The following is a 43,118-nucleotide window of genomic DNA, read 5'->3' on the forward strand; positions in this document are numbered from 1 at the left end:
GTGGGGCTGGCGGCGGTGATGCACCTCGATACCCCGCTCGCCGTCATCGCGGCGATGAGCTTCAGCACCTTTATGTGGGGCACCGGCGCGCCCAACATTTTCGCCCTGCTGGCGAAGGCCACCCATCCCCGGGTGAGCGCCACGGCGGGCGGCATTTTCAACGGGCTGGGAAACTTTGCAGGCGCGCTGTCGCCGGCGGTGATGGGCGCGCTTATCGCCTTCACCCACAGCATGGATTCCGGGCTGATTTTTCTGGCGGTGATGGCGGCGGTGGGCTGCGTCCTGTTACTGCCGCTGCTGAGACGTTACTGAGGAGAGTGTCATGACTGATTCAACCGTAACCCACAAAACGGGCATCAAACCTGACCATCTGACGATGGAGGAGTGGGTCGAGTCGCGCATCGCGCGCTTCGAAGGCCGTAAATACGACTGGAACGCGCTGAAGTTCCAGGCCGATTTTGACCCAAAATACCGCCGGGCGCAGATGCGCTACATCGGCACCGGCGCAACCGGTGTAGCGAACGACACCAACACCGTGCAGGCGGACCATTTTACCTTCTCGACCATGGTACTGCCGTCGAAGTGCGAAGGGCCGCTGCACCTGCACGACGACGTGGAAGAGGTGTTCTTCATGCTCAAGGGGCAGATCACGCTGATGATCCAGGACGGCGACAACTACACCGAAACCGTGCTGTGCGAGCGTGACCTGATCTCCGTCCCGCCGGGCATCTATCGCGGCCTGTTTAACCACGGGGAAGAAGAGGCGCTGATGTGCGTCATGCTGGGGACCAACAAGCCGGAAATCCCGACCTATCCGTCCGACCATCCGCTCTCGAAAGTGAAGCGGAACTAAGGGGGCGCCATGACGGGTTTTCGTGAACAGGGAAGCGGCATTCCGCTGATGCTGCTACACGGGATCAGCTCTGGCGCTGCGTCCTGGCACAAGCAGATGGCGCTGAACGGTTTTCGCGTGCTGGCGTGGGACATGCCCGGTTATGGCGAAAGCCCGATGCTGGCCGTCGCGCGGGCAAACGCGGGGGATTACGCCGACGTGCTGGCGGCGATGCTGGATCGCGCCGGTGTCTGGCAGGCGGTGCTGGTGGGCCATTCCCTGGGGGCACTGGTCGCAAGTGCCTTTGCGGCGAAGTTCCCGGATCGCGTCATTCATCTTGTACTGGCCGACGCTGCGCAGGGCTACGGCAATGCCGCGCCGGAGCAGCGGGAGCAGGTCTGGCGCAACCGCGAGCAGCAGATGGCGTTGGGCGGCGAAATCCTCGCCCAGACCCGTGCCGCGAAGCTGCTGCGCCCCGGCGCGCGCGCGGAAGATATCGCCACCGTCGCGGCGGGCATGCGCACGCTGCGCCCGGAAGGCTACCTTGCCGCCGCGTGGATGCTGGCGAATGACGACATTCACGGCTGGCTTAAACGATACTCCGGCACGTTTGAAGTCTGGTGCGGCGAGCAGGACGCGATAACGCAGCCCGAACTGGTGCAGGGGCTGGCGCTGCGCTACGGCATGCCGTTTACCGCCATTCCGCAGGCCGGGCACGCCAGCTATCTCGATAACGAAGTGTTTTTCAACCAACAGCTTTTACGCATTAACGAAGAGGTGCGCGATGAATGCACAAATTGACGGGCGCGTAGCGGTAGTCACCGGCGGTTCTTCTGGCATTGGCTTTGAAACGCTGCGCCTGCTGCTGGGTGAAGGGGCGAAAGTCGCCTTCTGCGGCCGTGACCCGGATCGGCTCGCCAGCGCCCATGCGACGCTGCAAAACGAATTCCCCCACGGGGAGATTTTTTCTTACCGCTGCGACGTGCTGAACGCCGACGAGGTTCAGGCCTTTGCGGATGCGGTGCAGGCGCGCTTTGGCGCGGCGGACCTGCTGATCAACAACGCCGGGCAGGGCTACGTGGCGCACTTCCATGACACCCCGCGCGAGGCGTGGCTGCACGAGGCAGAGCTGAAGCTGTTTGGCGTCATCAATCCGGTGCAGGGGTTTCAGCCGCTGCTGGAGCAGTCAGACATTGCCTCTATTACCTGCGTCAACTCCCTGCTGGCGCTACAGCCGGAGGAGCACATGATCGCCACCTCTGCCGCTCGTGCCGCGCTGCTGAACATGACGCTGACGCTCTCGAAAGAGCTGGTGGGTAAAGGCATTCGCGTCAATTCCATTTTGCTCGGCATGGTGGAGTCCGGGCAGTGGCTGCGCCGCTTTGAAAATCGGGCGGACAAAAGCCAGAGCTGGCCGGAGTGGACGGCGGATATCGCGCGCAAGCGCGGCATTCCAATGGCGCGCCTCGGCAGGCCGCAGGAGCCCGCGCAGGCGCTGCTGTTCCTCGCCTCGCCGCTGGCCTCGTTTACCACCGGCGCCGCGCTGGACGTTTCCGGCGGCTTCTGTCGCCATCTGTAAGGACGCATCATGAAAAAGGTAATGTTGATTGGTTTTGGTGCCATGGCGCAGGCGGTGATTGAGCGCCTGCCCGCCGGTGTGGCTATCGGCTGGATCGTGGCGCGCGCGTCTCACCATGCCGCCATTCACGACCAGTTTGGCGATGCGGTCGAGGCGCTGACGTCGCCAATGGCGTGCGCGCAAACGCCGGATCTGGTGCTGGAATGCGCCAGCCAGCAGGCGGTGGCCCAGTACGGGGAAGAGATCCTGCGTCGCGGCTGGCATCTGGCCGTCATTTCCACCGGCGCGCTGGCGGACAGCGCGCTGGAGCAGCGTCTGCTCGCCGCGGGCGGAAAACTGACTCTGCTTTCCGGTGCAGTGGCCGGTATCGACGGGCTGGCGGCAGCGAAAGAGGGTGGGCTTGAGCGCGTCACCTATCAGTCGCGCAAAAGCCCGGCCAGCTGGCGCGGCAGCTATGCCGAGCAGCTTATCGATCTGAATGCGGTGTCAGAGGCAAAGGTCTTTTTTGAAGGCAGCGCCCGCGAGGCGGCGCGGCTGTTCCCGGCGAACGCCAACGTAGCGGCGACCGTGGCGCTCGGCGGCGTCGGGATGGATGACACCCGCGTGCAGCTGATGGTTGACCCGGCAACGAAACGTAACACCCACACGCTGCACGTCGAAGGGCTGTTTGGCGAATTCCATCTGGAGCTTAGCGGGCTGCCGCTGGCGTCTAACCCTAAAACCTCCACCCTGGCGGCACTGAGCGCGGTGCGCGCCTGCCGCGAGCTGGCCCTGAGCTGAGGAGTGACGATGGACGATCTGAAGATTTTTATCGGCGGACAGTGGCGACACGGCGGAGGTAACCCGATGCAGAGCCACTTCCCGGCAGACGGGTCGATCAACGCGACGCTGAACGCCGCCAGTCTGGATGACCTGGAGGAGGCGGTAGACGCCGGAGAGCGCGCCTGGCGCGATCCCGCCTGGCGTAACAGCCTGCCGCACGTGCGGGCGAAGATCCTGCACAAGGTGGCGGATCTTATTGAATCCCGTGTGGATGAACTGGCGCAGATGCAGAGCCGGGATAACGGCAAGCCGCTGGCGGAAGCGTGCGGGCTGGTGATGAGCGCGGCGGGAACGGCGCGCTACTTTGCCGCCGCCTGCGGGCTGCTGGAGGGTGAACTTCCGACACCGCGCCAGCCGGATCTGCTGACGCTGAGCCGCTACGAGCCCCTTGGCGTGGTAGCGGCCATCACGCCGTGGAACTCGCCGATTGCCAGCGAAATGCAGAAGGTCGCACCGGCGATTGCCGCCGGGAACGCGGTGATCCTCAAGCCCGCCGAAGCCACGCCGCTGATGGCGCTGGAGCTGGCGCGGATTTTTGAACAGGCCGGGCTGCCCGCCGGGCTGCTGAGCGTGCTGCCGGGCAAAGGCTCGGTGATTGGTGATGCGCTGGCGCGTCATCCTCGCGTGCGCAAAATTTCCTTTACCGGCGGAACCACTACGGGCCGTCATCTGGCGCACGTGGCGGCGGAAAAACTGATCCCGGCCTCGCTGGAGCTGGGCGGCAAATCGCCGACCATCGTGCTGGAGGATGCCGATATCGAACAGGCGGCGCGCGGGATCTGCTACGGCATTTTCAGCTCGGCGGGGCAGGCGTGCATCGCCGGATCGCGGCTGTTTATCCACGAGAGTATTTACGCCCCGCTGATGGCGAGGCTGCTGGAATTAACTCGCGGGCTGCGCGTCGGGCATCCGTTTACCGACGGCGTGCATGTAGGACCGCTGATCGGCGAGAAACATCGCCAGAGCGTGATCGAGTACGTCGAACTTGCGAAGCGGGAAGGGGGCCGCGTGCTGTGCGGCGGCGAGATCCCCGCCGATCCCGCTCTGGCAAACGGCAGCTTCTTCCAGCCAACCATTATCGAAGGGCTACACAACAGCGCCCGCGCATGTCAGGAAGAGATCTTCGGCCCGGTGCTGGTGGCGATGCCGTTTGGCGATGAAGCGGCGCTTATTCGCGAGGCGAACGACTCGGTTTACGGCCTGGCGGCGGGGATCTGGACGCGCGATACCGGGCGCGCCCTGCGTCTCAGCGAGCAGCTGGAGGCAGGCACGGTGTGGATCAACACCTACAAAGTTTTTGCGATTTCGACCCCGTTCGGGGGCTTTAAAGAGAGCGGTCTGGGCCGCGAGAAGGGTATCCAGGGGCTGAAAGCCTGGATGCAACAAAAGAGCATTTATCTGGCGACGGGTAACAGCGTCAACCACTGGTGCGACTGAGAAAGGGTGAGCAATGAGCGAAATGATAACCGTCGGCGACGCCATCGCCAGAACGCTGGAGCAGTATCAGGTTGAGGCCATCTACGGCGTCATCTCCATTCACAACCTGCCGATAGCGGATGCGGTTGGGCAGCGGGGCAATATCCGCTTTGTACCCGCGCGCGGTGAAGCCGGTTCCGTCACCATGGCCGATGCTCACGGGCGCTTTTCCGGCCTCGGCGTGGCGCTGACCAGCACCGGCGCGGGGGCCGGGAACGCGGTAGGCGCGCTGGTGGAAGCGATGAATGCCTGCACGCCGCTTCTGCATTTAACCGGGCAGGTAGAGAAAGCCTGGCTGGACGCCGACACCGGGTTTATCCATGAAACCCGCGATCAGCTGACCTTCCTGAAGGCCAGCTCAAAACGGGCGTACCGTATCAGCAATGCGAATCAGGCGATAGCCATTCTGCATAAAGCCATCCAGGACGCGCAGACCCCGCCGTGCGGACCGGTCTCGGTGGAAATCCCGATTGATATTCAGGGCGCCAAAATTCCGCTGTCGCTGGTTACCGCCCCGGTCAAACCGGCATCGGTTCCAGCCGTGGATACCGGGATGGTTGACGCGCTGTGGGCGCAGCTCAAACAGGCGAAACAGCCGCTGCTGTGGCTGGGCGGCGGGGCGCTGGGAAGCGCTGAGGCGGTGAAAAAACTGGCGGATGCGGGCATCACCGTGATTTCCAGCACCCACGCGCGCGGCGTGCTGCCGGACGACCACCGCGCCAGCCTGCGGGCGTTCCACAACTCGCCGTCGGTGGAGGCGCTGATTGCGCAGTGTGATTTTACGCTGGTCGCCGGTTCACGTCTGCGCAGCAACGAAACCCGCTCCTGGACGCTTGAGCTGCCGTCCCCGCGGGTGCAGATTGATATCGACCCGGCGGCGGCCAGCCGTAACTACCTGATGGATAGCACGTTGATAGCAGATTGTTCAGCGCTGCTTGGCGCGCTGGCTAAAAAAGTGCAGAGCCGCGAGTGGGGCAACGCCCAGTGGGATATGCAGGTGCAGCAGGCGGTCGGGCAAGCTGAGCAGGGGCTGCGCGAGCAGTGCGGCGCCTATGCGAAGCTTAACGACGCCATAGAAAAAGCCTTGCCGAAAGACGGCCTGCTGGTGCGCGATATCACCGTGTCCGGCAGCCTGTGGGGTAGCCGCCTGTTCAGGGCTAACGGTCCGCTGCTGAACATTCACTCTCTCGCCGGGGCGATTGGTATGGGACTGCCGATGGCCATCGGCACCGCGATTGCTAACCCGCAGCGCAGGGTGGTGGGACTGGTGGGCGACGGCGGCCTGAGCCTCAATTTAGGCGAGCTGGCGACGCTGGCGCAGGAGAAAGCCAACGTGACGCTGCTCATCATGAACGACGGGGGCTACGGCGTAATGCGCGGTATTCAGGATAAATATTTTGGCGGGCGTCAGTATTATAACGCGCTGCATACACCGGATTTTACCCTGCTGGCGCAGGCGATTGGCCTACAGGCCTGGAGCGTTGAGCGGGCCGAGGATTTTGATGCGGTGATGACGGAAGCGCTGGCGATGCCGGGGCCGTCGGTGGTTGAGGTGCGGATGGGGCAGATTGGCGCCCTTAAGTTTGCCGGGCCGCCACAGAAAACGCTGTACTGATTGAGCCTTGTTGCCCGGTAGCGCGGCGCGCACCGGGCCGAAGTTTTATTTAATTCCGTCTGCCGCCATGCGGTCACGGATATGCTGCGCGCGTTCAACGGAGGCCGGGTGATCGTCAAACATGGAGCTTTGACGGCCTTCCTCCAGTTTCGCCAGTTTTTCGAAGCTGGTGGCTAAACCCGATGGATTGATGCCGCGTTTGCGCAACAGATCGTAAGAGTAGTCATCCGCTTCCGACTCCTGACGCTGGGAGAACTGGGAGTTAACCAGTTTCTCACCCACGTCGCCCAGCTGCGACTGGGACAGGCTGCCGACAATGCCGCCCGCAGAGGCCGCCGCAGCACGCACGGCATTGGTGCCCAGCGCAACCTGCATCCCTTTCTTCACGTGACCGAGAGCAACGTGACCCATTTCATGGCCGATCACCGCTTCCACTTCGTTGTCGGTCATCATGTCCATCAGGCCGCTGTAAACGCGGATACAGCCGTTAGCCATCGCGAAGGCGTTGACGTCTTTCGCCATATACACCTTGTAGTTAACCGGCTGACCGTTAATGTTGTCGCCCAGCGCGGAAGCAATCTTGTTCAGACGCTGCGTGTAGGTGCTGTTTGCCGGGGCAAGCGTAGCTTTTCCATCCATATCCTTACAGGCCTCGTCGCTCAGCGCTTTCACCTGCGCATCGCTCAATGAGTAGGCCTGAAAAGCTTCTGCGCCTGAGGTCATCAGGCCGTTAGAATCCATATTCTGACAGCCGCTTAGCAGGAGCGTTGTTCCCACAGCCAGCCCAATTGCACGCATTTTCATGATGTTGCTTCCGTACTCGTTAATCTGAATTAATTCCGAAAAATGCACCGTCAACGAAGCCGGTGTCGGGCTAAGTATAAGGAATATCTACAGGGGCGGGCGAGTAGATTGCGCAACATGCGAGCATGATCCAGAGATTTCTTAAGCTGCAAAAGAATGGTCCATGTACATGCCCTGCGGCTTGGGTTACATTGTTGGCACTTTTTTCCGGCGTAGCCCAAAACGCGCTGTCGTCAAGGGCATGGCCTTTAACAGTCCGATCTGGAGTTAAAATGTCCTCACGTAAAGAGCTTGCTAATGCTATTCGTGCGCTGAGCATGGACGCAGTACAGAAAGCCAAATCCGGCCACCCGGGCGCCCCTATGGGCATGGCTGACATCGCCGAAGTCCTGTGGCGTGATTTCCTTAACCACAACCCGCAGAACCCGGCATGGGCAGACCGCGACCGTTTCGTGCTGTCTAACGGCCATGGCTCTATGCTGATCTACAGCCTGCTGCACCTCACTGGCTACGATCTGCCAATCGAAGAGCTGAAAAATTTCCGTCAGCTGCACTCCAAAACTCCAGGTCACCCGGAAGTGGGCTACACCGCTGGCGTTGAAACCACTACCGGTCCGCTGGGTCAGGGCATTGCGAATGCCGTGGGTATGGCGATTGCTGAGAAGACCCTGGCGGCACAGTTCAACCGTCCTGGCCACGACATCGTTGACCACTTCACCTATGCGTTCCTGGGCGACGGCTGCATGATGGAAGGCATTTCTCACGAAGTGTGCTCCCTGGCAGGCACCCTGAAGCTGGGTAAACTGGTTGCGTTCTACGACGACAACGGCATCTCCATCGACGGTCACGTTGAAGGCTGGTTCACTGACGACACCGCCGCACGTTTCGAAGCCTACGGCTGGCACGTTGTGCGCGGCGTTGATGGCCACGATGCTGACTCGATTAAACGTGCCGTAGAAGAAGCGCGCGCCGTGACCGACAAACCGTCCCTGCTTATGTGCAAAACCATCATCGGCTTCGGTTCTCCGAACAAAGCGGGCACTCACGACTCCCACGGCGCACCACTGGGCGACGCGGAAATCGCACTGACCCGTGAAGCGCTTGGCTGGAAACACCCTGCCTTCGAAATCCCATCTGAAATCTACGCGCAGTGGGATGCGAAAGAAGTGGGCCAGGCGAAAGAAGCGGCCTGGAACGAGAAGTTCGCGGCTTACGCGAAAGCCTTCCCACAGGAAGCGGCTGAATTCACCCGTCGTATGAAAGGCGACATGCCGTCTGACTTCGACGCGAAAGCGAACGAGTTCATCGCGAAGTTGCAGGCGAACCCGTCTAAAATCGCCAGCCGTAAAGCGTCTCAGAATGCGATCGAAGCGTTTGGTCCTCTGCTTCCAGAATTCCTCGGCGGCTCCGCTGACCTGGCGCCATCTAACCTGACCCTGTGGTCTGGCTCTAAGCCAATCAACGAAGACACTGCCGGTAACTACATCCATTATGGTGTACGTGAATTCGGTATGACCGCGATTGCCAACGGTATCGCTCTGCACGGTGGTTTCCTGCCGTACACCTCTACCTTCCTGATGTTCGTAGAGTATGCACGTAACGCCGTGCGTATGGCCGCGCTGATGAAACAGCGTCAGGTGATGGTCTACACCCACGACTCCATCGGTCTGGGCGAAGATGGTCCAACTCACCAGCCGGTAGAGCAGGTGGCTTCCCTGCGCGTGACCCCGAACATGAGCACATGGCGTCCATGTGACCAGGTTGAATCTGCGGTGGCGTGGAAATACGGCGTTGAGCGTCAGGACGGCCCGACCGCGCTGATCCTCTCCCGTCAGAACCTGGCGCAGCAGGAACGTACCCCAGAGCAGCTGGCAAACATCGCCCGCGGTGGTTACGTGCTGAAAGATTGCGCGGGCCAGCCTGAGCTGATCTTTATCGCGACCGGTTCTGAAGTTGAACTGGCTGTTGCCGCATGGGAAAAACTGACTGCTGAAGGCGTGAAAGCGCGCGTGGTTTCCATGCCGTCTACCGATGCGTTCGACAAGCAGGATGCCGCGTACCGCGAATCTGTACTGCCTAAAGCGGTCTCCGCTCGCGTGGCAGTGGAAGCGGGTATCGCTGATTACTGGTTCAAATACGTGGGTCTGAACGGCGCTATCGTCGGTATGACCACCTTCGGTGAATCTGCTCCGGCAGAGCTGCTGTTCGAAGAGTTCGGCTTCACCGTTGAGAACGTTGTCGCTAAAGCGAAAGAACTGCTGTAAATCTCTCCGTGAGGCAAACGGGTCGCTCAGGCGGCCCGTTTTTATTTTGGTGGTATTTTCTTTGGTGTTAACAACATATATTTGGTGATTTCCATCACAAATACGAAAAGTTATAATATGTTTAATTTGCAATGGATATCACATATATAGACTTGCTTTTTAATTTCTTGTTTTTAACGATCTGTTTTTATTCGTTTTATTAAAATCCACTCTGACATGCTCGCTATTTTCTCTCCGTTTGATTTCATTTTACCGCAGGCGTATTTTGTTTTTAGCGATACGTTGTACCCTAAAAATAAAATAAGGATGATATATGCGGTTAATTGATTATTTCCCTGAATCCTCAATATCAATAAAATCCGCAGCAAAGGACTGGCAGGAAGCCATTGATTTTTCCATGTCGTCTTTGCTGCAAAATCATTGTATTAACGCTGATTATATTGAGGCAATTAAAACCTCGACGCTCACTAATGGTCCTTATTACATTCTCGCTCCGGGTGTAGCGATGCCTCATGCCCGTCCGGAGTGCGGTGCCTTAAAAACAGGTATGTCATTAACGCTTCTTAAACAGGAAGTGCAATTTGCCGACGACGATGAGCCCGTAAAATTACTCATTGGTTTATCTGCGGCGGATGCGGATTCACATATCGACGCTATCCAGGCATTAAGCGAATTATTATGTGAAGAAGATATGCTGTCAGCGTTGTTAACCGCTAAGTCAGAAAAGCAACTGGCGGATATTATCGCTCGCGCATAATTATTCTCTCCTTTACAGGATATTATTATGGAACACAAGTCTGCTCGTGCAAAGGTCCAGGCTTTTGGGGGCTTTTTGACTGCAATGGTCATCCCGAATATTGGCGCTTTTATTGCCTGGGGATTTATTACCGCATTATTTATACCAACCGGATGGATGCCAAATGAGCATTTCGCCAAAATTGTCGGACCGATGATCACCTATTTACTGCCGGTGATGATTGGCTCTACCGGTGGACACCTGGTTGGCGGCAAACGTGGGGCGGTGATGGGGGGGATCGGCACTATCGGCGTGATCATCGGCGCGGATATTCCTATGTTCCTCGGCTCAATGATCATGGGGCCACTCGGCGGCCTGGTGATTAAGCATATCGACCGAATGCTGGATAAACGCATTCCAGCGGGTTTTGAGATGGTCATCAACAACTTCTCGCTGGGTATTGCGGGCATGATCCTCTGCCTGCTGGGGTTTGAAGTCATCGGTCCTGCGGTGTCGATTGCCAATAACTTTATTAAAGAGTGTATTGAATCACTGGTACATGCAGGCTACTTGCCGCTGCTGTCGTTGATTAACGAACCGGCAAAAATCCTGTTTTTAAATAACGCTATCGATCAGGGGGTTTATTATCCGCTGGGGATGCAGCAGGCTTCCGAGACGGGTAAATCCATCTTCTTTATGGTGGCCTCCAACCCCGGGCCGGGTTTAGGCCTGCTGCTGGCTTTTGCTTTTTTCGGCAAAGGAATGGCGAAAAAGTCAGCCCCCGGCGCGATGATCATTCACTTCCTGGGCGGCATTCATGAGCTCTATTTCCCTTACGTACTGATGAAACCACTGACGCTGATTGCGATGATTGCTGGCGGCATGAGCGGGACGTGGGTATTTAACCTGTTAGGCGGTGGACTGGTGGCTGGCCCAAGTCCGGGTTCGATTTTCGCCTACCTCGCGTTAACGCCTAAAGGCGCATTCCTCGCCACGATTGCTGGCGTAACGGCAGGCACGCTGGTCACCTTTGCGGTCGCCTCTTTTATCCTGAAGATGGATAAAAATAGCGAAGCTGAAACGGAAGATACTTTCAATGATTCTGCCAACGCCGTAAAAGCCATGAAGCAGGAAGGCAAATTTTCTTACCAGGATGTTAAGCATATCGCTTTTGTCTGCGATGCCGGAATGGGCTCCAGCGCTATGGGCGCGACGACATTCCGGAAGCGCCTGGAAAAAGCCGGACAAAATATCGAAGTAAAACATTATGCCATCGAAAATGTGCCTGACGACGCGGACATTATTGTTACCCATGCCAGCCTGGAGGGGCGCGCTAAACGGGTCAGTGACAAACCGTTAGTGTTGATAAAAAACTATCTCGGCGATCCGAATCTTGACGAATTATTTAAGCATCTAACGGCGAATTAATCTATCTGGTTCCTGGAGTCATTATGAAAACGAAAGTGGCTGCCATTTATGGCAAGCAGGATGTTCGTATCCGCGAATTTGAACTGCCCGAAATAAGCGACAATGAACTGCTGGTGAGCGTAATTTCCGACAGCGTTTGTTTATCCACCTGGAAGGCAGCCAAATTAGGCAGTGAACATAAACGTGTGCCGGACGATCTGGAAAATCATCCGGTCATTACCGGACATGAATGCGCCGGGGTGATTGTTGAGGTCGGAAAAAACCTTGCCGGGAAATATAAAAAAGGTCAGCGCTTTGTTTTACAACCGGCAATGGGATTGCCAAGCGGTTATTCCGCTGGATACAGCTATGAATATTTTGGCGGCAATGCGACGTATATGATTATTCCAGAGGTCGCGATTAATCTGGGCTGCGTTTTACCTTATCACGGCTCCTATTTTGCGGCGGCTTCGCTGGCGGAACCCATGTGCTGCATTATCGGCGCGTATAACGCCAATTATCATACGACGCAATATGTCTATGAGCACCGGATGGGTGTGAAACCGGGAGGTAATATTGCGCTTCTGGCCTGCGCCGGGCCGATGGGAATTGGCGCTATTGATTATGCGATTAACGGCGGGATTCAGCCGTCGCGCGTTGTGGTGGTAGATATTGATGAGGCCCGCCTCGCGCAGGCGAAAAAACTCCTGCCGGTTGAGCTGGCGGCACAAAAGAGTATTGAGCTTATCTATGTCAATACCTCTGAACTGGAGAACCCGGCCGCTACGTTACGCGCATTAACTGACAATGTCGGCTTTGACGACGTGTTTGTCTATGCCGCGGTTCCGGCGGTCATTGAACTGGCAGACGATCTTCTCGCCGAGGACGGGTGCCTGAATTTCTTCGCCGGACCAACGGACAGCAATTTCAAGGTGCCGTTTAATTTTTACAACGTCCATTACAACAGTACCCACGTGGTGGGCACCTCCGGCGGCTCGACGGAGGACATGAAAGAGGCGATTGCGCTGAGTGCGACGGGCCAGCTTCAGCCGTCGTTTATGGTGACCCACATCGGCGGCCTTGATGCGGTGCCGCATACGGTACTCAACCTGCCGGACATTCCTGGAGGCAAGAAGCTTATCTATAACGGTGTCACCATGCCGTTAACGGCCATTGCCGATTTTGCCGAAAAGGGTAAAACCGATCCGCTTTTCCGGGAGCTGGCAAGGCTTGTGGAAGAGACTCACGGCATCTGGAATGAAAAAGCAGAGCGCCATTTGCTGGCGAAGTTTGGGGTGGATATTGGGGAGGCGGCAGCATGATGTCTCTGGCATGGCCGCTCTTTCGCGTTACGGAACAGGCGGCGCTGGCCGCCTGGCCGCAAACCGGATGCGGCGATAAAAACCGAATCGACGGGCTGGCGGTAACCGCCATGCGCGAGGCGCTAAACGCGATAGCGATTCGCGGGCGTATCGTCATCGGCGAAGGTGAGATTGACCATGCGCCAATGCTGTGGATTGGTGAGGAGGTTGGAAGCGGTGTCGGCCCGGCGGTAGATATTGCCGTCGACCCCATAGAGGGCACCCGCATGGTGGCGATGGGGCAAAGCAATGCTCTGGCAGTGATGGCGTTTGCGCCTGAGGGCAGCCTGTTTCATGCCCCTGATATGTACATGAAAAAACTGGTGGTTAACGCAGTGGCCGCCGGGGCAATCAGCCTCGATCTCCCGCTGGCAGAAAACCTTCGCAACGTTGCCCGGGCGCTGGGCAAGCCGCTGGAGCATCTGCGGATGGTGACGCTGGACAAACCGCGCCTGCAAAATGCAATTGCCGAGGCGACGCAGCTGGGCGTGAAAGTGTTTGCGTTGCCCGATGGCGATGTCGCTGCCAGCGTACTGACCTGCTTACAGGATAATCCTTATGATCTGATGTACACCACAGGCGGCGCGCCGGAAGGGGTGATCTCCGCCTGCGCGGTGAAAGCGCTGGGCGGCGATATGCAGGCGGAACTGATCGATTTCTGTGAAGCGAAAGGGGAGAGTCCTGAGAACCGTCGGGTCGCCATGCAGGAGCACCGCCGCTGTGCGGAGATGAAAGTGGAAGTCAATCGTATCTATACCCTTAGCGAACTGGTAAAGGGCAATGACATCCTGTTCAGCGCGACGGGCGTGACGGGCGGCGAACTGGTTAAAGGTATTCAACAGGTTGCGAAGGGTGTGCGCACGCAAACTTTACTGATCGGCGGCGCAGATCGAACGTGTAATATAATAGACTCTCTGCATTCACGGTGATTTATCGAGATACAAATGACGACGCTGACAGAAGACGATGTGCTTGAGCAACTGGATGCTCAGAATAACCTCCTCGCATTCATGACGACGGCACAGTCTTTTTTGCTCCAGGGCATTAAATGTTTTCTGCCGTCGTTGTTTGTCGATAACGATGAAGAGATCGTGGAATATGCAGTGAAGCCGTTACTCGCCCGGAGTGGGCCGCTTGATGACATTGATGTGGCGTTACGACTGATCTATGCGCTGGGGAAAATGGAAAAATGGCTCTACGCCGACATTACGCATTTTTCGCAGTTTTATCAGTATCTGAAAGAGCAGGATACGATCCCTGGCTTCGCCGATGACATCACCTGGGATTTTATCAGCAACGTTAATTGCATCACCCGTAACGCGACGTTATTCAGCGCGCTGGAGTCGATGAAATTTGCTGACTTTGCCGCATGGTCTGAGGTGCGCTTTACCGCAATGATCAAGACGGCGCTCACCCTGGCGGTAACGACAATTTTAAAGGAACTGACGCCGTGAAAATTGGGCTAACGGTTAACGGGCTACATGTAGAAGCACATTACCCTGATGACGAAATCGAAAATGTTCATAAGCCTTTGCTGCGGCAACTGGCGAAACTGCATTCTGCCAGCGCCAGCAAACGTACGATTGTTTTTCTCAGCGCGCCGCCCGGGACGGGCAAATCCACGTTGACCGCCTTCTGGGAATTCCTCTCTCGTCAGATGGAGGGGATGCCGCCGATCCAGACGTTGCCGATGGATGGTTTTCATCACTACAACGCGTGGCTTGAGGCCCATAACCTGCGTGCGTACAAAGGCGCGCCCGAGACCTTTGATGTCGACAGGCTTGCGCAACATCTGCGGCAGATAAAAGAAGGCGAAAGTACCTGGCCGCAGTATGACCGACAAACGCACGATCCTGTCGAAGAGGCTATTGTGGCAACGGCCCCTGTCGTGATTGTTGAGGGTAACTGGCTGCTGCTTGATGACGAACGATGGCGAACGCTGATGGAATACTGCGATTTTTCATTGTTCATTCGCGCGCCCGCTGAAGCGTTACGTACGCGCCTGGTAGGGCGTAAGCTGGCCGGGGGACTCTCTCAGGCCGACGCCGACGCGTTTTATGCGCGCACCGACGGGCCAAACGTGGAGCGTGTTTTGCGTCACAGCCGTTCTGCCAATGTGGAACTGATGATGTCGGCAAATGGCGAATACCGACTCGTCTGATCTTTCGCGGCTTTCCATGGGGGCACCGTTCAACCCGCCGCGTTTTACGTGGCGGGAAGAAAAGGGATTATTCTGGAAAAATGTGATGGAGATCAGATTAAATCGCTCTTAATCTGGACAGAGATTCCTTTTATTCCCCGATTCGCTTATTCTTGCTGAAGCGTTTCAGTCGATTAAATGTTCGACAATTGACCAATCAATCGCAGTTTGTGACAGCAAGGATTCCCCTTCGGGCGTCGCTGGATTACTCTTTCAGCCACCTCAAACTCAGGGATAGCTTTGCAGGAGATCTATGACCGTACGCGTAGCGATTAATGGCTTCGGTCGCATCGGGCGCAACGTGGTTCGTGCTTTATATGAATCCGGGCGTCGTGCGGAAATCACCGTGGTGGCAATCAATGAACTGGCGGATGCTGCGGGCATGGCGCATTTGTTGAAATATGACACCAGCCACGGTCGCTTTGCCTGGGACGTTCGCCAGGAAAGGGAACAGCTGTTCGTCGGTGACGATGCCATCCGCGTGCTGCATGAGAACAGTATTGAAGGGCTGCCCTGGCGCGAACTGGGTGTGGATGTGGTGCTGGACTGTACCGGCGTGTACGGTAACCGTGAACATGGCGAAGCGCATCTGAATGCTGGCGCGAAAAAAGTGCTGTTCTCCCATCCCGGCAGTCACGACCTCGACGCCACCGTCGTGTTTGGTGTCAACCAGCACGAGCTGCAGGCTGAACACCGCATTGTCTCCAACGCCTCCTGTACCACCAACTGCATTATTCCGGTCATTAAACTGTTAGACGATGCGTATGGCATTGAATCCGGTACCGTGACCACGATTCACTCCGCCATGCATGATCAGCAGGTTATCGACGCCTACCATCCGGATTTACGACGCACTCGCGCGGCGAGCCAGTCCATCATTCCGGTGGATACGAAACTGGCTGCCGGGATCACGCGTATTTTCCCGCAGTTTAACGACCGTTTCGAAGCGATTGCCGTGCGCGTCCCGACGATAAACGTCACCGCAATCGATCTTAGCGTGACGGTGAAAAAACCGGTAAAAGCCTGTGAAGTCAACCTGTTGCTGCAAAAAGCGGCACAGGGAGCATTTCATGGTATAGTTGACTATACGGAATTACCGTTGGTCTCAGTAGATTTTAACCACGACCCGCACAGCGCCATCGTGGATGGCACGCAGACGCGAGTCAGTGGTGCGCACCTCATCAAGACGCTGGTCTGGTGTGATAACGAATGGGGCTTTGCTAACCGAATGCTCGACACCACGTTAGCCATGGCCGCAAAAGGTTTCAGGTAGAGCGCACCTTGCGCTTGCAAAACTTTAAGAATCAACGAGAGGATTCACCATGTCTGTAATTAAGATGACCGATCTGGATCTGGCAGGTAAACGCGTTTTCATCCGTGCCGATCTGAACGTACCGGTTAAAGATGGCAAAGTGACCAGCGACGCGCGTATCCGTGCATCTCTGCCAACCATTGAACTGGCTCTGAAGCAGGGCGCTAAAGTGATGGTCACCTCCCACTTGGGCCGTCCAACTGAAGGCGAGTACAACGAAGAGTTCTCTCTGCTGCCGGTTGTTAATTACCTGAAAGACAAACTGTCCAGCCCGGTTCGCCTGGTGAAAGATTACCTGGACGGCGTGGAAGTTGCCGAAGGTGAGCTGGTTGTTCTGGAAAACGTTCGCTTCAACAAAGGCGAAAAGAAAGACGACGAAACCCTGTCCAAAAAATACGCTTCGCTGTGCGACGTATTCGTGATGGATGCATTCGGTACGGCTCACCGTGCGCAGGCTTCTACCCACGGTATCGGTAAATTCGCAGACGTCGCCTGTGCAGGTCCACTGCTGGCTGACGAACTGGAAGCGCTGGGTAAAGCACTGAAAGAACCTGCTCGTCCTATGGTCGCTATCGTTGGTGGTTCTAAAGTTTCTACCAAACTGACCGTTCTGGATTCTCTGTCCAAAATTGCTGACCAGCTGATCGTTGGCGGTGGTATCGCGAACACCTTCGTTGCTGCGCAAGGCCACAACGTGGGTAAATCCCTGTACGAAGCGGATCTGGTTGACGAAGCCAAACGCCTGCTGAGCACCTGTGATATCCCGGTTCCAACTGACGTTCGCGTGGCGACCGAGTTCTCCGAAACTGCTACCGCAACCCTTAAATCTGTTAATGACATCAAAGATGAAGAGCAGATTCTGGACCTGGGCGACGTTTCTGCACAGAAACTGGCTGAAATCCTGAAAAACGCAAAAACTATCCTGTGGAACGGTCCTGTCGGCGTGTTCGAATTCCCGAACTTCCGCAAAGGGACTGAAATTGTGGCTAACGCTATCGCAGACAGCGAAGCGTTCTCTATCGCAGGCGGTGGTGACACCCTGGCAGCTATCGACCTGTTCGGTATCGCTGACAAGATCTCCTACATCTCCACTGGTGGCGGCGCATTCCTCGAATTCGTGGAAGGCAAAGTCCTGCCAGCAGTAGCAATGCTCGAAGAGCGCGCTAAGAAGTAAGCCATTCAGGGGCAGGGAAACCTGCCCAATTTTCAGCGCGCTTATCAGAGCTCGCACCTTTTCTAACGGCCGAAGATACAGGACTAAGCAACATGTCTAAAATTTTTGATTTCGTAAAACCTGGCGTTATCACTGGTGATGACGTACAGAAAGTGTTCCAGGTAGCTAAAGAAAACAACTTCGCTCTGCCAGCAGTTAACTGCGTAGGTACCGACTCCATCAATGCCGTACTGGAAACCGCTGCAAAAGTTAAAGCACCGGTTATCGTTCAGTTCTCTAACGGCGGCGCTGCGTTCATCGCAGGTAAAGGCGTGAAAACTGACGTTCCTCAGGGCGCTGCCATCCTGGGTGCTATCTCTGGCGCACATCATGTTCACCAGATGGCTGAGCACTACGGTGTTCCGGTTATCCTGCACACTGACCACTGCGCGAAAAAACTGCTGCCATGGATCGACGGTCTGCTGGACGCAGGTGAAAAACACTTCGCAGCAACCGGTAAGCCACTGTTCTCTTCTCACATGATCGACCTGTCCGAAGAGTCTCTGGAAGAAAACATCGAGATCTGCTCTAAGTACCTGGCGCGTATGTCCAAAATGGGCATGACCCTGGAAATCGAACTGGGTTGCACCGGCGGTGAAGAAGACGGTGTGGACAACAGCCACATGGACGCTTCTGCTCTGTACACTCAGCCAGAAGACGTTGATTACGCTTACACCGAGCTGAGCAAAATCAGCCCACGCTTCACCATCGCAGCATCCTTCGGTAACGTGCACGGCGTGTACAAGCCAGGTAACGTGGTTCTGACCCCGACCATCCTGCGTGATTCTCAGGAATATGTGTCTAAGAAACACAACCTGCCGCACAACAGCCTGAACTTCGTCTTCCACGGCGGTTCCGGTTCTTCTGCTCAGGAAATCAAAGATTCCGTAAGCTACGGCGTAGTGAAAATGAACATCGATACCGACACCCAGTGGGCAACCTGGGACGGTATCCTGCAATACTACAAAACCAACGAAGCTTACCTGCAAGGTCAGCTGGGCAACCCGAAAGGCGAAGACCAGCCGAACAAGAAATACTACGATCCACGCGTATGGCTGCGCGCTGCCCAGACTTCTATGATTACTCGTCTGGAGCAGGCTTTCAAAGAACTGAACGCGGTTGACGTTCTGTAATTTGAACTGCTGACAGCACATCAGAAGGCCCGCAAATGCGGGCCTTTTTTTATGCTTTTTCAATATCCTGCAATACCTGATTTTGTGATCTGTTTGGCATTACCCGCTCTTTTTGTTTACCCTTTACTGACCTGCCTGTCCCCTTAAGGGATAGATTTTGTGTTTTGGTTTAGCAAAAGGAAGAATAAATGGAACAACTTGATGTTGTAGACAGCATCAATCACGCGGGTAACTGGCTGGTGCGCAACCAGGCGCTACTGCTGAGCTACGCTGTGAATATTGTTGCCGCTATTGCCATCATCATTGTCGGGATGATCGTGGCGCGTATCGTATCGAACGCGGTCAACCGGGTGATGGTTGCACGACACATTGACGCCACGGTCGCCGATTTCCTCTCCGCGCTGGTGCGTTACGGCATCATCGCCTTTACGCTGATTGCGGCGCTGGGGCGTGTCGGCGTGCAGACGGCATCCGTCATCGCTGTGCTCGGTGCTGCCGGTCTGGCCATTGGTCTGGCATTACAGGGTTCGCTGTCGAACCTGGCGGCGGGCGTACTGCTGGTAACCTTCCGTCCGTTCCGTTCCGGTGAATACGTGGATTTAGGCGGGATCGCGGGTACCGTGTTGCAGGTACAGATTTTCTCTACCACTCTGCGTACTGTCGACGGTCGTATTGTGGTGGTACCGAACGGGAAAATCATTGCCGGCAATATCATTAACTTCTCCCGCGAGCCGGTGCGTCGTAACGAGCTGATCATCAGCGTGGCGTACGATTCCGATATCGATCAGGTGAAGTCTCTGATTACCAACATCATTGCTTCAGATGACCGTATTCTGAAGGACCGCGAGCAGACCGTTCGTCTGAATGAACTGGGCGCATCATCCATTAATTTTGTGGTGCGCATCTGGAGCAAAAGCAGCGATCTGCAAAACGTATACTGGGATGTGCTGGAGCGCATTAAGCGTGACTTCGATGCTAACGGCATCAGCTTCCCGTACCCGCAGATGGACGTAAACGTCAAAAAAGTCAAAGAAGCAGAGTAACGTCTCCGTAGGCCCGGTAAGCGTCAGCGACACCGGGCTTTTCTTTTATTAGCCTCGCTAATCCCCAATTAATATTATCCATTTCCTCTAATGTCGTTCCCGCAGTATAGTCTGCCCCAGGACAACTCTGCGAGAATTACGTTATGTTATCTTACTATTTTCAAGGGCTTGCGTTAGGTGCGGCCATGATCCTTCCCCTTGGTCCACAAAATGCGTTCGTGATGAATCAGGGCATCCGCCGTCAGTACCATCTGATGATTGCCTTGCTGTGCGCGGTGAGCGATCTGCTGCTGATTTGCGCCGGGATTTTTGGCGGCAGCGCCCTGTTGATGCAGTCGCCGTGGCTGCTGGCGCTGGTTACCTGGGGCGGCGTAGCGTTTCTGCTGTGGTACGGGTTTGGCGCCCTGAAAACGGCCATGAGCAGCAATCTTGAGCTGGCGAGCGCCGAAGTGATGAAGCAAGGGCGCTGGAAGATTATCGTCACCATGCTCGCCGTGACATGGCTTAACCCGCACGTTTATCTTGATACGTTCGTGGTGCTCGGCAGCCTGGGTGGACAGCTGGACGTTGAGCCGAAACGCTGGTTTGCGCTCGGTACGGTCAGCGCCTCCTTCCTCTGGTTCTTTGGTCTTGCGATCCTGGCGGCATGGCTGGCACCACGACTGCGTACCGCCAAAGCGCAGCGCATTATCAATACCCTGGTGGGGCTGGTGATGTGGTTTATTGCCTTCCAGCTGGCGAAAGAGGGCATTCATCACGTACAGGGATTGTTCAACTAAGCGTTGTCTTATGGACATCTGAACAAGACCCGCTAAGCTTGCTGGCATGAGCCCTGTTAACAGGGCACTCTTCGCAACATGGAGGAATGACAGTGAAGTTTAAGGTGATGGCCCTGGCGGCATTAGTAAGTTTAGGTGCGGTGTCGGTGCAGGCGAATGAACTGCCAAACGGCCCGCACATTGTCACTTCAGGTACGGCAAGCGTGGATGCGGTACCGGATGTTGCAACCCTGGCAATTGAAGTGAACGTGGCGGCGAAAGATGCTGCTTCCGCCAAGAAACAGGCAGACGATCGTGTTGCGCAATACCTCTCTTTCCTGGAACAGAACGGTGTCGCGAAAAAAGACATCAGCTCTGCGAACCTGCGTACTCAACCGGATTACGATTACCAGAACGGCAAAAGCATCCTGAAAGGCTATCGCGCCGTGCGTACTGTAGAAGTGACCGTGCGCCAGCTTGATAAGCTCAACGGATTGCTGGATGGTGCGCTGAAGGCTGGGCTGAACGAAATTCGTTCCGTCTCGCTGGGCGTTGCGCAACCAGAGAAGTATAAAGACGAAGCGCGTAAAGCGGCGATTGATGATGCCATTCATCAGGCGCAGCAGCTGGCATCCGGCTTCAAGAGCAAGCTCGGTCCGGTTTACAGCGTGCGTTACCACGTCTCAAACTACCAGCCAAGCCCGATGGTGCGGATGATGAAAGCGGACGCCGCGCCGGTTTCTGCTCAGGAAACCTACGAGCAGCCAACCATTCAGTTCGACGATCAGGTTGATGTGGTGTTCCAGCTGGAGCCGACTGAAAAGCCAGCTCAGTAACCCGTAGGCCGGGTAAGGCGAAGCCGCCACCCGGCTTGTTTTTCAATCCTGTCTTAACACCTTATGCCCAAACGCCAGCAGCGCGTCGGTGACGTTGCGCATCATGCGGCTTTCCGGCGCAAAACGGTGCCAGTACAACATCCGGCGCTGATACAGCCCCGGAGTTAAATCAATCAGCTCACCGCTTTTCAACTCTTTCTCAATCTGCAGATGCGGGATCATGCAGCAGGTGGTTCCCTGACGTGCAAGCTGCACGAAGGCTTCGGACGAGTTAACGATATGACACGGCACGCTGCCCGGCGGCAGATCGAAGTTTTGCTGCAGGAAGGCCTGATGCATATCGTCCAGATGGTCGAACGCGACGGCAGGGGCTTTTAGCAGCGCGGCGCGGGTCACACCGTTCGGGAAATAGCGCTCGGCAAAGGCTTTTGAACCGACGAAGAGGTAATCCAGCGCGCCCAACTGATCCACCAGACAGCTTGGCAGCGCCTGAGGCTGAATACTGACGGCACCAACCACTTCGCCGCGACGCAGACGTTCCTGGGTGCGGGTTTCATCTTCAACCTGGAGATTCAGGCGGATAGGGGAGTCGGCCAGCACCGGCGCAAGGGCCGGCAGCAGCCAGGTTGCCAGACTGTCGGCGTTCACCGCCAGCGACAGCAGCAGCGGCGTGGAGCCGGTCTGTTCATCGCCCAGCCACTCATCTTCCAGCAGTTCAACCTGACGTAGCAGGGCGAGGAGCTTTTGTCCTTGCTCCGTTGGACGCGGCGGTACGGTACGCACCAGCAGCGGCTGCCCGAACATGTTTTCAAGCTGTTTGATACGCTGTGATACGGCGGACTGGGTGATGCACAGCTTTTGCGCCGCGCGCTCAAAACCGCGTTCACGAATAACTGCATCAAGTGCCTGTAGTGTTCTGTAGTCCGGACGTTTCATTGCTCTGGCTGACTCCTTAATTTTGCTTAATCTGCACTATGACACAATTTTCCCTTCGTGGCAGACGAAATCCATTCGACGTGTTCTATAATGCGCCCTGAGTTTTCACACCACAGGCAAAACGATCATGACGCAGGATGAACTGAAAAAAGCAGTAGGATGGGCGGCTCTCCAGTACGTACAGCCGGGTACCATTGTCGGTGTTGGTACGGGATCGACGGCGGCGCACTTTATCGATGCGCTGGGCACGATGAAGGGGCAAATCGAGGGCGCGGTTTCGAGCTCCGATGCTTCCACGGAAAAGCTGAAAAGCCTCGGCATCACTGTTTTCGACCTCAACGAAGTGGACCGTCTGGGCATTTACGTTGATGGCGCGGATGAAATCAACGGCCACATGCAGATGATCAAAGGCGGTGGCGCGGCGCTGACCCGCGAAAAAATCATTGCCTCCGTGGCGGATAAGTTCATCTGCATCGCGGACGCCTCCAAGCAGGTCGACATTCTGGGGAGTTTCCCGCTGCCGGTCGAAGTGATCCCGATGGCGCGCAGTGCCGTGGCACGTCAACTGGTGAAGCTGGGTGGTCGTCCGGAATACCGTCAGGGTGTGGTGACCGACAACGGCAACGTGATCCTCGACGTTCACGGCCTTGAGATCCTCGATGCCATTGCGCTGGAAAATGCGATCAACGGCATTCCGGGCGTCGTTACCGTAGGGTTATTTGCCAACCGTGGCGCGGACGTGGCGCTGATCGGCACGTCTGACGGTGTAAAAACCATCGTAAAATGATCTGACGGGGGGAGCGCTCCCCCCGCTAAAAAATTTTGAAAAGCTAAATTCGGTGACTTGTGTCACGTTTTTCCGCCTCTTTTGCCGATCCTGCCGCGTTTGTAAATTTCCATAGCATTTTCCTCTGTCATTTTGCTCTGTATGACTTTTCTTCAGAGTGCCGACGCAAACGTTCATATTGCTGCAATAGTTTTTTTTGATATGTTGGCTGCACGGGATTTATATCCAGCACAACATCAGTTCAGATAAAAACAGGGTCGGGTAAATGGCAAAGGTATCACTGGAGAAAGACAAGATTAAATTCCTGCTGGTTGAAGGCGTGCACCAGAAAGCGCTCGATAGCCTTCGCGCTGCAGGTTACACCAACATCGAATTTCACAAAGGCGCGCTGGATACTGAAGAGCTGAAAGCGTCCATCCGTGATGCCCATTTCATTGGCCTGCGATCCCGTACCCAACTGACTGAAGACGTTATTGCTGCGGCGGAAAAGCTGGTGGCGATTGGCTGTTTCTGTATCGGTACCAATCAGGTTGATCTGAATGCCGCCGCAAAACGCGGTATCCCGGTTTTTAACGCCCCGTTCTCCAACACCCGTTCCGTGGCGGAGCTGGTGATTGGCGAGCTGCTGCTACTCCTTCGCGGTATTCCGGAAGCTAACGCCAAAGCGCACCGCGGCGTGTGGAATAAGCTGGCCGCGGGCTCCTACGAAGCGCGTGGTAAAAAACTCGGGATTATTGGTTACGGCCACATCGGTACGCAGCTTGGTATTCTGGCGGAATCCCTTGGCATGCACGTGTTTTTCTACGATATCGAAAACAAACTGCCGCTGGGTAACGCGACGCAGGTGCAGCATCTTTCTGACCTGCTGAACATGAGCGACGTGGTCAGCCTGCACGTGCCGGAAAATGCGTCCACAAAAAACATGATGGGAGCGGAAGAGCTGGCGCTGATGAAGCCGGGCTCACTGCTGATCAACGCCGCGCGCGGTACAGTAGTCGATATTCCTGCGCTGTGCGATGCGCTGAAGCGTAAGCATCTGGCGGGTGCGGCGATTGACGTGTTCCCGACGGAACCGGCCACCAACAGCGATCCGTTCACCTCTCCACTGTGCGAGTTCGACAACGTGATCCTGACGCCGCACATCGGCGGTTCTACTCAGGAAGCGCAGGAGAATATCGGCCTGGAAGTGGCGGGCAAGCTGAGCAAATATTCCGACAACGGTTCAACGCTCTCTGCGGTGAACTTCCCGGAAGTGTCTCTGCCGCTACACGGCGGGCGTCGTCTGCTGCACATTCACGAAAACCGTCCGGGCGTGCTGACTGCTATCAACCAGATCTTTGCCGAACAGGGCGTCAACATTGCCGCGCAGTATCTGCAAACGAACGCGCAGATGGGTTATGTGGTGATTGATATTGAAGCGGATGAAGACATTGCCGAGAAAGCATTGCAGAGCATGAAGGCCATTCCGGGGACGATTCGCGCGCGTCTGCTGTACTGATAGTGCGGTCTGTGGTGTCGGGTGGCGCTTACGCTTACCCGACCTACAATGTTCGAGGATTTATGTAGGCCGGGTAAGGCGTAGCCGCCACCCGGCTTTGTTCTACCAGGTCCAGGTTTTACTGGGCGTCACCACCGCCGGCAACGGCACATCCCATTTCTCCACGGGTAATGCCTCCACGCCCTGACAATCATGCGCATAGCCCACCGGCTGCAATCCGTACTGCTGCCAGTTTTGTAGCGTTCTGTCGTAAAAACCACCGCCCATTCCCAGGCGCTGTCCCTGCTCGTCAAACGCCACCAGCGGCGTAATCAGCACATCCAGTTCAGATAGCGGCAGCACATCGCGCACGTCGAGTTTGGGTTCGGTGATTTTCAGACGATTCACCACCAGCTCGCTGTGCGGATGGTAGTGCAGAAACAGCAGATTGCCCCGGCTAAAGGGATGCAGCACCGGCAGATAAACTTTTTTCCCGGCGCGCCAGAGCTGGTCGATAAGTGGTTGGGTATCCAGCTCACCATCAAACGAAAGAAACAAGGCGACGGTGTTTGCCATCACCACAGGCGGATAGGCCATCATACGGGCGGCGGCCTGCTGGGCAAACTGTGTCTGTTGTTCGGCGCTTAAGGCACGACGACGCTGGCGAATGAGCTGACGGATATCCTGGCGTGAAGCAGAAACTTCAGGGAATTGAGTCATGGTAGTTGGTAGAAGAAGAGAGAGGGAATCTCCGAGATGCCGCCGCAGGCTGTAACCCTTGAACCCTTGGTTCAAGGTGAATGTGTCGTCATAGTTTTAAGGCTTCTCGGACGGACCGAGCATGCTCACCAACCATGGAGCGCCACATTCTTGTGGTATGAAATATCGGCTCAGGGGACTGGCCCGCTTGCAAACATCTCAGAGAAATTTTGTCTTCACAGTTACTCTACCATAGTCAACTGAGAAGTGTTATTCAAACTTTGGTCCCGGTCTTTCAGGACTGCGACCTTGATCAAGCAATGCCTGTTCTATGGTCTGCTGGAGCATTTTAATGCGCTGCTCCATGCTTGCCGCGTAATCGCGGGTCTTCGCTTTTTCCTGAGTCAGTTCATAGCTGATGTTCAACGCGGCGATGAAAACCAGCTGCTCAGTATTTGTGACTCTAGTGCGTTCTTTTAGATCTTGCAACCGCTGATTCAAATCGTCCGCAGCCTGATTCAAAGCATCCCTTTGTTCAGGCGGACAATTCACTCGCAGTGAACGGCCAAAAATCTGGAGATCGACGGGTTGTGCAGACATGCCACCTTCCTGCTGATTGACTGCGCTGCCTTCGCTTACTGCCCCGGGGGCTGCGAAGGGGCGACACTATAGCTACCCTGATGTGAAGATACAAGCCCTTTTCTGGTATCACCAGGGTCCAAAGTGGTAGCATATCATGAATATCCTCCCTTTGATGACGAATGCGTATGTCTATACAGAACGAAATGCCTGGTTACAAGGATTTAAACCAGTTACTGAACCAGCAGGGAGTCGGTCTGACCCCTGCCGAAATGCACGGTCTGATCAGCGGCATACTGTGCGGCGGAAACAGCGACAGCTCATGGCAGCCGCTGATCCACGACCTCACCAACGAAGGGCTGGCGTTTGGCCACGAACTGGCGGAAGCGCTGCGTAAAATGCACGCCGCAACCAGCGATTCCCTGGAAGACGATGGCTTTCTTTTTCAGCTTTATCTGCCTGAAGGCGACGATGTCAGCGTCTTCGATCGCGCTGATGCGCTCGCGGGTTGGGTAAACCACTATCTGCTTGGCCTGGGCGTAACCCAGCCTAAACTGGATAAAGTGACCGGCGAAGCGGGTGAAGCGATCGACGATCTGCGTAACATCGCCCAGCTCGGCTACGATGAAGACGAAGACCAGGAAGAGCTGGAGATGTCTCTCGAAGAGATCATCGAGTACGTGCGCGTGGCGTCTCTGCTGTGCCACGACAACTTTACGCGCTCGCAGCCGACCGCGCCGGAAGTTCGCAAGCCAACATTACACTAAGAAAAATAACGCACAGGAGGGTGTCATGGTTATCTCCAGTCAAGAGTATTCTCGCCGTCGTCAGGCGCTGCTGGCAAAAATGCAGCCGGGAAGCGCTGCCCTGATTTTCGCCGCGCCGGAAGTGACGCGCAGCGCCGACAGCGAATACCCCTATCGCCAGAGCAGTGATTTCTGGTACTTCACCGGGTTTAACGAGCCGGAAGCTGTACTGGTGCTGATTAAAAGCAATGACACCCACAACCACAGCGTGATTTTCAACCGCGTGCGCGATCTGACCGCGGAAATCTGGTTTGGTCGCCGCTTAGGGCAGGAGGCGGCGCCGGAAAAACTGGGCGTGGACCGCGCGCTGGCCTACAGCGAAATCAACCAGCAGCTCTATCAATTGCTCAACGGCCTGGACGTGCTCTATCACGCGCAGGGTGAATACGCGTATGCGGATGAGATTGTTTTCACTGCGCTGGATAAGCTGCGTAAAGGCTCACGTCAGAATTTGTCTGCACCCGCAACCCTGACAGACTGGCGACCGGTGGTGCATGAGATGCGCCTGTTTAAGTCTGAAGAAGAGCTGAACGTGATGCGCCGCGCGGGCGAAATCAGCGCCCTGGCGCATACCCGCGCCATGGAAAAGTGCCGTCCCGGTATGTTCGAGTACCAGCTTGAAGGGGAAATTCACCATGAATTTAACCGTCACGGCGCGCGCTTCCCGTCCTATAACACCATCGTAGGCGGCGGGGAAAACGGCTGCATTCTGCACTATACCGAAAACGAAAGTGAACTGCGCGACGGCGATCTGGTGCTGATTGACGCCGGCTGTGAATATCAGGGTTACGCGGGCGACATCACCCGTACCTTCCCGGTGAACGGTAAATTCACCCCAGCGCAGCGTGAAATCTATGACATCGTGCTTGAGTCTCTGGAGACCGCGCTGACGCTGTTCCGCCCTGGCACCTCCATCCAGGAGGTTACGGGCGAGGTGGTGCGCATCATGATTACCGGGCTGGTGAAGCTCGGCATTCTGAAAGGCGATGTGGACACCCTTATAACCGAAAACGCCCATCGTCCGTACTTTATGCATGGCCTGAGCCACTGGCTGGGGCTGGATGTGCATGACGTGGGGGCATACGGTCCGGAACGTTCGCGCGTGCTGGAGCCAGGCATGGTGCTGACCGTTGAGCCGGGGCTGTACATCGCGCCGGATGCCGACGTGCCGGAACAGTACCGCGGGATCGGCATTCGTATTGAAGATGACATCGTCATCACCGAAACCGGTAACGAAAACCTGACCGCGACCGTGGTGAAAAAAGCCGACGACATCGAGGCGCTGATGGCGGCGGCACGCGGATGAGCGTAATCATCGTTGGCGGAGGCATGACCGGCGCTACTCTGGCGCTGGCTATTTCGCGGTTAACCCAGGGCCAGCTTCCGGTGCATCTGGTTGAGGCGGTCGCGCCGCAGGCGACCGATCATCCCGGTTTCGACGCCCGCGCTATCGCGCTGGCGCAGGGAACCTGTCAGCAGCTTGCGCGTATTGGGATCTGGCAGGCGATAGCGGATTGCGCGACGGCGATCGGCACCGTTCACGTCAGCGATCGCGGGCACGCCGGGTTCGTAACGCTGGATGCCCACGATTACCGGATCGAGGCGCTGGGGCAGGTTGTCGAGCTGCATGACGTAGGGCTGCGGCTGTTCCGTCTTTTACAGGACGCGCCTGGCGTCACGCTGCACTGTCCGGCGCGCGTCGCCAGCTTTAACCGCCGTGACGAAGCCGTCAGCGTGACGCTGGACAACGGCACCACGCTGGAGGGGGAACTGCTGGTGGCGGCGGATGGTTCACGCTCCGCGATCGCCACGCAGTGCGGCGTCGAATTGCGCTCTGAACCCTATGGGCAGGTGGCGGTCATCGCTAACGTCTCTACGGCTGGCGCGCATAACGGCAGGGCATTTGAGCGCTTCACGGAGCACGGCCCGCTGGCCATGCTGCCGATGTCGAACGGGCGCTGCTCGCTGGTGTGGTGCCATGCGCAGGACCGGGCCGATGAGGTTCTCTCCTGGTCCGACGAACGTTTTAGTTCCGAGCTGCAAAAAGCCTTCGGCTGGCGGCTTGGGCGTATCACCCAGGCCGGAAAACGCGTGGCCTATCCGCTCGCGCTGACGACCGCATCGCAGACTGTCTCCCATCGCGTCGCTCTGGTCGGCAACGCCGCGCAGACGCTGCACCCCATCGCCGGGCAAGGCTTTAACCTTGGCCTGCGCGACGTGATGAGCCTGGCTGAGCTACTGGCGCAGACGTGGAGCGAACAACAGGATTGTGGCGCATACTCAGTGCTGAGCCATTACCAGAAACGACGTCAGGCGGACAAAGCGGCGACCATTGGCGTTACCGACGGTTTAGTCCACCTGTTTGCCAATCGCTGGGCACCGCTGGTTGCGGGTCGCAACCTTGGGCTGATGGCGATGGAACTGTTCATTCCGGCACGTGACGTGCTGGCGCAGCGGACCCTGGGTTGGGTCGCGCGTTAAGGAGTAATCACCGTGCAAAATGTTGATGTCGCCATTGTCGGCGGCGGAATGGTAGGACTGGCGCTGGCCTGTGGTTTACATGGCAGCGGCCTGCGCGTGGCGGTGCTAGAGCAAAATGCGCCGCAGCCTGTGGCGCAGGATGCACCGCCGGAGCTGCGCGTCTCGGCGATCAATGCCGCCAGCGAAAAGCTACTGACGCACCTTGGCGTCTGGTCTGAAATCGTGGCGCTGCGTGCCAGCTGTTACCATGGCATGGAAGTGTGGGATAAAGACAGCTTCGGCCATATCGCGTTTGACGATGAAAGCATGGGCTACAGCCACCTTGGGCACATCGTTGAAAACGCGGTGATTCACCATGCGCTGTGGCAAAAAGCGCAGCAGTGCAGCGACGTCACGCTGATCGCACCGGCGAAACTTCAGCAGGTGGCGTGGGGCGAAAACGACGCGTTTATCACTCTTGAAAGCGGCGACATGCTGACCGCGCGGCTGGTAGTGGGTGCCGACGGCGCCAATTCCTGGCTGCGTAACAAAGCGGATATTCCGCTGACCTTCTGGGATTACCGTCATCACGCCCTGGTTGCCACAATCCGCACCGAAGAGCCGCATGGCGGCGTGGCGCGCCAGATTTTCCACAATGATGGCATTCTGGCCTTCCTGCCGCTTGCCGATCCGCATCTCTGCTCCATCGTCTGGTCTTTAGAGCCGGAGAAAGCGCAGCAGATGCAGGAGGCGACGCCGGACGCCTTTAATCAGGCGCTATGCGTGGCGTTTGATAACCGTCTGGGCCTGTGCACGCTTGAAAGCGAACGACAGGCGTTTCCGTTAACCGGTCGCTACGCGCGTCAGTTTGCGGCGCACCGTCTGGCGTTGGTGGGGGATGCGGCGCATACGATTCATCCGCTGGCCGGGCAGGGGGTGAACCTCGGCTTTATGGACGCGGCCGAGCTGGTTGAAGAGCTGCGTCGTCTGCATCGGGAAGGTAAAGATATTGGTCAGCATCTGTATCTGCGTCGCTACGAGCGCAGCCGCAAACACAGTGCGGCGATGATGCTGGCGGGTATGCAGGGCTTCCGCGAGCTATTTGCCGGAGCGAACCCGGCGAAAAAACTGCTGCGCGATATCGGCCTCAAACTGGCCGACACCCTTCCCGGCGTCAAACCGCAGCTTCTTCGTCAGGCAATGGGCCTTAACGATCTTCCCGACTGGTTACGTTAATCTCGATCCCCGTCACACTTTATTTTCCCGGCCTTCGCGCCGGGGAAATCTCCTCGTTTGAAATAATCTAATTTCACGTTATTTTTCGCATTAGAAAATCTAATCTTACTATTTTTATGTTACGGAAATTCGGCCCGTTTTTCCGCACGAAATATCACCATCTGCTAAATCCTGTTAGCTCGATGTTAATTTTATGCGGGTTTAATCGCATTTTACCAGTGAATAACTCTGTAGGCTTTTCAGCGATTTTTGGTCATAAGCTAATGTGATGACCCGTTTTACCTTATGGTTAACCGCCGGTTTCGGTGGTAAGTTCAGGTAAAAGAGAACGTTTGCGTCGGCCCCCGATCGCGAGGTCGACACCGGGTTTCACGGTGAATTTTTCAACGAGGAAAAGATGGCTCAACAGACTCCTTTGTACGAACAGCACGTGTTATGCGGCGCCCGCATGGTGGACTTCCACGGCTGGATGATGCCGCTGCACTACGGCTCGCAGATTGATGAGCACCACGCGGTGCGCACCGATGCCGGTATGTTCGACGTGTCTCATATGACGATTGTCGACCTGCGCGGTAGCCGCACCCGGGAGTTTTTGCGTTATCTGCTGGCAAACGACGTCGCCAAACTAAAAACGCCGGGCAAAGCGCTCTATACCGGCATGCTCAATGCCTCTGGCGGCGTGATTGACGACCTCATCGTCTACTACTTCACCGAAGATTTCTTCCGCCTCGTTGTAAACTCCGCCACCCGCGAAAAAGACCTCTCCTGGATTTCCCAACACGCTGAACCTTACGCCATCGACATCACCGTTCGTGACGATCTGTCGCTGATTGCGGTGCAGGGGCCAAACGCCCAGGCGAAAGCCGCGTCTCTGTTCAGCGACGAGCAGCGCAAAGCAACCGAAGGCATGAAGCCGTTCTTCGGCGTGCAGGCGGGGGATCTGTTTATCGCCACCACCGGCTACACCGGTGAAGCGGGCTACGAAATTGCAATGCCAAACGAAAAGGCCGCTGATTTCTGGCGTGCGCTGGTGGAGGCGGGCGTGAAGCCTGCGGGCCTGGGCGCGCGCGATACGCTGCGTCTGGAAGCGGGGATGAACCTCTACGGTCAGGAGATGGACGAAGGCGTCTCACCGCTGGCGGCCAACATGGGCTGGACCATCGCGTGGGAACCGGCTGACCGTGATTTTATTGGCCGTGAAGCGCTGGAGATGCAGCGCGAGAAGGGCACTGAACAGCTGGTTGGCCTGGTGATGAAAGAAAAAGGCGTTCTGCGCGGCGAGCTGCCGGTGCGCTTCACCGATGCCGATGGCAATCATCGCGAAGGCGTGATCACCAGCGGAACGTTCTCCCCGACGCTCGGCTACAGTATTGCACTGGCACGCGTGCCAGCGGGGATTGGCGAAACGGCGGTGGTGCAGATCCGCAACCGCGAAATGCCGGTCAACGTGACCAAACCGATTTTTGTTCGCGCCGGTAAGCCGGTCGCCTAACTATTTTTATCAGGAGAACTTCAATGAGCAATGTGCCAGCAGAACTGAAATACAGCAAAGAACACGAGTGGCTGCGCAAAGAGGCGGACGGCACTTACACCGTTGGGATCACCGAGCACGCGCAGGAACTGCTGGGCGACATGGTGTTTGTTGACCTGCCGGAAGTGGGCGCAACCGTGAGCGCAGGCGACGACTGTGCGGTGGCGGAATCCGTTAAAGCGGCCTCTGACATCTACGCTCCGGTGAGCGGTGAAATTGTTGCCGTGAACGACGCGCTGAGCGACTCCCCGGAGCTGGTGAACAGCGAGCCTTATGAAGGCGGCTGGATCTTTAAGATCAAAGCCAGCGACGAAGCGCAGGTTGCCGCGCTGCTGGATGCGACCGCGTACGAAGCACTACTGGAAGACGAATAACGTTGTGCCGGATGGCGCTGCGCTTATCCGGCCTACAGATCTACGTAGGCCCGGTAAGCGTTAGCGCCACCGGGCAACAGCGTTACAGATAATTACGATTCACTGCACGTTTCAGGAACCATCGCTCATGACACAGACTTTAAGCCAGCTTGAAAACCGTGGCGCCTTCATTGAACGTCACATTGGGCCGGATGCTCAGCAACAGCAGGAGATGCTGAAGACAGTTGGCGCGGATTCATTAAACGCACTGATCGGCCAGATCGTGCCAAAAGACATCCAGCTTGCCACACCGCCGCAGGTAGGCGAGTCCACGACGGAGTTCGCCGCGCTGGCGGAGCTGAAGGCCATCGCCGGCCTTAACAAGCGCTATAAGTCTTACATCGGCATGGGCTACACCAACGTGCAGTTACCGCCGGTGATCCTGCGTAACATGCTGGAAAACCCGGGCTGGTACACCGCTTACACCCCGTATCAGCCAGAAGTCTCCCAGGGCCGTCTGGAAGCGCTGCTGAACTTCCAGCAGGTGACGCTGGATCTGACCGGTATGGATATCGCCTCTGCCTCTCTGCTGGATGAAGCCACTGCCGCCGCTGAAGCGATGGCGATGGCGAAGCGCGTGAGCAAGCTGAAAAACGCCAACCGCTTCTTCGTCGCGGCGGACGTGCATCCCCAGACGCTGGACGTGGTGCGCACCCGTGCGGAAACCTTCGGCTTTGAGGTGATTGTCGACGACGCTGACAAAGTGCTGGATCACCAGGACGTCTTCGGCGTGCTGTTACAGCAGGTGGGCACCACCGGGGAAGTGCATGATTACAGCGCGCTGATCGCCGAGCTCAAATCCCGTAAGGTTATTGTTAGCGTCGCCGCTGATTTTATGGCGCTGGTGCTGCTGACGGCGCCAGGTAAACAGGGCGCGGATATTGTCTTCGGCTCAGCGCAACGCTTCGGCGTGCCGATGGGCTACGGCGGCCCGCACGCGGCGTTCTTTGGCGCGAAAGATGAATTTAAACGTTCCATGCCAGGCCGTATTATCGGCGTATCGAAAGATGCCGCCGGTAACACCGCGCTGCGCATGGCGATGCAGACCCGCGAGCAGCATATCCGCCGCGAGAAAGCGAACTCCAACATCTGTACCTCGCAGGTGCTGCTGGCTAACATTGCCAGCTTATACGCGGTGTTCCACGGTCCGGCAGGTCTGAAACGCATTGCCAGCCGCATCCACCGTCTGGCCGATATCCTGGCCTGCGGTCTGCAACAGAAAGGTCTCAGGCTGCGTCATGAGCACTACTTCGACACCCTGTGCGTCGAGGTGGCAGACAAAGCGGCCGTGCTGGCACGCGCCGAGGCAGCACAAATCAACCTGCGCAGCGACATTCACAATGCGGTCGGCATTACGCTGGACGAAAGCACCACCCGTGACGATATCCTGACCCTGTTCAACGTATTGCTGGGTGACGCACAGGGTCTGGACGTTGATACGCTCGACAAAGAGGTTGCGCTCGACAGCCGCTCCATTCAGGAAAGCATGCTGCGCGACGACGCGATCCTGACTCACCCGGTGTTCAACCGCTATCACAGCGAAACCGAGATGATGCGTTACATGCACTCTCTGGAACGTAAAGATCTGGCGCTGAACCAGGCGATGATCCCGCTGGGCTCCTGCACCATGAAGCTGAACGCCGCGGCTGAGATGATCCCAATCACCTGGCCTGAATTCTCCGAGCTGCACCCGTTCTGCCCGGCTGAGCGGGCGGAAGGTTATCACATGATGATCAACCAGCTCTCCGACTGGCTGGTGAAGCTGACCGGGTACGACGCGCTCTGCATGCAGCCGAACTCCGGTGCGCAGGGTGAATACGCCGGTCTGCTGGCGATCCGTCACTATCACGAAAGCCGCAACGAAGGCCACCGCGATATCTGTCTGATCCCAAGCTCTGCCCACGGCACCAACCCGGCCTCTGCCCAGATGGCAGGGATGGAAGTGGTGGTCGTGGCGTGCGACAAAAACGGCAACATCGATCTGGCCGACCTGCGCGCGAAAGCCGAGCAGGCAGGCGACAAACTCTCCTGCATCATGGTGACCTACCCGTCCACCCACGGCGTGTACGAGGAAACGATCCGTGAAGTGTGTGAAGTGGTGCATCAGTTCGGCGGCCAGGTTTACCTCGACGGCGCGAACATGAACGCCCAGGTGGGCATTACCTCTCCGGGCTTTATTGGCGCGGACGTGTCGCACCTCAACCTGCATAAAACGTTCTGCATTCCGCACGGCGGCGGCGGCCCGGGCATGGGCCCAATCGGCGTCAAAGCGCACCTGGCACCGTTTGTGCCAGGCCATAGCGTGGTGCAGATTGAAGGCATGCTGACCCGTCAGGGCGCGGTCTCCGCGGCACCGTTCGGCAGCGCCTCTATCCTGCCAATCAGCTGGATGTACATCCGCATGATGGGCGCGGAAGGGCTCAAGCAGGCCAGCCAGGTGGCGATCCTCAACGCCAACTACATCGCAACACGTCTGAAAGACGCCTATCCGGTGCTCTACACCGGCCGCGATGGTCGCGTGGCGCACGAATGCATCCTCGATATTCGTCCTCTGAAAGAAGAGACGGGCATCAGCGAGCTGGATATTGCCAAGCGTCTGATCGACTACGGCTTCCACGCGCCAACCATGTCCTTCCCGGTTGCAGGAACGCTGATGGTTGAGCCGACCGAGTCTGAAAGCAAGGTGGAGCTGGATCGCTTTATCGACGCGATGCTGGCGATCCGCAGCGAAATCGACCGCGTGAAAGGCGGGGAATGGACGCTGGAAGATAACCCGCTGGTCAACGCGCCGCATACCCAGAACGAACTGGTGGCAGAGTGGAACCACGGTTATACCCGCGAGCTGGCTGTCTTCCCGGCAGGTGTAGCAAACAAATACTGGCCAACCGTGAAACGTCTTGATGATGTTTACGGCGACCGTAACCTGTTCTGCTCCTGCGTGCCGATGAGCGAATACCAGTAACGTTGTTCCTGTAGTAACGTAGGCCGGGTAAGGCGAAGCCGCCACCCGGCTTTTTTATTTGGAGAACAGAATGGCAATTGCATTGGTCACCGGCGCTAGCCGGGGTATTGGTAAAGCCACCGCGCTACAGCTGGCAAGCGAAGGCTACACCGTTGCGGTGAATTTTCATCACAACATCAAAGCCGCGACAGAGGTCATTAATCAGATCGTGGACGCGGGCGGTAAGGCCTTTGCCGTGCGCGCGGATATCAGCGATGAATCGCAGGTGATGGCGATGTTCGACAGCATCGATCGCGAAGGTGAGCCGCTCGCCGCGCTGGTGAACAACGCCGGGATTTTGTTTGAACAATCCTCCATCGAAAACCTCTCCGCTGAACGTATTAACCGCGTGCTGTCCACCAACGTCACTGGCTATTTTCTCTGCTGCCGTGAGGCGGTGAAGCGCATGTCGCATAAACACGGCGGCAAGGGCGGCGCGATTGTGAATGTCTCCTCGGCGGCCTCACGACTGGGCGCTCCGGGGGAGTATGTGGATTATGCTGCCTCCAAAGGGGCCGTGGATTCCCTGACAACCGGCCTCGCGCTGGAGGTGGCGGCGCAGGGCATTCGCGTTAACTGCGTGCGGCCAGGCCTGATTTATACCGATATTCACGCCTCCGGCGGCGAGCCGGGGCGTGTGGATCGGGTGAAGTCGATGTTACCGATGCAGCGTGGCGGTCAGCCGGAGGAGGTCGCCCAGGCCATTACCTGGCTGCTGAGCGACAAAGCCTCCTATGTCACCGGTAGCTTCCTGGAGCTGGCTGGCGGGAAGTAACGCTACGACGCCAGCCACAGCCGCAGGCGCATTCCCCAGCCGCTGGTCCAGCCGGTGGTGATCGACTTCACTTCACCGTGAGAGATCACCACAAGCGTTGGCGTCACCTGAACGTCCCACTGACGCGCCAGTTCTCCGCTGGCGTCGTTGACCGTGGGCATCATCGCCTTCTTCTTTCTCATCCATGTTTCGAGCGTCGCGTTATCGCCCGAGCGCAGCGCAACCGACATCACGTTACCCCCGTCCGCGGCAATCGCCGCCACCGACGGCGTGGTGTAGCGGCAGACGCCGCACCATGTCGCCCAGACGTAGACCAGCAGCGGTCGCTCCTTACTCATGGCGATAAGATCGACGGGCTGACCGTCGAGGGTGTGCAGTGCTGTCGCGGAGAAATTCTGCGGCAGCGCGGGCTGGCGGAAATAGTCCACCGCCAGGCTCACGGCTACGCCAATCAGCAGCCACACGGCCAGCTCGCGCAGCAGGCGCGGAAGCTTACTTGCCACGGGCGTTTGCCAGCTGTTCTTTGACCAGCCCCTCCAGATCGTCATACGGGATTGCGCCCGCCACCATCTGGTCACCGATGATGGTCGCCGGGGTGCCCTGAATATTCAGCACCTGCGCCAGGATCAGGTTCATCTTTACGCTGTCCATAGTTTTATCATCGGTTTTAATGCTGTCCGTCCCGGTCTTCACCTGCGCGGCGGCGATGCTGGCGTCATCGTGATAGCCCTTTTTCATCATCAGCCGCTGGTGTAGTGCCCAGAATTGATCCGGCGCCTGCTGCCACGTTGAGAGCGCCGCTTTCGCGGCATTTACCGAGCTTTGCCCCTTGAACGGCAGCAGTTTGATGATGAGCTGCACGTCGGGATTTTCCTGCACGATTTTCTCCAGCATTGGGTCGAACTGCTTGCAATACGGGCAGTTGTAGTCCGTGAAGGAGACGATGGTGAGCTTCGGCGATGTCGCGCCGGTTCGCGGGCTGTTGGGGTCGTTAAACAGCAGTTTTGCCAGCTGGTCGTTGGAAGCGTCATCTGACGGTGCGGCGAAACCGAACGTTGATAACGACAGCAGAAGTAAGGCAACAAAGGCTCTCATGTTATTTTCCTTTTGCATCGGACAGGGTGCTCAGCACCGCTTCGCGGCTTAACAACGCAGGCAGCACGTGGCCCTGCGGTAATCCCGGTCCGTAGATCTGGTTAAACGGCACGGCGGCGCTGCCGCGCGTGGTTAAAAACTGGCTGATGGTATCTGAGGGGCGGCTCCAGTCGCCGCGCAGGGCGACAACGTCCGGGGCGGAGAGCGCGACCTGCACGTCGTCGCGCAGCAGTACGTTGTATTTATTGGCTTTACAGGTCACGCACCAGTCGGCGGTCACGTCGACGAACACCCGTTTGTTCTCCGCCAGCGCGCGGAAAATGGCCTGCTCGCTGAGCGGCTGCCAGTGAATACGATCGCGGCGGGAGCCCTCGCCGCCGGAGCCGGAAACAAACGCGACTACCCCGGCCACCAGTACAGCTAATACCCCGGCGCGCAGTGCCGTTTGCCAGCGGTAGCGCCAGGCGGTGACCAGCAGCAGCGCAAGGATCAGCAGCACGCTCAGCGTAATGACCGGCAGGCTGCCAATGTGCACCGTCAGCAGGCTCAGCAGCCACAGCGATGAGCCGAGCATCATCATCCCCAGCACTACGCGTACAACGTTCATCCAGCGCCCCGGACGCGGCAACCGCTGGGCCAGCCCCGGCCAGGCCGCCACCAGCAGCCACGGCAGGCTCATGCCGATACCCATCGCCAGGAAGATCCCCCACAGCAGGGGAAGCGGTGCCGCCAGCGCGACCGAGACCGCCGTCCCCAGGAACGGCGCGGTGCAGGGTGTCGCCAGCAGCGTGGCAAACGCGCCTTGCCAGAAATGACCCGCAAGCCCGTTGCCGCCGCGCGTGGCGAGGAAGGTGCTGGCGCCGGAAGGAAGACGGATTTCAAACAACCCCAGCAGGCTGGCGCTGAAGAGCACCATTACCAGCGCCATCGCGGCAATAAACCACGGGTTCTGGAACTGGATCCCCCAGCCGAGTGCCTGATTCCCTAAACGTAATACCGTCATCATCAGCGCCAGCGCGAGGAACGAGATCACGATCCCGGCTACCGATGCAAGAAACTGTCGGCGTACCTGACCGCGCGCCTGCCGTTCGGTTTGCATCAGCGTGCCCAGCTTCATGGCTAGCACGGGCAGTACGCAGGGCATGACGTTAAGGATCAGACCGCCAGCAAGCGCCATCAGCAGCACCCAGCCTAACGGGAGCGTCGGCGCGGCGTTCCCCGGCTGAATGCTCAGGCTGGACTCCTGCGCCTGCCCGCTATCGGCCAGAACCAGCGACAGGGTTTTGCCGCTGAGGTTGGGCGCGGCCTCGCCCCAGCTGTCCGTCACGGGCACGGTGGCGACCAGCGAATCACCGCGCATGGTGAGGGCCGGTTTGCCGAAATCAACATCATCCATACCGTCGATAAACAGCGACGGCGCCTGCCAGCCTGCGTCACGCTGCGCCGTTACGGTCAGCTTGCCGGGGGCATAGGTGGCGTTAAGCGTTGAGGTCAACCCGCCGCTGAGCGGAAGGGTGCCCATGGCCCGACTGAAATCGTAATCAAAACCGGCACCTGCGGATGCGGTCATGTTCAGTGAAAACGGGTAGTCGGTAAGAATACAGACGTTGCTACAGGTGGAGAGCGTCAGCACGCCGCTCAGGATCGTCGGGACGTCGCCCCGCAGAGTGAGGGGAAAGCTGACATCGCCGTGATAGCCCTGCGTGGTGATGCCCGCGACGTCGAAACGCTGCGGCACAGGCCAGCGCCAGATCGCCTCGACGGGCTGATGCCATTTAATCGCGGGTGCGACGCCGCCTTCGCCCGGCGAGCGCCAGTAGGTTTTCCAGCCTTTTTGCAGGGCGACGTCCAGCAGCAGGCGGGTTTCGCCAGTGCTTTCAGGTTGCGCACGCAGCCTGACGCTGGCGTGCTGATTATCGGCAGCGCGCAGCCAGCCGCTGTCGGCAGCCTGGCTGAGGGGCAGCCATAGCAAAAGCAGGCAGACCAGCAGTCGCCTGAATACAGTAAACATAAATTTTCTCCGTAAATGATGAATTAACCTGAAGTAACAGGCGAAGGCTCATTCACGGAAGACGCATAATCGCAGATGCACCCTTAACCGGGGCGGGGAGATAACGCGGGGAGGCCACTGCCGTTCGCGGCGCGGTGGACTGGCTGCCAGCAACGCAAGCAGCAGGGTGACGGCAATCAGGGCGCCTTCAAACAAAACAGGCGGGACCGACATCAGCGACTTGGCGCTTAGCTCACACGGGGTTACCGGTGCGTCGGCACTCTCCTGCCCCTGCTGGACAGACTGGCTCGTGGCGGTGACGTTCATGACAAGCGCGTGCATCCCGGCCATCCGCTGGGCGGTACATATCAGCACCACCAGACAGGCCAGGGCTACAAGCAGGATAGCGTTGCGTTGTCGCTTAATCATGTTCGCCTCAAATATTCAGGATGCCTATATTATCGGGCGAACATATTTTGGCAACGCAAAAGCTGTAAAGAAGTGTCTGGAAGATAAGCAGTTTGCCCTCTCCGCTTGCAGAGAGGGCAAGCCATTACAGCGTTTCGCCGTTGCTGGCAATGACGGTTTTATACCACTCAAAGCTCTTCTTACGGGAGCGGGACATGTCACCGGTGCCGTCGTCGTGCTTGTTGACGTAGATAAAGCCGTAGCGCTTGCTGTACTGGCCGGTGGTGAAGGAGACGCAGTCGATGCAGCCCCACGGGGTGTAGCCCATCAGATCCACGCCGTCGTACGTCACGGCCTTCATCATCTCTTCCACGTGGGCGCGCAGGTAGTCGATGCGGTAGTCATCGTTGATGCTGCCGTCCTCTTCCACCTTGTCGTAGGCGCCGAAACCATTTTCCACGATAAACAGTGGCTTCTGGTAGCGCTCGTACAGTTCACACAGCGAATAACGCAGGCCCACAGGGTCAATCTGCCAGCCCCAGTCGGACGCCTTGACGTGTGGGTTCGGCACGCTGCCCTCGAAGCCGGAAATGGCATCACCGGTGCCGCCTTCCGCTTTGACCGCGTTGGTCATGTAGTAGCTGAAACCTAAGTAATCGCAGGTGCCTTCACGCAGGATCTGCTCGTCGCCTGCTTCCATTTTGATGGAGAAGCCACGGCGTTCCCACTCGTTCAGCACGTAAGACGGGTAGTAGCCGCGTAGCTGTACGTCGGTAAAGACGTAGCGCTCGCGCATGGATTCCTGAGCGAACATCACATCTTCTGGCTTGCAGGAGTACGGATAGAGCGCCACCATCGCCAGCATGCAGCCGACTTTCATCTCCGGGTTAATGCGGCGGGCGGCTTTCACCGCCAGCGCGCTGGCCACGAACTGGTGGTGCAGCACCTGGTACATGGTCTCTTCCGGGTTGTCGTGCTCGGTATAGACCACGCCAGAGCAGCAGTAGCCGAACAGTGGCGCACGCCAGTTGCGCTGGTTGTTGATTTCGTTGAAGGTCATCCAGTATTTGACCTTATTTTTGTAGCGCTCAAATACCACTTCCGAGAAGCGTACAAAGAAATCGACTACTTTACGGTTGGTCCATCCGCCGTATTCCTGAACAAGGTGCAGCGGCATTTCAAAGTGGGAGAGGGTGATCACCGGCTCGATGTTGTACTTCAGCAGTTCATCGAACATGTCGTCGTAAAACTTCAGCCCCTCTTCGTTTGGCTGAGTTTCGTCGCCTTTCGGGAAGATGCGCGTCCAGGCGATAGAGGTACGGAAACATTTGAAGCCCATCTCGGCAAACAGCTTGATGTCTTCTTTGTAATGGCCGTAAAAGTCGACGGCTTCGTGGTTCGGGTAATATTTGCCTTCAATCACTTCCTGCGTGATTTCACGCGGAACGCCGTGTGCGCCGCCGGTGAGCACGTCGCAAATGCTTGGCCCTTTGCCGCCTTTGTTCCAGCCGCCTTCAACCTGGTGCGCCGCCACCGCGCCGCCCCATAAAAAATCTTTCGGTAAAGTGAGTTTTTTCATCTTTGCTATTCTCAATTCAGGACTTAATGATTTCGAGTCTAGCAAAGCGGAAATAAATGTCACGATATAACATTTTGCGGAAATTGTAATTTGTCACATCAAAAAAACAGGATGTTTTATTCTGTTAATTTCTTCGCCAGTTTCCGGCCTAATGATTCCAGAATATAGATGACGGGAATTTGGGTGGTTATATCGTAAACGCCGCCTATGCGCGTTTGGGGGACATGCCAGGAGAGATTAAAGTCCGCCAGTTTCGCGAGACGAGAATGTTCGTGGCTGGTGACAGAGAGCACCTTGCAGCGATGCAGGCTGAACTGGCTGGCGAAGCGCAGGATTTCCTCGGTTTCTCCGGAGACGGAAAGTACAATGGCCAGTGCATTTTTAGCCATATCGTTAGTGACCGGGAAATAAGGATCGTCGATATGGTTGCTGAATTTCCCGATATTTGAAAAGAAACGTGCGCCATATTTTGCCAGCGATCCGGACGTGCCTGCGCCAACAAAAATAATTCGTTCAGATGATAAAATAATATCGACGGCTTTATCTAATAACGCATCGAACTCTTCGTTATTTACGCTTTTAAAGAAGCTGATAATTTCACTGGCACCAAAATTCGCCTGCTGCGGCTCGTTCTGCTCCAGATAGAGTTTAAAGCGCACCCGAAATTCCGAGTAGCCTTCGCAGTTGAGCTTTCGGCAGAAGCGCAGGATAGTAGTGGTAGAGACTCCCGCCGCATCCGCCAGCTCGCGGATGGTCATGTACATCACTTTGTCACGGTTCTTAATGACATAGTTGTAGACCATCATTTCCAGATTGTTGAGGCTGGCAATGGCGGAATGGCTGAACATACTCACAATGGCTAAACTCGCTGTCGGACACTATCCCTGAAGCATACCATGATGACGAAGGGTGAGAGACGGATTTATCTCCTTGATTACTCAGGTGTTAATGAAATCATTTACACCTGTGCGGTGGATTTATTTTGCATTATACTGATTTGTAAGGATAAATCTTGATTATGGATTTATTTTAGCTAACAGGTGTTCACTGGAATCATTCTCAGTTAGCATAGACTGGCGATGAATAATCATCTTTTGTTTTCCCGGAGTTAAGTATGGTGAGCAGACCATTAATCGCACAGGGATATTCGCTGGCTGAGGAAGTAGCCAACAGTATAAGCCATGGCATTGGCCTGGTGTTTGGGATTGTCGGCTTAGTATTGCTGTTGGTGCAGGCGGTAGATACCAACGCCAGCGCGATGGCCATTACCAGCTACAGCCTGTATGGCGGGAGTATGATCCTGCTTTTCCTTGCCTCAACGCTGTATCACGCTATTCCGCATCAACGGGCGAAGATATGGCTCAAGAAATTTGACCACTGCGCAATCTATCTTCTCATTGCAGGCACTTACACGCCATTTTTGCTGGTGGGGCTCAACTCACCGCTGTCGCGTGGCCTGATGATTGTGATCTGGAGCCTGGCGCTGCTGGGGATCCTGTTCAAGCTGACCATCGCGCACCGGTTCAAAGTGTTGTCGCTGGTCACCTATCTGACAATGGGCTGGCTGTCGCTGATTGTGGTGTATCAGTTAGCCATTAAGCTGGCGGTGGGGGGCGTGACGCTTCTGGCGGTGGGCGGAGTGATCTACTCGCTGGGCGTGATTTTCTACGTCTGCAAGCGTATCCCGTACAACCATGCCATCTGGCACGGCTTTGTGCTGGGCGGCAGCGTGTGCCACTTTCTGGCAATTTATCTGTATGTTGGTCAGGTGTAGTTTTTTTGTAAGGTGCGGTCTGATGCCCTCACCCCGACCCTCTCCCGGTGGGCTGAGGGTTCCCCACAAATTAATGCGAGCACTGAGCAATCCCCTCGCCCCTCCGGGGAGAGGGTTAGGGTGAGGGGAACATACGGCGGTGGTGGTCATTCCGTTCACTTTATGTTCCTTGCTACTCTGT

Annotated in this window: 40 protein-coding genes, 1 other RNA gene and 1 pseudogene; 31 read left to right on the top strand and 11 right to left on the bottom strand. The window is 56.9% G+C overall.

Annotated elements, in window-relative coordinates; genetic code table 11:
* The 7 genes and pseudogenes from C3451_RS20625 to C3451_RS20655 all read left to right on the top strand — a co-directional run.
* Positions 1-312, top strand: a pseudogene (locus C3451_RS20625) (MFS transporter); the annotation flags it as partial.
* A 10-nt stretch (positions 313-322) separates the two neighbouring features.
* Positions 323-853, top strand: coding sequence for a cupin domain-containing protein (locus C3451_RS20630; protein WP_124304394.1), 531 nt, complete (start codon positions 323-325; stop codon positions 851-853).
* A 9-nt stretch (positions 854-862) separates the two neighbouring features.
* Positions 863-1,633, top strand: coding sequence for an alpha/beta hydrolase (locus C3451_RS20635; RefSeq protein WP_045623026.1), 771 nt, complete (start codon positions 863-865; stop codon positions 1,631-1,633).
* On the top strand, positions 1,617-2,411 hold the full coding sequence (locus C3451_RS20640; RefSeq protein ID WP_045623025.1) for an SDR family oxidoreductase: 795 nt from the start codon (positions 1,617-1,619) through the stop codon (positions 2,409-2,411). Before C3451_RS20635 ends, C3451_RS20640 begins: the two co-directional genes overlap by 17 nt.
* Positions 2,412-2,420: 9 nt before the next feature.
* Positions 2,421-3,191, top strand: a complete 771-nt coding sequence (locus tag C3451_RS20645) for an aspartate dehydrogenase (RefSeq protein WP_023295404.1) — start codon at positions 2,421-2,423, stop codon at positions 3,189-3,191.
* Between the two features lie 9 nt (positions 3,192-3,200).
* Positions 3,201-4,670, top strand: a complete 1,470-nt coding sequence (locus tag C3451_RS20650) for an aldehyde dehydrogenase (RefSeq protein ID WP_124304395.1) — start codon at positions 3,201-3,203, stop codon at positions 4,668-4,670.
* 13 nt (positions 4,671-4,683) lie between these two features.
* Complete coding sequence (locus C3451_RS20655) at positions 4,684-6,324, top strand: thiamine pyrophosphate-binding protein (RefSeq protein ID WP_045623024.1); 1,641 nt, start codon at positions 4,684-4,686, stop codon at positions 6,322-6,324.
* Between the two features lie 45 nt (positions 6,325-6,369).
* Here the strand turns inward: C3451_RS20655 and C3451_RS20660 are convergent, their stop codons facing one another.
* Entirely contained in the window at positions 6,370-7,128 is a 759-nt protein-coding gene (locus C3451_RS20660; RefSeq protein ID WP_003860073.1) for a M48 family metallopeptidase, read from the bottom strand.
* A gap of 272 nt (positions 7,129-7,400) precedes the next feature.
* Between C3451_RS20660 and tkt the strand changes: the two genes are divergently transcribed.
* The 13 genes from tkt (at position 7,401) to C3451_RS20725 (ending at position 21,391) form a co-directional block, all read left to right on the top strand.
* A complete protein-coding gene (gene tkt / locus C3451_RS20665; protein ID WP_022649333.1) occupies positions 7,401-9,392 on the top strand; it encodes a transketolase in 1,992 nt (663 codons plus the stop codon).
* Between the two features lie 313 nt (positions 9,393-9,705).
* Entirely contained in the window at positions 9,706-10,149 is a 444-nt protein-coding gene (gene cmtB / locus C3451_RS20670; RefSeq protein WP_045623023.1) for a PTS mannitol transporter subunit IIA, read from the top strand.
* Positions 10,150-10,176: 27 nt separating this feature from the next.
* Entirely contained in the window at positions 10,177-11,556 is a 1,380-nt protein-coding gene (locus C3451_RS20675; RefSeq protein WP_063139245.1) for a PTS mannitol transporter subunit IICB, read from the top strand.
* Between the two features lie 23 nt (positions 11,557-11,579).
* Positions 11,580-12,857, top strand: coding sequence for a zinc-binding dehydrogenase (locus tag C3451_RS20680; protein WP_045623019.1), 1,278 nt, complete (start codon positions 11,580-11,582; stop codon positions 12,855-12,857).
* On the top strand, positions 12,854-13,825 hold the full coding sequence (gene glpX, locus C3451_RS20685) for a class II fructose-bisphosphatase (protein WP_045623018.1): 972 nt from the start codon (positions 12,854-12,856) through the stop codon (positions 13,823-13,825). The genes C3451_RS20680 and glpX overlap by 4 nt, the downstream gene beginning before the upstream one ends.
* Before the next feature lie 15 nt (positions 13,826-13,840).
* Positions 13,841-14,350, top strand: coding sequence for an MltR family transcriptional regulator (locus C3451_RS20690; protein WP_022649328.1), 510 nt, complete (start codon positions 13,841-13,843; stop codon positions 14,348-14,350).
* Positions 14,347-15,057 carry a nucleoside/nucleotide kinase family protein gene (locus C3451_RS20695; RefSeq protein WP_124304396.1) on the top strand — a complete coding sequence of 237 codons (711 nt, stop codon included), beginning with the start codon at positions 14,347-14,349 and terminating at the stop codon, positions 15,055-15,057. Before C3451_RS20690 ends, C3451_RS20695 begins: the two co-directional genes overlap by 4 nt.
* A 292-nt stretch (positions 15,058-15,349) precedes the next feature.
* The gene (epd, locus tag C3451_RS20700; protein ID WP_045623014.1) at positions 15,350-16,369 is read left to right on the top strand and encodes an erythrose-4-phosphate dehydrogenase; all 1,020 of its coding nucleotides are present in this window, start codon (positions 15,350-15,352) and stop codon (positions 16,367-16,369) included.
* 49 nt (positions 16,370-16,418) lie between these two features.
* A complete protein-coding gene (gene pgk / locus C3451_RS20705) occupies positions 16,419-17,582 on the top strand; it encodes a phosphoglycerate kinase (RefSeq protein ID WP_045623013.1) in 1,164 nt (387 codons plus the stop codon).
* Between the two features lie 92 nt (positions 17,583-17,674).
* The gene (fbaA, locus tag C3451_RS20710) at positions 17,675-18,754 is read left to right on the top strand and encodes a class II fructose-bisphosphate aldolase (protein WP_017692704.1); all 1,080 of its coding nucleotides are present in this window, start codon (positions 17,675-17,677) and stop codon (positions 18,752-18,754) included.
* 188 nt (positions 18,755-18,942) lie between these two features.
* Positions 18,943-19,797: a small-conductance mechanosensitive channel MscS gene (locus C3451_RS20715; RefSeq protein ID WP_022649325.1), complete on the top strand. Its 855-nt coding sequence runs from the start codon at positions 18,943-18,945 to the stop codon at positions 19,795-19,797.
* Positions 19,798-19,940: 143 nt separating this feature from the next.
* A complete protein-coding gene (argO, locus tag C3451_RS20720) occupies positions 19,941-20,576 on the top strand; it encodes an arginine exporter ArgO (RefSeq protein WP_003860085.1) in 636 nt (211 codons plus the stop codon).
* Between the two features lie 92 nt (positions 20,577-20,668).
* Positions 20,669-21,391 carry an oxidative stress defense protein gene (locus C3451_RS20725; RefSeq protein ID WP_022649323.1) on the top strand — a complete coding sequence of 241 codons (723 nt, stop codon included), beginning with the start codon at positions 20,669-20,671 and terminating at the stop codon, positions 21,389-21,391.
* Positions 21,392-21,433: 42 nt separating this feature from the next.
* On the opposite strand, the gene argP is transcribed toward C3451_RS20725, so the two are convergent.
* Positions 21,434-22,327 (bottom strand): DNA-binding transcriptional regulator ArgP, encoded by an 894-nt coding sequence (gene argP / locus C3451_RS20730; RefSeq protein WP_003860089.1) that lies wholly within the window; start codon positions 22,325-22,327, stop codon positions 21,434-21,436.
* Between the two features lie 127 nt (positions 22,328-22,454).
* On the opposite strand from argP, the gene rpiA reads away from it, so the two are divergent.
* Together rpiA and serA are read left to right on the top strand one after the other, a co-directional pair.
* Positions 22,455-23,114, top strand: coding sequence for a ribose-5-phosphate isomerase RpiA (rpiA, locus tag C3451_RS20735; protein WP_063139244.1), 660 nt, complete (start codon positions 22,455-22,457; stop codon positions 23,112-23,114).
* 265 nt (positions 23,115-23,379) lie between these two features.
* Positions 23,380-24,612 carry a phosphoglycerate dehydrogenase gene (gene serA, locus C3451_RS20740; RefSeq protein ID WP_022649321.1) on the top strand — a complete coding sequence of 411 codons (1,233 nt, stop codon included), beginning with the start codon at positions 23,380-23,382 and terminating at the stop codon, positions 24,610-24,612.
* Positions 24,613-24,714: 102 nt separating this feature from the next.
* Here serA and C3451_RS20745 read toward each other — a convergent pair whose 3' ends face one another.
* The 3 genes from C3451_RS20745 to zapA all read right to left on the bottom strand — a co-directional run bounded on the left by C3451_RS20745 (position 24,715) and on the right by zapA (position 25,890).
* Complete coding sequence (locus C3451_RS20745; RefSeq protein WP_038416693.1) at positions 24,715-25,311, bottom strand: 5-formyltetrahydrofolate cyclo-ligase; 597 nt, start codon at positions 25,309-25,311, stop codon at positions 24,715-24,717.
* A 24-nt stretch (positions 25,312-25,335) separates the two neighbouring features.
* Positions 25,336-25,519: non-coding RNA, 6S RNA (gene ssrS, locus C3451_RS20750), on the bottom strand.
* A gap of 41 nt (positions 25,520-25,560) precedes the next feature.
* On the bottom strand, positions 25,561-25,890 hold the full coding sequence (zapA, locus tag C3451_RS20755; RefSeq protein ID WP_003860096.1) for a cell division protein ZapA: 330 nt from the start codon (positions 25,888-25,890) through the stop codon (positions 25,561-25,563).
* 167 nt (positions 25,891-26,057) lie between these two features.
* Here zapA and C3451_RS20760 point away from each other — a divergent pair, with 167 nt between their 5' ends.
* The 8 genes from C3451_RS20760 to C3451_RS20795 all read left to right on the top strand — a co-directional run bounded on the left by C3451_RS20760 (position 26,058) and on the right by C3451_RS20795 (position 36,091).
* On the top strand, positions 26,058-26,636 hold the full coding sequence (locus C3451_RS20760; protein ID WP_003860099.1) for a YecA family protein: 579 nt from the start codon (positions 26,058-26,060) through the stop codon (positions 26,634-26,636).
* Between the two features lie 31 nt (positions 26,637-26,667).
* Positions 26,668-27,981 (top strand): Xaa-Pro aminopeptidase, encoded by a 1,314-nt coding sequence (gene pepP, locus C3451_RS20765; RefSeq protein ID WP_088581805.1) that lies wholly within the window; start codon positions 26,668-26,670, stop codon positions 27,979-27,981.
* Complete coding sequence (gene ubiH, locus C3451_RS20770) at positions 27,978-29,156, top strand: 2-octaprenyl-6-methoxyphenyl hydroxylase (RefSeq protein ID WP_045623009.1); 1,179 nt, start codon at positions 27,978-27,980, stop codon at positions 29,154-29,156. The genes pepP and ubiH overlap by 4 nt, the downstream gene beginning before the upstream one ends.
* Before the next feature lie 12 nt (positions 29,157-29,168).
* The gene (gene ubiI / locus C3451_RS20775) at positions 29,169-30,371 is read left to right on the top strand and encodes an FAD-dependent 2-octaprenylphenol hydroxylase (protein ID WP_045623007.1); all 1,203 of its coding nucleotides are present in this window, start codon (positions 29,169-29,171) and stop codon (positions 30,369-30,371) included.
* A 397-nt stretch (positions 30,372-30,768) separates the two neighbouring features.
* Complete coding sequence (gene gcvT, locus C3451_RS20780) at positions 30,769-31,863, top strand: glycine cleavage system aminomethyltransferase GcvT (RefSeq protein WP_003860107.1); 1,095 nt, start codon at positions 30,769-30,771, stop codon at positions 31,861-31,863.
* 23 nt (positions 31,864-31,886) lie between these two features.
* The gene (gene gcvH / locus C3451_RS20785) at positions 31,887-32,276 is read left to right on the top strand and encodes a glycine cleavage system protein GcvH (RefSeq protein WP_006811885.1); all 390 of its coding nucleotides are present in this window, start codon (positions 31,887-31,889) and stop codon (positions 32,274-32,276) included.
* A gap of 127 nt (positions 32,277-32,403) precedes the next feature.
* Positions 32,404-35,277, top strand: coding sequence for an aminomethyl-transferring glycine dehydrogenase (gene gcvP, locus C3451_RS20790; RefSeq protein ID WP_124304397.1), 2,874 nt, complete (start codon positions 32,404-32,406; stop codon positions 35,275-35,277).
* A 70-nt stretch (positions 35,278-35,347) separates the two neighbouring features.
* Positions 35,348-36,091: an SDR family oxidoreductase gene (locus C3451_RS20795; RefSeq protein WP_023306889.1), complete on the top strand. Its 744-nt coding sequence runs from the start codon at positions 35,348-35,350 to the stop codon at positions 36,089-36,091.
* Positions 36,092-36,093: 2 nt separating this feature from the next.
* Here the strand turns inward: C3451_RS20795 and C3451_RS20800 are convergent, their stop codons facing one another.
* The 6 genes from C3451_RS20800 to C3451_RS20825 form a co-directional block, all read right to left on the bottom strand.
* Positions 36,094-36,594, bottom strand: a complete 501-nt coding sequence (locus C3451_RS20800) for a protein disulfide oxidoreductase (RefSeq protein WP_032626112.1) — start codon at positions 36,592-36,594, stop codon at positions 36,094-36,096.
* On the bottom strand, positions 36,584-37,186 hold the full coding sequence (locus tag C3451_RS20805) for a DsbA family protein (RefSeq protein ID WP_045623005.1): 603 nt from the start codon (positions 37,184-37,186) through the stop codon (positions 36,584-36,586). Before C3451_RS20805 ends, C3451_RS20800 begins: the two co-directional genes overlap by 11 nt.
* A 1-nt stretch (position 37,187) precedes the next feature.
* A complete protein-coding gene (locus tag C3451_RS20810; protein ID WP_124304398.1) occupies positions 37,188-39,197 on the bottom strand; it encodes a protein-disulfide reductase DsbD domain-containing protein in 2,010 nt (669 codons plus the stop codon).
* Positions 39,198-39,245: 48 nt separating this feature from the next.
* Entirely contained in the window at positions 39,246-39,605 is a 360-nt protein-coding gene (locus tag C3451_RS20815) for a hypothetical protein (RefSeq protein WP_022649310.1), read from the bottom strand.
* A 124-nt stretch (positions 39,606-39,729) separates the two neighbouring features.
* Positions 39,730-41,163, bottom strand: coding sequence for a 6-phospho-beta-glucosidase BglA (gene bglA / locus C3451_RS20820; protein WP_023306887.1), 1,434 nt, complete (start codon positions 41,161-41,163; stop codon positions 39,730-39,732).
* 116 nt (positions 41,164-41,279) lie between these two features.
* Positions 41,280-42,011: a MurR/RpiR family transcriptional regulator gene (locus C3451_RS20825; protein WP_022649308.1), complete on the bottom strand. Its 732-nt coding sequence runs from the start codon at positions 42,009-42,011 to the stop codon at positions 41,280-41,282.
* Positions 42,012-42,277: 266 nt separating this feature from the next.
* On the opposite strand from C3451_RS20825, the gene C3451_RS20830 reads away from it, so the two are divergent.
* Positions 42,278-42,937, top strand: a complete 660-nt coding sequence (locus C3451_RS20830; RefSeq protein WP_022649307.1) for a hemolysin III family protein — start codon at positions 42,278-42,280, stop codon at positions 42,935-42,937.
* Positions 42,938-43,118 lie beyond the last annotated feature (181 nt).

It is taken from the genome of Enterobacter sp. 301B, assembly GCF_003850715.1.
Classification (GTDB): Bacteria; Pseudomonadota; Gammaproteobacteria; order Enterobacterales; family Enterobacteriaceae; genus Enterobacter; species Enterobacter intestinihominis.

Coding starts and splice junctions, on each gene's coding strand:
- argO (WP_003860085.1), top strand. CDS start 19,941: ATGTTATCTTACTATTTTCAAGGGCTTGCGTTAGGTGCGGCCATGATC.
- rpiA (WP_063139244.1), top strand. CDS start 22,455: ATGACGCAGGATGAACTGAAAAAAGCAGTAGGATGGGCGGCTCTCCAG.
- tkt (WP_022649333.1), top strand. CDS start 7,401: ATGTCCTCACGTAAAGAGCTTGCTAATGCTATTCGTGCGCTGAGCATG.
- C3451_RS20675 (WP_063139245.1), top strand. CDS start 10,177: ATGGAACACAAGTCTGCTCGTGCAAAGGTCCAGGCTTTTGGGGGCTTT.
- gcvP (WP_124304397.1), top strand. CDS start 32,404: ATGACACAGACTTTAAGCCAGCTTGAAAACCGTGGCGCCTTCATTGAA.
- bglA (WP_023306887.1), bottom strand. CDS start 41,163: ATGAAAAAACTCACTTTACCGAAAGATTTTTTATGGGGCGGCGCGGTG.
- C3451_RS20805 (WP_045623005.1), bottom strand. CDS start 37,186: ATGAGAGCCTTTGTTGCCTTACTTCTGCTGTCGTTATCAACGTTCGGT.
- epd (WP_045623014.1), top strand. CDS start 15,350: ATGACCGTACGCGTAGCGATTAATGGCTTCGGTCGCATCGGGCGCAAC.
- fbaA (WP_017692704.1), top strand. CDS start 17,675: ATGTCTAAAATTTTTGATTTCGTAAAACCTGGCGTTATCACTGGTGAT.
- C3451_RS20795 (WP_023306889.1), top strand. CDS start 35,348: ATGGCAATTGCATTGGTCACCGGCGCTAGCCGGGGTATTGGTAAAGCC.
- C3451_RS20660 (WP_003860073.1), bottom strand. CDS start 7,128: ATGAAAATGCGTGCAATTGGGCTGGCTGTGGGAACAACGCTCCTGCTA.
- C3451_RS20630 (WP_124304394.1), top strand. CDS start 323: ATGACTGATTCAACCGTAACCCACAAAACGGGCATCAAACCTGACCAT.
- C3451_RS20810 (WP_124304398.1), bottom strand. CDS start 39,197: ATGTTTACTGTATTCAGGCGACTGCTGGTCTGCCTGCTTTTGCTATGG.
- C3451_RS20640 (WP_045623025.1), top strand. CDS start 1,617: ATGAATGCACAAATTGACGGGCGCGTAGCGGTAGTCACCGGCGGTTCT.
- argP (WP_003860089.1), bottom strand. CDS start 22,327: ATGAAACGTCCGGACTACAGAACACTACAGGCACTTGATGCAGTTATT.
- C3451_RS20645 (WP_023295404.1), top strand. CDS start 2,421: ATGAAAAAGGTAATGTTGATTGGTTTTGGTGCCATGGCGCAGGCGGTG.
- gcvT (WP_003860107.1), top strand. CDS start 30,769: ATGGCTCAACAGACTCCTTTGTACGAACAGCACGTGTTATGCGGCGCC.
- ubiH (WP_045623009.1), top strand. CDS start 27,978: ATGAGCGTAATCATCGTTGGCGGAGGCATGACCGGCGCTACTCTGGCG.
- pgk (WP_045623013.1), top strand. CDS start 16,419: ATGTCTGTAATTAAGATGACCGATCTGGATCTGGCAGGTAAACGCGTT.
- serA (WP_022649321.1), top strand. CDS start 23,380: ATGGCAAAGGTATCACTGGAGAAAGACAAGATTAAATTCCTGCTGGTT.
- C3451_RS20690 (WP_022649328.1), top strand. CDS start 13,841: ATGACGACGCTGACAGAAGACGATGTGCTTGAGCAACTGGATGCTCAG.
- C3451_RS20830 (WP_022649307.1), top strand. CDS start 42,278: ATGGTGAGCAGACCATTAATCGCACAGGGATATTCGCTGGCTGAGGAA.
- C3451_RS20745 (WP_038416693.1), bottom strand. CDS start 25,311: ATGACTCAATTCCCTGAAGTTTCTGCTTCACGCCAGGATATCCGTCAG.
- gcvH (WP_006811885.1), top strand. CDS start 31,887: ATGAGCAATGTGCCAGCAGAACTGAAATACAGCAAAGAACACGAGTGG.
- cmtB (WP_045623023.1), top strand. CDS start 9,706: ATGCGGTTAATTGATTATTTCCCTGAATCCTCAATATCAATAAAATCC.
- C3451_RS20760 (WP_003860099.1), top strand. CDS start 26,058: ATGTCTATACAGAACGAAATGCCTGGTTACAAGGATTTAAACCAGTTA.
- C3451_RS20815 (WP_022649310.1), bottom strand. CDS start 39,605: ATGATTAAGCGACAACGCAACGCTATCCTGCTTGTAGCCCTGGCCTGT.
- C3451_RS20715 (WP_022649325.1), top strand. CDS start 18,943: ATGGAACAACTTGATGTTGTAGACAGCATCAATCACGCGGGTAACTGG.
- zapA (WP_003860096.1), bottom strand. CDS start 25,890: ATGTCTGCACAACCCGTCGATCTCCAGATTTTTGGCCGTTCACTGCGA.
- C3451_RS20655 (WP_045623024.1), top strand. CDS start 4,684: ATGAGCGAAATGATAACCGTCGGCGACGCCATCGCCAGAACGCTGGAG.
- C3451_RS20650 (WP_124304395.1), top strand. CDS start 3,201: ATGGACGATCTGAAGATTTTTATCGGCGGACAGTGGCGACACGGCGGA.
- C3451_RS20680 (WP_045623019.1), top strand. CDS start 11,580: ATGAAAACGAAAGTGGCTGCCATTTATGGCAAGCAGGATGTTCGTATC.
- C3451_RS20825 (WP_022649308.1), bottom strand. CDS start 42,011: ATGTTCAGCCATTCCGCCATTGCCAGCCTCAACAATCTGGAAATGATG.
- glpX (WP_045623018.1), top strand. CDS start 12,854: ATGATGTCTCTGGCATGGCCGCTCTTTCGCGTTACGGAACAGGCGGCG.
- C3451_RS20635 (WP_045623026.1), top strand. CDS start 863: ATGACGGGTTTTCGTGAACAGGGAAGCGGCATTCCGCTGATGCTGCTA.